The organism is Haladaptatus ordinarius (assembly GCF_054177595.1).
This window is the reverse complement of the sequence record NZ_JBPEHH010000028.1, coordinates 1-52707: the sequence shown is the minus strand read 5'-3', so window position 1 is coordinate 52707 and position 52707 is coordinate 1. Positions and strand designations below refer to the sequence as shown.

The window sequence follows — 52707 nt, the reverse complement described above, 5'->3', positions numbered from 1 at the left end:
TCTCAATCGTTTCTCCCCCACTTCCGTCAACGAGAACACGTCGTACAGTCCTTCCACTCGCTTCTCGACGTGGCCGCTCTCGACCAGTCTTTCTAGCGTTCCGTAGAACCGTTTCGGGTCGAGCGACTTTTCGTAGCGCGATTCGAGTCGCATTTTCAACCGCTGGCTCCGGAGTTCTCCAGCGTCGGCGAGGATGATACAGATGTCGCGGCGAGTGCCGCTCTGGTGCCATCGGGGCATGCAGGAGAGTGCGAGGTCGCCCGTCACGTCGTTTTCCATTTCGGGCCGGAACCGATAGCTTCGACTGTTCTGCCTTCGAACCCCGACCAATGACCACGATTTCGGAAGACGACGTCACGGCTCGCTACTTCGAAACCGACGACGAGCGCGTGCTTGAATTCTCCCGCGGGGGACACACCGCCGCAGTCGCACAGAATCTCGAAGGGTACGGCATGCTGAAAGTCCGCGAAACCGCCGACAGTCCCGAGTTGGAACGCTACTACGGGTTCGACATGGCGCTCGACCACGCGGCGGAACTGCTGGGCGTTCGTCCCGATACACTCCCGGTTCCAGAACGAGCCTCGGATATGGGTATGTAACTACATTCTGTCAGTTGCGAATCCCGTGAAAACGGAATCTCTCCAGTCCGTGAGGGATGATTTCTCAACAAAAAGAAACGATTGGTGACATATACCCCCACAAACCTTTTCTCGGGTGATTGAGTGGCCTTCAGTAATGGCCACCGTTAGCGACCTTCTGGAAGACCTCGTCACTGGCGTCGACTCGGTGTTTCTCTTCTCTCCGAGCGGGTCGTACTACGACCGTTTCGCCGACCTGAACGACCCCGAAATCGTCGTCGTCGCGCCCGACAACAACGTCGGTGCGAGCGAATTCGTCGAACTACCGCTGGAGTTCGATAACGTCAAAGACCGCATTCGCTTCGGTATCGAGGGCGCGATCACGAACGGTCTCGCAGAGGACGGCGACGAACTCGCCTGTGTCACGAGCATGTTCGACGATGGAATCGACTCGGTCACTCGCGTTCGAGCGAACGAGGAGTCTCACTCCGGAATCTACGACCTGTTCACCAACTCGCGTGCCGACCCCAGCGTCATCCGTGACGTGTTCGAGGTCGCCATCGAACTCGGAAAGAAAGGACAGAAGGGCAAACCCGTCGGCGCGCTGTTCGTCGTCGGCGACGCGGGCAAGGTGATGAACAAGTCTCGTCCGCTCTCGTACAACCCCTTCGAGAAGTCGCACGTCCACGTCGGCGACCCGATCGTGAACGTGATGTTGAAGGAGTTCTCGCGGTTGGACGGAGCGTTCGTCATCTCCGACTCCGGGAAGATCGTCTCGGCCTACCGCTACCTCGAACCCTCCGCAGAGGGCGTGGACATCCCGAAAGGACTCGGCGCACGGCACATGGCCGGTGGTGCGATTACCCGCGATACGAACGCGACGGCCATCGTTCTCTCCGAGAGCGACGGCCTCGTTCGGGCGTTCAAAGGCGGTGAACTCATTCTCGAACTCGACCCGGAGGAGTACTAGATGCAATCCGAGTGGCAAGTACTCCTGCGTGAGGAGTACCGAATCGTCCTCGCTATCCTCATCCTCATCGGCGGTGGTATCGCAGGCTACCTCCTCGGGCGCTTGAACAGACGGATCCTCCGTGCCGCAGGCGTTCCCGAGGTCGTCGAGGGGACGCCGTTCGAGCGAACAGCGCGAAGTCTCGGCACGACGACGGTATCGCTCATCGCCCGCATCACGTCGTGGTTCATCTACGGCGTCGCCATCCTCCTCGCGCTCAACACCGCAGAACTCCCTCTCAGCACCCAGTTGTTCTGGCAGATAATCCTCTTCGTCCCTGACCTGTTCGTCGCGGTGCTGGTGTTCATCGTCGGGTTCGTCATCGCCGACAAGGCAGAGTTGCTGATAAGCGAACGACTGCGGAGCGTCAAACTCCCCGAGGTAAGCATCATCTCCCGACTGGTCAAGTACAGCATCGTCTACATCGCCTCGCTCATCGCGCTGAGCCAGATCGGTATCGCGGTGCTCACGTTGCTCGTTCTCTTCGGTGCGTACATCGTCGCCGTCATCGTCTTCGGCGCGGTCGCATTCTGGGACTTACTTCGCTCGTCTGCGGCAGGCATCTATCTCCTGCTCAACCAGCCGTACGGTATCGGCGACGAGATTCGAGTGAACGGCAATCAGGGAATCGTCCAGGAGGTAGATTTGTTCGTCACGCACATCGAAAACGACGGCGAGGAGTTCATCATCCCGAACCACCTCATCTTCCACGAGGGCGCGGTTCGCCTTCGAAACTAGTCGAGGTTCTCGCTCGACATCTCCGTCGCCGGGATGCCCGCAACTGTCGCGCCTGGCGGGACGTCTCGCGTCACCAGCGAGTTCGCTGCGACCTGTGCGCCCGCACCGATTTCGACGCCCGGCAAGATGACGGCACCCGCGCCTATCATCGCTCGTTCGCCGACGACGACCTCACCGGTTCGATACTCGTCCTGCAGGAACTCGTGACAGAGGATGGTCGCGTCGTACCCGACGATAGCGTGGTCTTCGACGGTGATGAGGTCGGGCCAGAACACGTCGGGCGTCGATTCGAGTCCCCACGAGACGCCCCGCCCGACCGTGACGCCGATTCGACGCAAGAGCCAGTTTTTGAGACGGAGACTCGGATTGATGCGAACGAGCCAGATGACGGCGTAGTTGAGCGCGACCCGAAGCGGACTCCGGGCCGTCGTCCAGTACTGCAAGGAGTTCAGACCGCCGGGTGTCGGGTGGCGCGTGACCCGTTCGTGGCGGTGGGGCGTGTCGTCGCTCACGCGCCGGGATTTGTACCCTGATGGCTTGAAGCTACTCTTCGATGAGTTCGAAGAAGGGTTCGAACTCCGAGACTGCCGCGGTCGGTTCGACGACGCCCGCGTCGGCGTCGTACTCGACGAGACAAACGTGTTCGAGGTGCGGAAGGTGCGAGTGGTGAAGCCCGACTTCGATTCGTTCCGGGTCGGTGTTCGTCCGGCACCCGACGGCTTCGGCTAACTCCGCAACCGTCGTCTCGTCGGTACTGTTCAGTAGCGCTTCGACCACGTGTCGTCGGTGGCAGTTACCGAGCACGTCGAATATCTCGTCGGGGGAGAGGGAGTCGCTCATGGAGGTAAGTATCCGGATACTGGGGTTTGGTTATGGGCTGATTGACGGCTCCGTAGGCTGTTCGTTATGCGTCCTCACGGAGCGTTTTCACGTGGTCGATGCGTCGCCGGATGAGGTCGTCGGTGCCGATGTCGTGTCGCACGTGCAGACCCTCCTCACCTGCGGCGGAGAGGGCGTCCTCTGCGATCTCTTCGGCTTCCGCGATGGAGTCGCCGAGTCCGACAACGGCGAACGAGCGAGAGGTCGTCGTGTAGATGCCGTCTTCGCGCTCGTCCACACTGGCGTAAAAGAGGATGGCGTCACCAGCGCTCTCCTCGTCGATCTGTACTCTCGCACCCGATTCAGGGTCGGTCGGATAGCCCGCAGGCACGGCGTACTTACACACCGTCGCCTTCGGTGCAAACGAGAGCTTCGGCAGGTCGTCGCCGTCGCGTGCGGCGACCAGCACGTCGAGGAAGTCGGTCGTGAGCACCGGCAAGGTGTTCATCGCCTCGGGGTCGCCGAAGCGGGCGTTGAACTCCACCACTTTCACACCGTCGGCGGTGAGCATGAACTGCCCGTAGAGCACGCCTCGGTAGTCGTCCAGCGCACCGACGGTCGCTTTCAGCACGTCCACCGCTTCGTGGTAGTCGTCTTCGGTCATGAAGGGCAGTGCGAGACTCGCGTCGCTGTAGCTTCCCATCCCGCCCGTGTTCGGACCCTCGTCACCCTCGTAGGCGCGCTTGTGGTCCTGGATGGCCGGCGTGACTCGCAGTTGGCCGTTCGCCACGAGCGCCTGCACGGTGAACTCCTCGCCGACGAGTCGCTCTTCGAGGACGACGCGGTCGTAGTCGCTGTCGCGGAGGTACGCTTTCGCCTCTTCGGCGGTCACCTGGTCGCCGATGACTTTCACACCCTTGCCGCCGGTCAGTCCAGCGGGCTTCACCGCGAGGTCACCGTCGTACTCGTCGATGTACTCGCAGGCGGCTTCGACGTCGTCGAACGTCTCGAAGTCCGGACAGCCGGGAATGTCGTGTTCCATCATGAACCGTCGCTGAAAGGCTTTGTCCGTCTCGATGTGGGCTTGCGCCTCGTGTGGCCCGAAGGCGTAGACTCCGGCGTCGTCTAGCGCGTCGGCGACACCCGCCGCCAGTGGCCCCTCGGGACCGACGACGGCGAGCGTCGCTCCGACCTCGTTCGCGTAGGACGTGACGGCCTTCTCGTTCGTCGTGTCGAGGGATTCGAATCCATCGGCGAGTCGCGCGATTCCAGGATTCCGATTCCCTGCACAGGCGTAGAGGGCAACGTCACTGTCGGCCAGCGCGCGGGCGATGGCGTGCTCACGACCGCCGCCGCCGACCAGCAGTACGGTTTCGCTCATGGTGTCAGAATGTGGTCACAGGTGTGTAAATGTTTCCGTTGGCTCTCGCGTATGTATGCATACTCGTGAATACCTCCCACGTCGTCGGCGACCCTCGTGGTGGGTTCATCCTGCTGGGTCGTGGTTTTCTAGCATCTTCCTGACAGACACCGCGACCTCCTCGAAGTCCGCGATGCTGTAGCTATCGCTCGTCAGCAAGACACCGTGGCCGTCGACGATGACCCGACTGACGAACCCGTCAGAGAACGCCCGGAGGGTGAGTTCGTAGTCGCCGATGGCCGGTTCCGCATCCCGGTCCGCGAGTCGTCGGTACGTCTCGCTCGTGTCGAATCCGAGTCGTTCGTTCTCCACGAATACTGCTTTCAACTTTCGTGCTCGTTCCTCGTCGCCCCCGTAGAGGTCGCTCCGGAGGTAGAGCAGGTCGAACTCGTCCGGCGTGAAGTAGATGACGCTCCGGAGCGTGTCCCCGATTCCCGTCCGACAGGTCGTGGCGATTTCGTCCGCGAACTGGTCGGAAATGCCTGTTTCGCTCATTGGCACGTGAGATACGATTCCATCCCACATGAGTCGTGTGGTAGCGCGGGTCTTTAGGTGACTCGGCGGCCAACGCTCTGCCATGAGCGACCCGACGCGGCGAAACCGACTCGACGAGGAGGAGAGTCCGTATCTCCGCCAACACGCCGACAACCCGGTTCACTGGCAGCCATGGGACGAGACGGCGCTGGAAGCGGCACGAGAACGCGACGTCCCCATCTTCCTCTCCATCGGCTACTCGGCCTGCCACTGGTGTCACGTGATGGAAGAAGAGAGCTTCGAGGACGAGACGGTAGCAGAGATGCTCAACGAGAACTTCGTCCCCATCAAGGTCGACCGCGAGGAACGACCGGACGTCGATTCCATCTACATGAGCATCTGCCAGCAGGTGACGGGCGGCGGTGGGTGGCCCCTCTCGGCGTGGCTGACGCCGGAGGGAAAACCGTTCTACGTCGGCACGTACTTCCCGAAACACCGTCAGCAGGGGCGTCCCGGTTTCGTCGACCTGCTCGAGAACATCGCCAACTCGTGGCAGAGCGACCGCGAGGAGATGGAAAACCGCGCCGAACAGTGGACGAACGCCATCGAAGGCGAACTCGAATCGACGCCCGAAGCGGGAGACGCCCCCGACGCGAAACTGCTCCACTCGGCGGCCTCACAGACGGTCCGGAGCGCGGACCGCGAGTACGGCGGGTTCGGACGCGGCGGGCCGAAGTTCCCCCAACCCGCGCGAATCGACCTGCTCTTGCGCGCCTACGACCGAACCGGCACGAAGCAGTTCCGCGACGTGGCCGTCGAGACGCTCGACGCGATGGCGAACGGCGGTATGTACGACCACGTCGGCGGTGGCTTCCATCGCTACGCGACCGACCGAGGGTGGACGGTGCCCCACTTCGAGAAAATGCTCTACGACAACGCCGAACTGCCGCGCGTGTATCTCGCGGGGTATCAGGTCACTGGGAACGACCGCTACGCCGAGGTCGTTCGCGACACCTTCGAGTTCCTCGAACGCGAGATGCGACACCCCGAGGGCGGGTTCTACAGCACGCTCGACGCCCGGAGCGAGGGTGAGGACGGCACGGACGAAGAAGGCGCATTCTACGTCTGGACGCCCGACGAGATTCACGACGCAGTCGACGACGACACCGCCGCAGACCTCTTCTGTGACCGCTTCGGCATCACCCAGTCCGGCAACTTCGAAGGGAAGACGGTGCTCACCCGAACGACGGCCATTCCCGAACTGGCCGAGCAGTACGACCACTCGGAAGACGAGGTGGCGGAACTGCTCGAAGACGCCCGCGAACAGGTGTTCGACGCGAGAGAAGAGCGCGAACGGCCCCTCCGCGACGAGAAAGTGCTGGCGGGGTGGAACGGCTTGCTCATCTCCGCACTCGCGGAGGGTGGACTCGTCCTCGACGACCACTACACCGACCTCGCCGAGTCCGCACTCGATTTCGTCCGCGAACGGCTCTGGGACCCAGAAGAGGGGCGACTTTCGCGTCGGTTCAAGGACGACGACATCGCTATCGACGGCTATCTCGAAGACTACGCCTTCCTCGCGCGTGGCGCGTTCGACCTGTATCAGACGACGGGCGACCCCGACCACCTGGGCTTCGCGCTCTCGCTCGCGCGAGCCATCGAGCGCGAATTCTGGGACGACGAACGCGGAACGCTCTATTTCACACCCGAGAGCGGCGAGCGACTGGTCGCCCGCCCGCAGGAACTCGCCGACCAGTCCACGCCGTCGAGTCTCGGCGTCGCAACCGACGTTCTCCTCGTGCTCTCTGAGTTCGCGCCACACGACCGATCGGGCGACATCGCGGAATCCGTACTCGAAACCCACTCCCGAACCGTCGAGTCGAACCCGGTGCAGTACGCGACGCTGGCGCTCGCGGCAGACCGCCACGCCACCGGGTCGCTCGAACTGACCGTCGCCGCCGACGAACTCCCCGAAGCGTGGCGCGACCGGCTCGCCGAGACGTATCTTCCCACTCGGATTCTAACCCGCCGACCGCCGACCGAGGACGGAGTGGCCGACTGGTGTGCGACCCTCGGACTGGACGAGACACCGCCCATCTGGGCCGGTCGAACGGCAGAGGACGAACCGACGCTGTACGTCTGCCGGTCGTTCACGTGTTCGCCGCCCGTGACGGACATCGACGCCGGGTTGGAGTGGGCCGACGACCTGCAGCCGAACGAGAGGTGAAAAAGAGTCCCTACGCGAGCGTGTCGCTTTCGAGCAGTCCTTTGGCGACGTACTCCGCAGCGGGTAGTTCTTCGCTCTCTTCGAACCGGAGGATTTCCTCGTCGCCGTGTTCGGTGATGTCGTCCGAGGCAGTCCGATTGTCCGTCGCGCTTCGCTCGACGACGATGGTCGGGATGAGCGTCACGTCGTACTCGTCGGTCAGTTCGCCCTTCTTCTCGCCGTCGACTTCGTAGACGTGTATCTCGTCTTCGGGGACGCCTGCGGCGTCGAGCGCGGCGAAGAAGTCTGGGAGGACTGCCCGGCAGTCGCCACACCAGTCTGCCCCCCAGACGCGATAGGTGACCTCGCCGACGCTCGCTTCGATGGCACTCACCGTCTCACTGTGTGCGCTCGCGTCCCACGTCGGATTCGGTTCGGACGTTTCCATGGGCGAACATAGAACTGGACGCAAATAAACGACTCTGCTTTCCGGCACCTCCTGCCGCAGTCCATCAGGGGTTTAGGTGTGGACGACCTACTGGCGAACCATGAAATCGTCCATCCTCGACACCGTGGGGTCACCGCTCGTCCACGTTCGCTCGCCCGAGGGTGCGACCGTCGCGGCGAAACTCGAATCGTTCAACCCCGGCGGATCCGCGAAAGACCGCCCGGCGCTGGCGATGATCGAGGCCGCAGAACAGGCGGGCGAACTCGAACCCGGCGACCGCATCGTAGAGCCGACGAGTGGGAACACCGGTATCGGACTGGCGGTGGTGTGTGCAGCCCGCGGGTACGACCTCACCATCGTCATGCCCGCGTCGAAATCGCCGGAACGGAGGCAGTTGCTGAAAGCGTACGGCGCGGACGTCGAACTCGTCGACGGCAACATGCAATCCGCCAGAGCGCGGGCCGACGAACTTACCGAGTCGGGGGAGGCGATACAACTCGGACAGTTCGAGAACCCGGCCAACGCCGACGCACACTACCGAACCACCGCAGAAGAGATAATCGAAGACGTCGAGGGGCGGGAAATCGACGCCTTCGTCGCCGGCGTTGGGACCGGCGGGACCATCACTGGAACTGCCACACGCCTGTTGGAAGCGTACCCCGACATGGAAGTCGTCGCGGTCGAACCCGAGCGAAACGCCGTTCTCTCGACCGGCGAACCCGGCGAGGACGAGTTCCAGGGGATGGGGCCGGGATTCGTGAGCGACCTCCTCGATACGGACCTCATCGACTCGGTCGAGACGGTCGCGCTGGAAGACGCCGAAGCCGAGGCCCGGCGACTCGCCCGCGAAGAAGGAATCCTCGTCGGCCAGTCGAGCGGTGCGGCGAGTATCGCGGCCTATCGCGTCGCGGAGCGACTCGCTCGCCCGGAACTGAACTGCCCGGAGATGCCCGACGAGTGGAGCGAGGCGAGAGAAGACGACTTCGACCCACAGCACGCCACCTCCGACGGCGGCATCGAACAGGGCTACGACGACTGCCCACTTGTCGTCACCGTCTTCCCCGACAGCGGTGAACGCTACCTCTCGACGGGGATGTTCGATTGAAGTCCGAAAAACTTCATCGAAGATAAATTACGTCGAAAATAATCGTTCGGGAGATCGACCGCGCGCCTGGATTCGCGAAGGGTAGGGGTACTCCGTTCGTTCGACCGCGTGCACTACGCGTCGTTCGAGTCGTTTTCAGGACATCTGACTTTGAACCAGCAGATGTGATCACAACTGTTGCCGATTGTCGCGCAGCACTTGCCGGTCTCTTCGTCGTACTCAGCCGTGACCGGTTCCTGCGGTTCACACTTCTTTCTACACTTGCTCGATTTGCCGTGCTTCTTCTTTTTCTTCTTCTTCTTCTTGCCGTGGCGTTTCGGCCGGGTCGCATACTCGACCACGAACGGGAAGTCGGCACAAATCTTCACCTTATTGCGGTCACCCTCGACCCAGAGTCCGTCCGAGTCGCCCGAGACGGGAACCCACTCGCAGTGTTTGAACTTGTACTTGACGTGGATGTCCGGACACACCGGCTTTTTCTTGCACGGCCCATCTATTGCCTCCACTTCTTCATCGAACAGCGTCTCTCCATCGTACTCGATGAGGACGTGCGTCGGGTTCCGGTCGCCGGGCAGGTCGACGCGTGCGACCCCGTCGGCGCCCACCGTTGCTTCGTAGGTCTTCTCGCCGTCCTCGAAGGTCACCGTCACGGTGAGGGTCTCCCCTTCGGGAATGTTGGAGGTCTCGATGATGATGCATTTGCATCTAACGGTGACCTTATCCACTTTCGGTTCCCCGTTGCCGTTGTCCGGGCAGCGGTAGAACGTCGCGTTGCTGATTTCCCCGTAGAGGTTCGGGTCGTCCGTCGGGTTCTCGTCAGGGAGGCAAATCGTCGAAGTCGAGCTGTCGATGCCCGCGCCGTAACACCCGTTGGCCGCTTTGAGCGTGGCGTAGTTGGCTCCTTCCGGAATCGAATCCGGTTCGTAACAGAACCCGGAGAGCCCTTCGTCGAGCCGGAGCACTTCCGGGTCGTCGCAGGGGAGGCATTCGATACACTGTTGTTCTTGTGACCCAGGCGAGAATTCGCCACAGAACTCGGCGGTGACTTCCTCTTCTTGCGCGAGCGAGGACATGGAGACTCCGCCAAAGCCGGCGGCGGCTACACCACCTGCGGTAAGTCCTTTCAGGTAGTTCCTTCGATTGACACTACTGCTGCTGCCTTTGTTTCCGTCTGACATCGGTTTGGCTAAGGACAGAGTATGCATTTGTTATGAGGTGTCTGACCGTCAATAAACGACGCTTGTCGGCCGACAAGGAGGTGTTACGAAGGAAATCCGGTCGACTATCACAGGAGTTTCCGTTTGAGTTTCGATTCAAGCAATCGTCCCGATACCGAATGACGCACCCGGTATCGACCCAACCACGACCGAGAGCCGCTTACGACCGAAACTCGTCTTCAGTCACGCGCACGACCAGCGTCTCGTCCACGTCGCGCAGGTCGTACTCCGGGACGCCGTCGACGGTGCGAGCGACGTACATCGGTTCAACGAGTGTCTTCCCGAACTCTTCGTCTACCATCCCGTACACTTTGAGCAGCGGGTCGGTCTCGACAGGTTCGACGCCGCCGTCGCGCACGCGAGCAGCGAGCGTGCGCGAGAGCCACTCCTCGTCGCTCACGCTCGGTTCGAGGACGAGGGCTTCGTCCACGAAGCGAACGAGATACCAGTTCAGGTCGTTCAACAGTGAGGTGGCCGCGCCGACGCTGATGGTCTCCAGTTCGAGGCAGTTCTGGTACGGTTCGCGGAGCTGATACGTGGCGAGGGCGTCGCGCGCCGTCTCCCGAGACAACAACTCGGCGCGCAAGTCCGCTTCCTCCGAACCGACGAGCAGGACGCGAGTCACTGTTTTTTCGGTCGAAGCGACGAACTAAATCGATTACGACTCCAGAATACGTACGAACCCATCAGAGGTCGATGAGTTCGACGTTCTCGGCGGTTTCTTTCGCCAGGTCGAACAGGCCGTCCGGTTCGGCGTTCCGGGCGATTTCGTGGGTCGCGTTCGTCTCGGGGTAATCTGGCGCGATGCGGTTACATCCCGCCGGAATCGTGGAGTCGGTGAAGGTGTCTATCTTCCGGGCGCGGGCGACGATGTCGCTTTTGTCCGTCGTGAGCAGCGGACGGTGGACGGGCATCGTCGTCGCCGCGCTCGTCACGCCGAGGTTCCGGGCGGTCTGGCTGGATTTCTGACCGATGGCCTCCCCCGTGACGATGCCGTGTGCCAACTCGTCGTGGGCGACGTGCTCTGCGACGCGGTACATGAACCGGCGGAAAGAGAGCATCCGCGCCGGACCGACCTCCTTAGCGAGGAGAGCCATCACGTCGCCCGCGGGGACTTTTCTGACCCGCATATCGTGGTCGGGGGCGTACTTCGCGAGCTTTCGAACCGTCTCGACCGCTCGCGCTTCGTGGTCCGGCCCACCGAAATCGCCGAGGTCGAGGTAGACGGGGACGACCGGACTGCCGCGTTTCATCACTTCCCACGTCGCCACGGGCGAGTCGATGCCACCGCTGACCAGCGAGACGAGTTTCGTCTGGGTACCCAGCGGGAGCCCCCCCGGCCCGGCGCGCTTTTCGAGGAAGACGAAGGCGTCCGACTCGCGCACTTCGACGGAGAACGTGACGTCGGGGTCGTCTAAGTCTACCTCGGGGTCGTCGACCGCTTCCGAGACGGCAGTGCCCCCCTCGCGTTCGAGGTCTTCGCTGGTGAACGGGTGGTCTTTCGAGGCACGCCGGGCACGAACGGCGAAGGTCCCCTCGTCGTAATGTTCGCGGGCGGCCTCGGCCAGCGTCTCCTCGATGATGGCCTGTTCGGGCGAGACGACCACAGCGGGGCTCGCCGACTGGACGCCGAACGTGTCCGCCGCCGCGTCGGTCGCCGCTTCGACGGCGTCCTCGCTCGTGTGGACGAACAGACGCGACCACTGGCGTTCGACCTCGGCGTCGATTTCGCGGTCGGCGAGAATCGCCGCGAGGTTGTCCCGAAGCCGTCGCTCCATCTCCGTCTGCACTTTCCCACTTTTCACGCCGACGTCGCCGTGGCGGACCAGGACGGTGTCGGCTCCCGACGGGTGCATATCGGGCCTAGCAGTGGCTATAATAAACGAGTGTCGAACTGAGAGAGACCGAGTTAGAACGTCCTCACGTCGCCCTCGATGGCGCGTTTCGTGATGTTCGTGACGTTCGCCAACTCTTCGTCGACGATGGCGACGATGTCGTCTTCGATGTCGGCGAGCGAGACATCGTCTTCCGGAACGACCTGTGCGTCTGCAACGTGCGGTTCGTCAATGGGGCGACCGATCTGCGAGAGCAGTCGAACTCGCATGTCGCGGATGCCGTCCACCTCCGCGACCACGGTTTCTGCGATTTCGGTGCTGAGGAGGTTGTAAATCTTCCCGATGTGGTTGACGGGGTTCTTCCCGCTCGTCGCTTCCATGCTCATCGAGCGGTTCGGCGTGATGAGACCGTTCGCACGGTTACCGCGGCCGACGGAGCCGTCGTCGCCCATCTCGGCGCTCGTCCCGGTCGTCGTGAGGTAGATGCTCTCTTCGTCGTCCGCGGTGTTGACGTGGACATTCACCTCGCGGTTCGTGTACTCCTCGGCGACGGTTCGAACGAACGAACGCACGTTCTCGACCATCGCGTCGTACTCCTCGCGGTCGGCGATGTACTTGTCGACCATCGCGGCGGCGACAGTCACGTCGATGGTGTCTCGTTCGCGCTTGCCCATTATCTTCACGTCCTGGCCGAGCGCGCGGTGGTCGGCGGCGAACTCGCCGTTGAGTCGCTGCTCTGCGTTAAGGACGATTTGCTCGGTTTCCGAGAGTGGAGCGTGGCCGACGCCGAAACTGGTGTCGTTCGCCATCGGTACCGTCGCGCCCACCTCGGAGAACACGTCCTGGAGGTCGCCGCTCCCCTCGCCGAGTTTCACGTCGACGATGACGTCTGTCCCGACGTCGAGTTCCGGGATGTTCTCGTTCAGGTAGTCGCGGGCCGCCCGCAACGCGATGGTGTCGGTCGGAATCGTGGTGCCCTCGTACTCTTTGGTCGCACGGCCCACGATGAGGATGTAGATAGGTTCGACCAGTTCACCGCCGCCGAACCGCGGATTCGCGCTTCCCGCGACGAGTTGCGTCTCGTCCGTATTGTAGTGGAGGACCTGTCCAACGCGGTCTAAGTACGCCTGCGAGAGCGCGCTGGAGACGTTTTCGGCGATACCGTCACAGATAGAGTCGGGGTGGCCGATTCCTTTTCGCTCGACGATTTCGATATCCTGGTCTTCGACCGCCCGTCGGTCGATAGGTTCCACCTGAATGTTCCGCTCGGTCATTACTTCGCGTTCACAGTCGCAGATTCTATAACTTGCGGAAACGGTTTGGCGTGGTAGAATTACTCACGCTCATTACGGAGTAGGAGGCCGAGATACGAGGTCCGAATCTGGTCGTCCGGGTCGAGACCGACGTCATGGAGCACGTCGTAGGCCCCTTCGCGTGCCGATTCGACGTCACGTTCCTTTGCTTCGACTTCGACCTCCACGAACTCGCCGAGTCCCGCTACTGCGTCGAGGACGACGAGGTACTCGTCGAGTTGGTACCGTTCGCGCTCCTTTTGGACGGTCGCCGCCGCCTCGAACCCCAGCGCCGACAACAGTGCATCGACCGTGTCGCCGTCACCGACGACGGTTTCGTGTTCCTTGCGCGTCTTCGACTCCGTCTCGACGAGCGGTCCTTTGTAGGTCACCCGCTCTACCATTCCTTCCTCGTCCGACTCCCGTCGAACACGGAGTGCTTCGTCCGTCTCGCCGAAATCGCGGTGTGGCGCGTCGTAGTAGAAATCTTCCTGCGTGACCGTCCCGAGGTAGCGTGCGCCGAGTTCCTCCAGGCGCTCCCGGACCGCCTCGTGGTCGGCGCGCACTTTCACTTCGACCTCGTACATACTCCTTCTGAGGGTCACCAGACTCAAAAGGACTCCGTGTCCCGAACCGAACTCAGGCGGTGTTCAGCGTCGCCCCACCGGTTTCGGCCGCTCTCGTCTGCTCGTTCTCGATGCCGAGGTAGTCCGCGAGCGTTCGCAGGTCGTCTATGTCGCGGTCGAACGCTCGAACGTCGTTCTCGGAGACGGTGTTGTCGAACTGCAGCGACCAATACTGGTCCGGACCCATCGGAACGAACGGAATCGGACCAGCGAGGGTCAACCCGATTCGCGCAAGTGCCATGGGAATCGGGAGCACGACGACCGACTTCCCCTCGGCCTGATAGGCCAGTTTCGTCACGTCCGCGAGAGTGAGGACTTTGGGGCCACCGATTTCGACCGTTTTTCCGACGTGCGATTCGTCTTCCACGCAGTCGGCCAGTATTGGTGCAATGTCGCCGACCCAGATAGGTTGGAAGCGCGTTTTGCCGCCGCCCGGCAGGCCCGTCACGTAGGGCGTGGTCAGCGTCTTCGTGAACGAGACGAACTCGCCACCGTCACCGAACACGACGGACGGCCTGACGATTACCCGGTCGAGAGCAGAATCCCGGACGACTTTCTCTGCGTTTCCTTTCGCTCGGATGTAGGCCGTCGGACCATCGGGGTCCGCACCGAGGGCGCTCATCTGGACGAGTTTCGGAACGTCGTGTTCTTCGCAGGCCTGGACGACGTTTTCGGTACCGCCGAGGTGGACCTCCTCGTGGCTCGCGCCCGAGGGTTGAAACAGCGGCGAGAGCGCGACGAGGTTGACGACCGCGTCCTGACCGGCGAACTCGTCCGCCATCGATTCGTAGTCGGTCACGTCGCCCGCGACCGTCTCGACGCCAGCGGGGAGAGCGGCGTCGTCCGGCGTGCGCGCGAGCACGGTCACGTCGTGCCCGCGTGCGTGAAGTTCTTCGGTGAGGGCGGTTCCGACGAAACCACTGCCGCCGACGATGAGTACTCGCATACCAGTCGGTTGGGTCGGAGAGGGCTTTACGTCACCTCGTGGCGGGGACGACAGGGGTTGTCGTCGCCCGTTTCGTCGCAGTTCTCGAAACGACGGGTCCCAACACGACAGGAAGCCCCGGCGCGTGCGCCAGCGGGCCCGAGGACGCGGCGTCCGAGGGCCCGACTGGCTATCACGCGAGGAACGAGCACTGGAGCGAACGAACGTGAGCAGCGCGCAGTCGGTTGGGGCGGGTGTGGCTCGCGGTGGTTGCTGTTGCAGTCCGTGAGACGTTCCGCGACCACTCCGCGACGCTCTTACCACAATCGAGTTCGCCAAAATGGTGTCGAGAAACCCTCGATTCGAGGGGTGTGAACCCTCTCGGTCCCCTCGAATCGCATCGCGTTCGAACGCGTCTATCCACAACGTTAACCCCGAATGCACCCGAACCCCCGGGTATGATTACCGCAGACCGGATGGCCGCGGTAGACGAGAACGCCGAGGCACTCGGCGTGCCGCGCAAGCAGTTGATGGAGTCTAGCGGCAACGCTATCGCCCGCGAGGTGCGCGACGTCGCCCCGCCGGATGCGCGAGTGGTCGTCGTGGCGGGGCGCGGGAACAACGGCGGAGACGCCTTCGTCGCCGCCCGGTTTCTGGACGACTACGAGGTGTCCGTGCTCTTGCTCGGTCGAGCCGAAGCCATCGGCACCGACATCGCCCGCGAGAACTGGGACGCGCTTCAGAACGCCGAGTACGACACGACGGAAGTGACCGACTCTCGTACGTTCGATTTGCCCGACTGCGATGTCGTCGTGGACGCCATGCTCGGCACCGGCGTGACCGGCGCGCTTCGAGAGCCTGAAGCGACCGCCACGAAACGAATCAACGAATCCGACGCGACGGTGCTCGCAGTGGACGTTCCTTCGGGCGTGAACGCCGACACGGGAGAAGCGTCCGGGACGGCGGTCGAAGCAGACCGCGTCGTCACCTTCCATGATACGAAACCCGGCCTCACCGACCTCGACTGTGTAGTATCGGTCGCGGACATCGGTATCCCGACCGCCGCAGAGCGATTCGTCGGGCCGGGCGACCTCCGAGGGGTTCGCGGCGACGTCGGCGGTCGCGTATTCGTCATCGGCGGTGGTCCGTACACGGGTGCACCCGCGCTCGCGGCGCAGTCGGCCCTGCGCGCGGGGGCGGACCTCTCGTTCGTCGCCGCACCCGACACCGTCGCGGGGGAGATTCAGGGGTACGCCGAAGACCTCATCGTCCAGCCCTACGAGGGCGACCGACTCACACCCGAACAGGTCGACGGCCACGTCGAGACGGCCGAGAACTACGACGACACGGTCGTCCTCGGGCCGGGACTGGGCAACGCAGACGAGACCATCGAGGCGGCTACCGAGTTCCTCGAATCGTTCACGGGCCGGGCCGTGGTGGACGCCGACGCGCTCCCCGCGATACCCGACCTCGACACCGACGCGACGCTGGTCTGCACGCCGAACCGGAAAGAACTCGCCGAGATGGGTGGTCCGGAGGCCGACGACCTGCGCGAGGTGACCGACGACATCGAAGCCCTCGCCGCCGACCTCGGTCACGTCGTGCTGGCGAAAGGCGCGACCGACGTGATTTCGGACGGCGAGCGCACGCGCATCGTCCGGACGGGCAACACCGGGATGAAAGTCGGCGGGACGGGCGACGTGCTCGCCGGAATCGTCGCGGGCCTGTTCGGAACCGCGGACGCCTTCGACGCCGCCTGCGTCGGGTCGTACGTCAACGGACGGGCGGGCGACCTGCTGTACGACGAACACGGGGAAGGTCTCCTCGCTTCCGACTTACTCGAAACCGTCCCGACGGCCATCTGGGGTGATTTCGATGGCTGACTCCGACGAGTTGACCCACACCGACGACGAGGGGGAGGTACAGATGGTCGACGTGGGCGACAAGCCCGACACGGCCCGCCGAGCGGTCGCCGAGGGAGAGATTCACCTCCGGCCGTCGACCGTCGAGGCCATCCGCGCAGACGATCTGCAGAAGGGTGACGTGCTGGCGACGGCCCGGGTCGGTGCGGTACAGGCGGTCAAACACACGTGGGAGACCATCCCGATGTGCCACCAGATACCCATCACGAACGTCGAGACCGACTTCGACGTGCGCGACGACCACGTCCTGCTCTCGGTGGCGGTGGAGACGACCGGGAAGACGGGCTGTGAGATGGAAGCGCTGGAGGGCGTGACGACCGGGTTGAACGTCGTCTGGGACATGGTGAAGGCCGCCGAGAAGGACGACGACGGGCAGTATCCCGACACCGCGATTCGAAACGTCAGTGTCGTGACGAAGGAAAAGCGGTCGGTGTGAATCGGCAAGGGTCTTGATGGTTCGTCTACTACCAGCGAACCGATGACCAACCGTCCTGACGACCCGCCGAGCCGGGAACGGTCGTCTCCCGAGGAGGCGTTTTCGATACTCGGAAACGAGATCCGGGTCGATATCCTCCGGGTGCTCGTCGAACACGCACAGTCCGATTCCGGAGCCGGTCCCGCAGACGGCCTGTCCTTTTCGGAGCTCTACGACCGCGTCGACGCGTCGAACTCCTCACAGTTCTCCTACCACCTGCAGAAACTCACCGGGACGTTCGTCCGAGAGACGGAGACCGGGTACAAACTCACGTACGCCGGAGACAAGATCGCACGGACGATTCGGGCAGGCACGTACCACGAACGACCCGAGTTCGAACCGGTCGAACTCGACGGGGTGTGTCTGGACTGTCACGCGACGACGCTCCGAGCGACGTACGAAGAGGAGATGCTCGTGGTTCGATGTGCGGAGTGTGAACTCCGGTTGCTGTCGTTTCTCCTGTCCCCGGCGCAGGTCAAAAATCGAACGCCCAGAGAGATTATGCAGAGCGCGGACCGGTACGTGCGTGACGAGTATTCGATGGCGCTGGATGGGGTTTGTGCCGACTGTCTCGGTCGGATGACGAGCGAAATCCAGCCCGGTCGAGAACCGGTGACCGACGTCTTCGTCAGCGTCCACACGTGCGAACAGTGTGGTTTCAGACTCACCTCCCCCATCGAACGGGCGCTCGTCTATCACCCCGCCGTCGTCACGTTCTACTGGAACCACGGAACGGACATCAGAAACGAATCGTTCTGGAAACTGTTCGAGTACATCCGCTCCGACCGGTGGCAGACGGAGTGTGTTTCCACCGACCCCTACGAGTTTCGGGTGACGTTGACCGTCGGCGAGGACGAACTGGCGGTCGAACTGGACGAGACCCTGTCGGTCACGTCGGCGCGCGCCACCAAGACGCACGTCTCTGACGCCGAACGATGATGACAGATAATATGCAAAAATATCGTTGACCCCATCGGCTATCTTTCCAGTACGAACGATGTGAAACGGTCCTACGGATAAAGCCAGTACGAAGAATTTTTAGTTGGATTATTGTTAGACAGCCAACAAATCGAAACAGGTATCCCCTGAACTGGACACCGTTCCAACGTGAATCTATGACTGCAATTCGAACAACTAATCTCACGAAGCGGTTCGGCGACGTGGTCGCCGTCTCCGACCTCGACCTCGAGGTCGAGGAAGGCGAGGTCTTCGGCTTCCTCGGCCCGAACGGGTCGGGCAAATCCACCACCATCAACATGCTCTTAGACTACGTCCGGCCCACCACCGGCAGTGCCACCGTGCTCGGCTACGACGCCCAGACCGAGACGCAGGCCATCCATCGGCGCATCGGCATCCTCCCCGATGCGTTCGACCTCTACGACCGTCTCTCCGGGCAAAAACACGTCCAGTTCGCCATCGACTCCAAGCAGACCGACGACACCGTCGCGGACATCCTAGCACGCGTCGGCCTCTCGGCCGAGGACGCCGCGCGTCCGGCGGGCGATTACTCGAAGGGGATGCGCCAGCGGCTCACGCTCGGGATGGCGCTCGTCGGTGACCCCGACCTGCTCATCCTAGACGAACCCTCCTCGGGACTCGACCCGAATGGCGTGCGCGAGATGCGCGAAATCATCCGCGCCGAGGCCGCACGCGGCACCGCCGTCTTCTTCTCCAGCCACATTCTCAGCCAGGTCGAGGCGGTCTGCGACCGCGTCGCCATCATGAATCGCGGCGAACTCGTCACCGTCGACACCATCGCCGGGTTGCGCGAGGCCACCGACGCCGGGGCCACCATGGAACTGGTCGTGGATACGGTCCCGGACGTCTCGTTCGGCGATATCGAGAGCGTGACGGGGACGACGATAGACGGCAGTCGCATCTCGGTGACGTACACCGAATCGAGCGCGAAAGCCAAGGTCATCAATCGGGTCGAGGAGGCCGGTTCCACCGTCACCGACATCACCACCAAAGAGTCCTCGCTCGAAGACCTCTTTACCACCTACACCTCCGACGCCGGCGACCAGCGGCTCGAATCGGAGGTGTCGTCGTGAGTTCCCTCGTCGTCGCCCGGAAGGACTTCGAGGACGCAGTCCGGTCGAAGATGCTCTGGGGTATCACCGTCCTGTTCGTCCTCTTCACGGGAGGGACGGTGTTCGCGCTCGACGGTATCATGGAACTGAACGAGATGTCGGCACTCCAGATACTCACCCTACCAGCGGGGCTGATAATCCCCATCACGTCACTCGTGGCCGCCTATCTCTCCATCGCTGGCGAGCGCGAGTCGGGGAGCATCAAACTCCTCCTCGGATTGCCACACACCAGAGCGGACGTAGTGGTCGGCAAACTGCTCGGACGGACTGCCGTCGTCTCCGTCGCTATCGGTGCCGCGTTCGTCGTCACCGCGGGCGTTCTCGCCGCGTTGTACGGCGGCGTCTCGGTGGGTGACTACCTCCTCTTGCTCCTCCTGACCGCCTTCTTCGGCGCGACGTTCGTCGGCATCGCCGTCGGCATCTCTGCGGCGACGGCGACGCGAGGACGGGCGATGGGCGTCGCCGTCGGCGTGTTCGTCGCGTTCCAGATCCTCTGGGATTACGTTCCGATGGGCGTCTACTACCTCGCCGAGGGAACCATCCCGAGTGCCGGGCCGCTTCCGGCGTGGTACTACCTCGTTCTGACGTTGAATCCCAAAAATGCGTACACGATGGCGTCGGGTCTCTTCTTACCGGAGACGCCCGCCGCATCGTTCGCCGACCGAGTCGTCGGAGAGGTTCCGTTCTACCTCGAAGATTGGTTCGGGCTGGTCGTCCTGGTCGCCTGGTTCGCCGTCCCCGTGGTGCTTGGCTACCTGCGATTCGATCGCGTCGACCTCAGCTGAGACTACGCAATCGCCGAATCTTTGTCCTTCGCCGGGGTGAGATACTCCATCCCCCAGTCGCGCATCGCGAAGATGACCGGTTCGAGCGACTCACCGTTCGGAGTCAGCGAGTACTCGACGCGCACCGGTTTCTCGTTCACGATTTCGCGGTTGACGAGCCGTTTGTTCTCCAGGTCCTCCAGACTGTCCGAGAGCACCTTGCTGGAGATGCCGTCTACCTCCTCTTTGAGCGCGTTGAACCCGAGCGGGCCGTTTTCGAGCAACCGGTGGACGATGACCGGATGCCACTTCTTCCCGACCAGTCGCGCCGTCGCAGTGATGGGACACCACTCTTCGCCCTCACACCACAGTTCGAGGGGCCGCACCTGTTCGCTCATAGCGGTGGATAATCGCCGGTCGTACAAAAAGTAACCTATAATCATCGAATTACGTTTCGTAACCCAGACCGGTCGCCGGTGTCGGCGATTGTCACCGACCACGAATGAGGGGATTTATATGGCTCGGGGGGATAGAACCGCACGAGTATGACGGTAGGTGTTCGCTTTACAGGCCGGTCGGAAAACGAGTAATCGAGACCCTACCGCCGATGCTGTCACTCAGATTCCGGCAGTGGGACACGTGATGTATTCATGTCTAAGAACGAAGACCAACAGATAGTGGTAACGCTTCCAGACGGCTCCGAGTTGACGGTCGCCGAAGGCGCGACGGTCGAGGACGTCGCGTACGAAATCGGCCCAGGGCTCGGCCGCGACACGGTCGCTGGCGTGGTCGACGGCGACCTCGTGGACAAGGCGACGCCCCTCACCGAAGACCGCGAACTCGTCATCGTCACCGACCAGAGCGACGAGTATCTCGACGTCCTCCGACACTCCGCGTCGCACGTGTTCGCACAGGCCCTCCAGCGACGCCACCCCGAAGCGAAACTCGCAATCGGCCCGTGGACCGACGAGGGATTCTACTACGACATCTCCGGCGTCGAACTCGACAGCGACGACCTCGCCGAGATCGAAGACGAAGCGCACGCCATCATCGAAGAGGACCTCGACATCGAGCGCGTGGAGAAATCGCGCGAGGAGGCGTTCGAACTGTACGAGGATAATCCCTACAAGCAGGACGTCCTCGACACCGAGGCGGCGGGCGAAGACCCGATTTCGTTCTACGAACAGGGCGAGTTCGTCGACCTCTGTAAGGGGCCGCACGTCGAATCGACCGGCGAAATCGGCGGGTTCACGATTCTCGAAACGTCGGCGGCCTACTGGCGTGGCGACGAAAAAAACGAGTCGCTGACCCGCGTCTACGGAACCGCGTTCCCCACCGAAGACGAACTCGACCAGTATCTCGAACGACGCGAGCAGGCCGAAGAGCGCGACCACCGCAAACTCGGTCGTGAACTCGACCTCTTCTCTATCGACGAGACAACCGGGCCCGGTCTGCCGCTGTATCACCCCAACGGGAAGACTATCCTGCGGGAACTTTCGGATTTCGCGGGGGAACTCAACCGCGATGCGGGATACGACGAAGTCGAGACCCCCCATCTCTTTCGCACCGAACTGTGGAAGAAGTCGGGCCACTACGACAACTACGTCGACGACATGTTCCTGCTCGAGGTCAACGACGAAGAGTACGGCCTCAAGCCGATGAACTGTCCCGGCCACGCGACCATCTTCGACCAGGACACGTGGAGTTACCGCGACCTCCCGGTTCGCTACTTCGAGAACGGCAAGGTCTACCGCAAAGAACAGCGCGGCGAACTCTCCGGTCTCTCGCGCGTCTGGTCGTTCACCATCGACGACGGCCACCTGTTCGTCCGCCCCGACCAGATAGAAGCCGAGATTCGACAGGTGATGGACCTCATCTTCGAGGTCATCGAGACGTTCGACCTGGACGTGGAAGTCGCGCTCGCGACCCGCCCCGAGAAATCGGTCGGCAGCGACGAACTGTGGGAACAGGCCGAATCGCAACTGCGAGCGGTGCTCGAATCCTCGTCGATGGACTACTCCATTGAGGCGGGCGATGGGGCGTTCTACGGGCCGAAAATCGACTTCGGCTTCGAGGACGCCCTCGGCCGCGTCTGGGACGGACCGACGGTGCAACTCGATTTCAATATGCCCGAACGGTTCGACCTCGAATACGTCACCGAGGAGAACGAGCGCGAGCGCCCGGTCATGATACACCGCGCACTCTACGGAAGCTACGAACGCTTCTTCATGGTGCTCATCGAGCACTTCGACGGGAAGTTCCCGTTCTGGCTCTCGCCCGAACAGGTTCGCATCCTCCCCGTCAGCGACGACAACCTGGGCTACGCCTACCGGGTGGCGAACGAACTCGACGACTTCCGCGTCGAAGTCGAGGACCGCTCGTGGACGGTCGGACGGAAGATTCAACAGGCCCACGACGACCGCGTCCCCTACATGATAATCGTCGGTGACCAGGAGGAAGCGGACGGCACCATCTCGGTTCGTGACCGAAAGGAACGCGAACGGAAGGACGTGGACCTCGGCACGTTCCGTGACCACGTCGCCGAGGAGTACGAACAGAAACGAGTCGAACTCGAGTTCATCGAGTAAGACTGTCCTACGCGGGCAGTCGTTTCTCCCGCGTGTCCTCGGTAAACGACCCGAGGTAGCGACTGTGCGGTGTCCCACCGGTCCCTTTTCGCTCGCCGAGCGGTTTGGTGAGATAGGTCTCGACGACGTCGACGTGGTGTTCGCGGAACGTTATCATCCGGTCGATACACTCGTTGTAAGCCTCGCGAAGACCGTCGTCGGCGTTCGCGACGTACTCGTGGAGGTCGGGGCCCGCCTCGGCGGCCTCGACGAACGCTCGGTGGGCCCGGGGCATGTCCCCCCGCAGCGTGTGGAGGTGGTCGACGAGGGGGTTGTCACCGTGGTCGATGCCCAGGACGGCGTCGAGCGCCGGAAAGAGACTGGACTGGGCACCGGACGCCCCCCGGAACGACTGTGGGCCATCGAGTTCCGGCACGCCCTCGTACTCCACACCGCTGAGCGAGCGAAGGTACGGTCTAAACGCCCGCCCGTAGGTCTCGGGGTCGTTGTGCTCGGGCATCCTGTCCAGCGCGGTCGTGATGTCGTGCAACGAGTCCTCGATAGTGCGAAGGGCGCGTAACACGCGGGTCGAATCGTCTTCCACGACGCCCTGTTGGGCCTCGCCGATTGCGGCTATCGCTGGCCCCGCCGCGCTTTCGATGGCGACGTGAATCGCGATGAACCAGCGTTCGTCCCCCGGCGCGAAGAAGTTCGTGATGGTTCGAACGTTGTGCGGCGTCATCGGCCGGCCGGGGTCCTCGCGCACCCAGTTGTGCAACACGTACGCGTCGTAGGAGAGAACCGGCGTACACCCGAGTCTGCTCGTCGATTCGTAGAGTGGGACAGCGATACCGGTAGGGATGCTGTCGGCAACCGGCGTGTCGTCCTGGTGGACGTACGCGTTCGCGAGGAAACCGGTGACGCTGTAGACGCGGACGAGTTCGCGGTCGGTCAACTCGTCGAACAGTGCCCTGTCAGGCGTTTCGAGGGCTTCGACTGCCGGGCGAAGTTCGCCTCGCTCCAGTAGGTCGGGGAGCGCGTGGCCCAACTCGTCGAGTCGTCGGAGGTGCGAAGGGGCGTCCGTCCCGAACGCCGAGAGTGGTTCGGTATCTGGTAGAAATCCGTGGTCGGGACTGATATCGAACCGCTCGTGGTCGAGTGTGTCGACGCGTTCGGTCATACGTGATTTCCCGTCCACGTCACACATATTAAAATATGAAGCTTACGCTCGTTGTCAACTCTGGCAGTTAGATTCCGAATGTGTACAATCGGACACAGAGATACTCACTGTTCGACGAATCACGTCACCGGATTCGACCGAACCAGTGGCGTGTGACGATTGATCCGACGCGCCTCACCAGATGCTCGCGGCGACCTCGTTCATCGCCTCGTCTGCGGCGGTCACGTCGTCGGTCAGACTGAGGAATCCGTGCGCCATCGACGGATAGTGATGGTGTTCGACGGCGATGCCCGCGTCCGTCAACCGTTCGGCGTAGGCGACTCCCTCGTCGCGCAGGGGGTCGAACCCGGCGGTGACCACCGTCGCCGGAGCGACGCCCGAGAGGTCGTCGCTCCGCAGTGGCGAGGCGAACGGATTGTAGCCGTCGACCGAACTGCGAAGGTAGTGGTTCCAGAACCACTCCATGTCGGCCCGCGTCAGAAGCGGTCCGTCTGCGTTCTCGCGGTAGGAGTCCGTGTCGAGCGACCGGTTCGTGATGGGGTACAAGAGCACTTGTCGCGTGACCTCGGGGCCGTCTTCCTCGCGGGCACGGAGGGCGGTGCAGGCGGCGAGATTACCCCCGGCACTGGTCCCGCCGACGGCCACCCGCCCGTCGCCGCCGAGGACGTCGTCGTTCCGGGCGACCCACTCGAGCGCGGCAGTCGCATCGTCGATGGCCGCCGGGAACGGGTGTTCGGGCGCGAGTCGGTAGTCCACCGAGACGACGAGACACGCCGCACGCGCGGCGAGTTCGCGACAGATGTTCTCCACCGAGTCGAGGGTGCCGAGCACCCACCCGCCGCCGTGATAGTAGACGAGCGTCGGCAGTGGACCGTCGGCCGGCGGGCGGTAGACGCGAACGAATATCTCGCTCTCGGGACCCTCGAACGCGAGGTCGCGGACGGACGCCATCTCCGGGCCACCGCCCGTCGTGAACAGTTCGTCTTCGACGTGGCGGCTACTTTCGACCGACAGTTCGTGCCACTCCGGAATCCCCATCGACTCGATTTCCTCGACGACCGCCGCGAGTTCGGGGTCGAGTTCGTCGGCGCGCTCTGACATGCGTTGGATGAATCGGCACGCCGTCTTGGTTGTTCCGGTGGTTCTCCCGGGGTTTTCGGCCGACGAACGGGTGCCGTGGTCGCTCGCACCGTCGGTTTCGAATCGTCTATCGGACGATTCTCCGAAAAACTCTCCCTGACGGAGATAGCAGGGGTACCATGGACGACGAGTTCGAACTCGGGCGCGAGTACGCCCAGCGACGCGACGATGCGGCCATCGTAGACCTTCGGGACCGATTTTACCTCTCCGACGACATCTACCTCGACGGCAACTCACTCGGTCCGCTCTCGACGGACGCCGAACGGAGCCTCGAACACGTCGTCGACGAGTGGCGCGAACTCGGAATCCGCGGTTGGACCGACGGCGACCCGCCGTGGTTCCACTACGGCGAGCGTCTCGGCGAGCGCCTCGCGCCGATGGTCGGCGCGCACGAGGACGAAGTCGTGGTGGCCAACTCCACGACCGTCAACATCCACACGCTCGTCGGCACCTTCCTCGACCGGTGTGCGCGCGAAGGGCGCGGACAGAGCGTCGTCGTGAACGAACTCGATTTCCCGACCGACCACTACGCGATTCGAGCACAGCTTCGCACGCGCGGCCTCGACCCCGACGAGCACCTGGTCGTCGTCGAGTCGCGCGACGGGCGCACCGTCCGTGAGGAGGACATCGCGGCGGCGCTCGACGCGAACGACGAGGTCGGCATCGTCTTCATGCCCTCGGTCTTCTATCGTTCCGGCCAACTCCTCGACGTCGAGCGCGTCACCGACCTCGCCCACGACCACGACGCCTACGCGGGATTCGACCTCGCACACTCCGTGGGAGTGGTTCCACACTCGCTGGCCGAACACGACGTCGATTTCGCCGTGTGGTGTCACTACAAGTACCTGAACGCGGGGCCGGGTGCCGTCGCGGGACTGTACGTCGACAGCGACTACCACGGCGAGATTCCCGCGCTCGCGGGGTGGTGGGGTCACGAGAAGGAGACGCAGTTCGAGATGCGGATGACCTACACACCGGCACGGTCGGCCGGAGCGTGGCAAACCGGCACGATTCCCGTGTTGAGCGCCGCACCGCTCGCAGGCGTGTTCGATATTCTCGACGAGGTCGGTATCGAGACCCTGCGCGAACGGTCGGTCGAACTCACCGAGTATCTCGTGTCTCTCGTGGACGAACGCCTGCCGGAGTGCGACGTGGGCACGCCGCGCGACCCCCCTCGGCGAGGCGGCCACGTCGCCGTCGAACATCCGGAAGCCTACCGCATCACGGAGGCACTCAAAGCGCGCGGCGTCGTCGGCGACTTCCGCCCGCCGAACGTCGTTCGCGTGTGTCCGTCACCACTCTACGTCGGCTTCGAAGACGTGTGGGACGCCGTCGAACACCTGCGCGAGATTATAGACGAACGAGAGTACGAGCAGTTCGAAGCCCGCGGTGGCGGCGTGACCTGACGAGGGCGATCGCCCGACGAACGCCGGCAGGCGATATTACTATACGACGGTACGGCAGTCGATTGAACATGCAACTCTCCGAGTACACGCACACCCCTGGCGCGCACTGTGGGTCGGCGTCGCTTCGAAATCTCGCAGACTACTACGAGTGGGGACTGAACGAGTCGTTCTGTTTCGGAGTCGGGTCGGGACTCGGGTTCGGCTACTACGACCGTGGCCCGGCGAGTCGGCTGATAATGGGACGGAACGGGCAACTCGAAACCGGATTCTTCGAGACGCTCGGCATCGAGTATCGGGAGGAAAGCGGGCAGGACTGGGAAACGGCGTGGAACGACGTGCGAGGCCACGTCGCCGACGGCGACCCGGTCGTCCTGTTCGTCGACCTGTTCTACCTCGATTACTTCGATACCAGCACGCACTTCGGTCCCCACACGCTCGTCTGCGTCGGAATCGACGGCGAGGACGTTCTCCTCTCGGACAGCGAGTTCGAGTCGATACAGCGACTGCCGGCGTCGAGTCTGCGAGACGCGTGGGATTCGGAGTACGGGTTCGGTCCACTCGATAACCGGTGGCTCGTGGTGCGCGACGCCACCGTCAAGCGAGACCGCACGACAGCGAGCAGTGACGCCATCGAACGAGCGGCGTCGCTGCTTTTGGAACCGGAGAACGGCCCCTGGCGAACGCAGGGTATCGACGGCATCCGACGGTTCGCAGACGACCTCCCGACGTGGACGGAGTTGGAAGATACGAGTTGGTGTGCCCGATTCGCGTACCAGAACATCGAACGACGCGGCACCGGTGGCGGTGCGTTCCGGCGATTGTACGCCGACTTCCTCGACCAGGCCGCACCGGACCTCGGTCTCGACGACGACCTCCCGGCCAGCCTCCACGAGGTGGCCGACGACTGGACGCGCCTGAGCGAGACGCTGAAAGACGCGAGCGAGTCGGACGGAAAAGAGCAGGCACGGCTTCTCGCCGACGCCGGGACGCAGGCGGCGACGCTCGCCGACCGCGAGGAGGAGATTTTCACGCGACTTCGCGATTCGCTCTAGCTCGACTGGAGATACTCGTTCGCGATCTTGTCGACGTCCTTGTCACCCCGGCCGCTGAGGTTCACGACGATGACGTCGTCGGGGTCGCTGTCGGCCGCGAGTTTCTTCGCCAGGGCGATACCGTGGCTCGACTCCAGCGCCGGGACGATTCCTTCGAGACGACAGAGGTCCTGGAACGCCTCGAGTGCCTCGTCGTCGACGATGGCCTGGTACTCACAGCGACCGACCTCGCGGAACATCGCGTGCTCGGGGCCGACGCCGGGATAATCCAGCCCCGCCGCGATGGAGTGGACCTCCACGTCGTCGTCGATGGTTCGCGTCCGCATCCCGTGGATGACGTCCTCTTTCCCACGGGCGAGCGGGGCCGCGTGGCGCTTCGAATCGTCGCCCTCGCCACCGCCCTCCGCGCCGTAGAACGCGACGTCGTCGTCTCGGAAGGCGTGGAACAGTCCCATCGCGTTCGACCCACCGCCGACACATGCGACCGCAGCGTCGGGGAGGCGTCCTTCCTTTTCGAGAATCTGTTCGCGGGCTTCCTTGCCGATGACCGACTGGAAGTCCCGCACCATCCTCGGAAACGGGTCGGGACCGACGACCGACCCGACGAGGTAGTGGGTGTCCTCGACGTTCTCGATGAGGTCTTCGAGGGCGACGTCGACCGCGTCGGCCAGCCCCTGTCCGCCCTGTGTCACTTCGACGACCTCCGCACCCATCAGCTCCATGCGGAAGGCGTTCATCTTCTGCCGTTCGAGGTCCTTTTTCCCCTGATAGATGACCGTATCGAGACCCAGGAGCGCGCCGACGATGGATGTGGCCGTCCCGTGCTGGCCCGCTCCCGTTTCGGCAATGAGGCGTTCTTTCCCAGCGTGTTTCGCCATGAGTCCCTGGCCGAGGCAGTTGTTGAGTTTGTGCGCGCCGCCGTGGAGCAGGTCTTCGCGTTTCAGGTAGATGGTCGCACCGTACTCCTCGGACAGTCGGTCGGCGCGATACAGGGGCGTCGGCCGCCCGGCGAAATCCCGCTGGAGTCGTTGGAGTTCGGCCTGGAAATCGTCGTCGTCCTTGACGCTGTCGTAAGCGTCGGCTAACTGTTGAAGCGCGTCGTCCAATTCCTCCGGGACGTACCGACCGCCGTACGACCCGAACTCGTGTTGCTGGCCTTCGTCTGGCATGGAAACACGTACCACACGATTGATAATAAACATATGGTGCGGTCAACTTACTTGAAGACGCGTCGTACACCCGTCGTCAGTCACTCCGGCCACTCGGGGTCGCGGCGTTCGAGTCGCGCATCGACGCCCTCACGATAATCGGGGTCGGCACGCGCCGCCTCCAGCGAGATGGCTTCCAGATGTGATTTCGCCGCCGTCGGCGACATCTCCGTGCTCGCGTAGAGACCGCGCTTGAGCTTCTTCAGCACCCGCGGACTCTTGGCTTTCAGCGCGTCGAGCACCGATTCGACCGTCTCGTCGAGTTCCTCGGCGGGGACGCTTCTGGCCACGAGTCCGATGTCGTCGGCCCGCTCCCCGGATATCGCCTCGCCGGTCATCAGCAAGTCCATCGTCGTCGGGAGGCCGACCCGACCCACCAGTTCCGGCGGCGAGAAGTGGTTGACGATGCCGAGCGCCGACTCCGGTTGGCCGATCTGGGCGTCGTTCGCGGCGATGGAGACGTCGGCGTGCAAGAGGAGGTCGAAGCCGCCGCCGTAGGTGTGGCCGTCTATCTTCGCCACCGTCGGCTGTGGCATCGTCCGCATCTCCGTGAACAGGTCGTCCCATGTCTCGGTGAACGGTTCGAGGGCGTACTCGCGCTCTTTGACCTCCTGTAAGTCGCCACCGGCACAGAACGCATCACCCGCGCTCTCGAAGAGGACGACTCGCACGTCGGTTCGGTCGCGATAGTCACGGAGTCGGTCGGTGATGGCCAGCTTCGTCGCCATGTCGACCGCGTTCAGCTTCTCCTCGCGTCGAATCTCGATTCGGGCGACACCGTCCACGACGCCGAACTCGGCGTTGACTTCGGTCATGGCAGGAGTATCTATCCCGGGTTCGAAAAAAGATACCTCCGAGAACGGACTCGATGGCAGTGGTGAACCCCCGAAGAATCACAGGTTCCCGAGATAGAATACGGACTGCTCCAAAATGAGTATACTCACTGGTCGGAACGAGCCGTCGTTTTTTGCCCATCACTGCGGGATGCGACGTTTCTGCTTCGGCCTCCCGCACGTCGATTGGGAACACATCCCCCTCGCGGTTCACTCGGCGAGCCAGCCGCCGTCCACGACCAGACACTCCCCGGTCACGTAGGTCGCCATGTCGCTTGCGAGAAAGAGGACGGGGGCGGCCACCTCCTCGGGGTCGGCGAACCGCTCCATCGGCGTTCGGTCGAGCAGGCGTTGGTAGAGGGCTTCGTTCTCGCGGATGCCGTCGGTGAGGTCGGTGGTCACGTAACCGGGGGCGACGGCGTTGACGCGGGCGTCCGGTGCCCAGTCGAGTGCGAGACTCTTCGTCAGGCCGACGAGACCGTGTTTCGACGCGACGTAGGGGTGTTGGCGTGGGATGCCGACGACGCCGCCGACGCTGGCGACGTTGACGAGCGCCCCGCCGGACTCGCGCAGAGACGGCCCTGCCGCTTTCGCACAGGCGAACGCGCCCCGGAGGTTAACGTCGAGCGTTCGGTCGAACGCCTCCATCTCGACCGACTCGGGGGTGCCGAGGGCACCTCCCGGGTTGATTCCGGCGTTGTTGACCACGACGTCGATGCGCCCGAACTCGTCTTCGACCCGCGCGAAGAGCTCTGTGACTGCTTCCCCGTCACCGACGTCCGTCGGAACGACGAGCGATTCACCGCCGCGCTCGCGGACGGCCTCGGCGGCCTCCGCGACGTCGCTCTCGGTTCGAGACGTCGGCACGACGTCGGCCCCCGCCTCCGCGAATACTTCGGTTATCGCACGTCCGATTCCGCGAGTGCCGCCGGTGACGACGGCCACCTGCTCCGAAAAGTCCGGTGTCAGTTCGGTCATCTCCCCGAGATGCGAGAGCGCGGCTAATCAAGGTGGCGTCGGTCGGACACACCAGCATCGTTCGACAACGCTGGCGTCTGTCGGAATCGTTCGAGAAGAGCACAGTCGTCACTCGCGCAAGACGAGCACTCGTTTCGTCATGTGTAAGACGGGGTCGCCATCGTCCGTCCGCATGGTCAGTTCGAACCGGACGATACCATGTTCGTCGTCCCACTCTTCGAGGCCGACGACCGCCGCGTCCGCGCTGAGAACGTCGCCGGGACGGACGGGGCGTCGCCACTGGAGGTTCCTGACTTCGACACCTGCGACGACGGCGATACCCTCCCGCTCGATGACGCCGTCCACGAACCGGCGCATGCTGATGGCGGCCGTGTGCCAGCCGCTGGCGACGAGTTCGCCGAACATCGACGCTTCGGCCGTCTCCGCGTCGGTGTGTATCGGTTGCGGGTCGAACCGCTCGGCGAACGAGACGACCTCCTCCTCGGCGACCGTTTCGGTTCCGAGGTCGAACGTCTCGCCCACCACGAGGTCTTCGTAGTAGCGCCGAGGCGAATCGTCGGTCATTCGTACAGCCGCTTGCTCACGACGAGTCGGTTCACCTCGTTCGTTCCGTCGTAAATCTGGGTTCCCTTCGCCTCGCGCATGTACCGTTCGACGGGGTAGTCCCGCGAGTAGCCCCGCGACCCCAGCACCTGCACCGCCTCCATGGCGATGTCCATCGCGGCGTCCGTGGCGAAGGTTTTCGCCATCGCCGCGTCCTGCGTGACGCGCTCCCCCCGGTCGCGTTTTCCGGCGGCGTACATGGTCAGGAGCCGCGCCGCCTGCGTCCGGGTAGCCATGTCGGCCAGTTTGAATCCGATTCCCTGGAACTCGCGTATCGGTTGCCCGAACTGCTCGCGCTCGTCCGCGAACGCCCTCGCCGCGTCGAGCGACCCCTGCGCGAGGCCGACGCCCTGTGCGGCGGTGCCGATTCGCCCGATGTCGAGTCCCTCCATGACGTAGCGAAAGCCTCGTCCCTCCTCGCCGACGACGTTCTCGGCGGGCACGCGAACCTCGTCGAATCGAATCTCACTCTCGATGGCCGTCTCTCCCTCCATGCAGGGGATGTTCCGGACGAACTCGACGCCGTCTCGGTCGCTGGGGTCGGGGATGCCGAGGAGGCTCAACTCGTCGTGGCCTGATTTCTCCGCTGTGCGGCTTTCGTCTTCCTCCACGGTCCGTGCGACCACGAGGAGGAAGTCCGCGGCTTCGCCGTTGGTCGTCCAGACCTTGTGGCCGTCGAGCACCCACTCGTCGCCCTCTCGGCGGGCGGTCGTCTCCATCGCGGCGGCGTCGCTTCCCGCTTCGGGTTCGGTCATCGACAGCGCCGGAATGGACTCGCCCCGACAGATGGGTGCGAGCCACTTTTCGCGTTGTCGGTCGGTGCCAAACTCGGCGATGGGATAGCCGACCAGACCACAGGCGATGTTGACCGCGCCGGCGACGAGTTTCCACGCGCGAGAGAGTTCCTCGACCGTGACGACGAACGAGCGGTAGTCGAGTCCGGCACCGTCCACCTCGGTCGAGAACGGGACACCCGTCAGTCCAGCCTCGCCGACACGTCGAACGAGGTCGGCTGGGAACTCCTCGCGTTCCTCGTACTCGTCGACGCGGGGGAGAATCTCGTCCTCGCAGAACTCCCGCACCGTCTCGCGGTGGGCTTCGTGGGCGTCAGTGACGGTAAATTCACCGAGCATCGTCCGCCTCCTCCACCTCATCACTCCCCTCTACATCCTCCACTTCATCCGCTTTCTCGTCGATGACGGCGAACCCTTCTAACTCGACCAGCGCCGCCTCCTTGAAGAAGCCGCTCACCTCGAAGAGTGCGAGCGCCGGATACTCCTCGAAGTAGTGGCCGAACACCTCGCCGAGCGGTTCGAGGTTCGCACGGTACGCCTCGCGGTCGACGACGTAGATGGTGAGTTTCACGATGTCCTCGCTCGTCCCGCCCGCGTTCTCGACGACCGTCGCGAGGTTTTCGAGCACCCGTTCGAACTGGCCGACGAGGTCGTCGCGGGCGACGATATCGCCGTCCGGTCCCGTCGCGTCCTGCCCGGCAAGATACAGCGTCTTCCCGCCGTCGACCAGGACGCCGTGATTGAATCCCCGAGGTTCCGCCAGCTCCGGCGGTGCGACGATTTTCCGTTCCATGCGTGAGAACCACTGCCGCGGGCGTCTTAATTGCTCTCCTCTCTGTGATGTATCGCCTGTGGAATCGGCTCGCTGGCGACGGAAACCCCTTCGAGAACGCTTCGACGTGCTCGGCACGCTCTTTTTCACCCGCGATTGTGCGTCAGAACGACCACCTTCGACCGTCTCCCGATGGTTTTAAACAGATGAACGACCCGGTATAACGTATCAATGGCTTTCGAGGACCTACTGAGCGACCCGGTGATACAGAAGTATCTCCACGAACTGGTCGGCCCGAAGGGGATGCCGGTCGCCGCCGCGCCGCCCGACGGTGAGGTTACCGACGAGGAACTCGCGGAAGAACTCGACCTCGAACTCAACGACGTTCGCAGGGCGCTTTTCATCCTCTACGAGAACGACCTCGCGACGTATCGGCGACTCCGCGACGAGGATTCGGGGTGGCTCACCTATCTCTGGACGTTCGAGTACGACAAGATTCCGGGGAATCTAGAAGAGGAGATGTACCGCCTGCTGGACGCGCTGAGACAGCGCGAGGAGTACGAGCGAAACCACGAGTTCTACCTCTGTGAGATCTGCTCGCTTCGCTTCGAGTTCGGCGAGGCGATGGACTTTGGCTTCGAGTGTCCCGAATGTGGCTCACCCCTCGAATCGATGGACAACACGATGCTGGTCGATTCGATGGACGAGCGAATCGACGAACTCGAACGCGAACTCAACGTCGAGGAACTCGGAGTATAATGGTCGTCCTCGCAACCAAAGTGTACGTCAGGGGCGACGCGAAACACCGGGCGCTCGACGGTCTCGGTTCGCTCGTCGAAAACGCCCTCGGTGACCTCGACGTCTCGTACGAAATCGGCGTCCGCCACGACGATTTCGTCACCGTGACGGTCGAGGGCGAAGACGAGGTCGTCGCTCGAAACGTCCTCCGCGAGGAGTGGGGCGAGGTTACGCCCGACCTCCGCGAGGGCGAAACGTACGTCGGAACGCTCGAATCGTGGGATGACGACGGGGTCGTCCTCGACGCCGGACGGGAGGTTCGGATTCCGGCGTCCGAACTCGGTCTCGGACCCGGCACGCCGGCACAGGTCGTCGAGCGGTTCGGTCTCGTCCAGCATCTCCCGATGCGATTCGTGTACGGCGACGGTGAGCCGTCCCGTCTCGCGGACGAAGAACGCGACCGCCTGTACGAGTGGTCGCGTGGCGGTGGACGCGTGAACGTCAACAGCGCGACGCGCGGCGAGGTGCGTGCGACGGTCAACCGCGCAGGACACGCCCGTGACATCGTGACTGTCGAACGACTCGGCCTGCTGGAACAGAGTATCGTCTGCACGGAAGACACCGACCCGCCGGGACTGCTCGCCAGCATCGGCGAGTACATCCCGGCCGAGATTCGTTGCGTCATTCCATGAATCGCCGGCTCATCCTCGCGTGCGGGCTACTCGCCGTCCTCGCGGCGAGCGCGGGATGTACGTCGATATTCGGCCCGGACCAGATAAGCGAGGAGAAACTCTCGAAGAACGCGACGTACGACTGGGACACCGAACGCGACGTGACGTACAACGTCTCCGGTAACGAGTATCAGGCCGTCTACGACCTCAGCGGGAAGACGACGCTCGAAATCCACCAGGAGGAGTCGTTCGGCGAGAAGGCCCCCGTCGAGATTTCGGCGGTCAAGTTCCAGTATCCCAACGGGACGGTCGTCGGTGCCGACCAGATTCGCGTCAAGAAGACGAAATCGAAGACGATAATCACGCCGCCGAAAGGGAAGGGGAAACTGGCCTACACAGCCCCGCGACAGGGCAAGACGTTCACGGTGCCGACCTACCTCAAGGACAGGAGCTACGAAGTCGTCATCCCGCGCGGGATGCGCGTCGACCTGTTCTTGCTGAGCGACGTGCGGCCCAGCGGCTACTCGACAGAGATGCACGACGGGCGGGTTCACGTCATCTGGGACGAGTCCATCAACCCGGACGCCATCTCGGTCCGTTACTATCTGGCCCGCGATAAGTTCATCTTCGGTGGCGTCGTCGGCGTGGCCCTGGTCATCGGTCTCGTCGGCCTCGCGTATTACCGATTCCAGATTCGAAAACTCGAACGCGAACGCGAGGAACTCGGGTTGAGCGTGGATATCTCGGACGACGATTTCGGCGACGACCCACCGCCGGGAATGCGATAGCCCTTTTCCGTCTGGCGACTCACCTTCCGGTATGCGAATTGCGTTGGTCACAGTCGGAGACGAAATCCTCTCCGGAGACACCGTCAACACGAACGCCGCGTGGCTCGGAGAACGGCTGACCGAGCGCGGCGTCTCGGTCGAACGAGTGTTCGTCGTGCCCGACCGCGTGGCCGACATCGCTCGCGTCGTCAACGAGTCGCTCGCCGAGTACGACGCCGTCGTCGTCACGGGCGGCCTCGGGCCGACCCACGACGACCTGACGATGGAGGGTGTCGCCGCGGCAGTGGGCGTGCCGGTCGAAGAGCACACTGAGGCGGTCCAGTGGATAGAAGACCACACCGATTACGAGCACGCTGACCTCGTCGCGGGGACGACCCACCTCCCGAAGGGGTCACGCATGCTCCCGAACGAAGTCGGCGTCGCCCCGGGGGCGAAAATCGAGAACATCTACGTCCTGCCGGGCGTTCCCCAGGAGATGGAGGCGATGTTCGAACTCGTGGCCGACGAGTTCGACGGCGGGCCACATTTCAGGGAGGTCGTCCCGGCGGACGAACCGGAGAGCGGACTCCTCGACCGAATCGAAGAACTCCGGGAACGATTCGACGTGAAAGTCGGGAGCTATCCCGGTGACCACGTCCGCGTCAAAATCGAGGGGTCGGACGAGGATACCGTGCGAAGTGCCGCCGACTGGCTGCGCGAGCGAGTCGAGCGCCCCGACCGTCCGGGTCAGCGGTAGAGGTACGCCAGCCAGGCGGCGACCGACGCGATTCCGACGACGAGAACGACGATACCTGCTGCGTTCGTGGGGAACGTCTCTGCGAGTGGGAACATACTCGGCGGTAACCGGTGTGTACTCTTAACTCTTGACAACGCGTGCGACGAGCGTGGCTTGCCACTGCCCACACGCCTTTTAATTCGCGCCCACCAATCGCCTGCCATGCGAATCGGCGTGGTCGTCAACCCCATCGCTGGAATGGGGGGGCGGGTCGGACTCAAGGGCACCGACGGGAAGGTCGCAGAGGCACGGGAGCGCGGCGCGTCACCGCGTGCACCGGAGCGTGCCATCGACGCCCTCTCCGCCCTCCACGAACGCGCTCCCGACACCGAACTACTGACGTACGGTGGCGAGATGGGTGCCGAGGAGGCCAGTGCTGCGGGGTTCGACCCGGAAATCGTGGGGGAACCCGACGACGACGAGACGACCGCGGCCGATACCCGCGACGCAGTCAGGGCGCTCGTCGAAGCGGGCGTCGACTTGCTCCTGTTCGTGGGCGGCGACGGAACTGCTGTCGACGTGGCGGAGACGCTGGCCGACTGCGACTCGGAAGTTCCGATGCTCGGCGTTCCTGCCGGAGTGAAAATCTACTCGGCAGTGTTCGCGGTGACACCGAAAGCGGCGGGGCGAATCGCGGCGTCGTTCGACCGCGTCGAGGAGCGCGAAGTGAACGACATCGACGAAAGAGCCTACCGCGAGGGCGAGGTTCGAGCCGAATTGAAAGCCGTCGCCCGCGTGCCCGTGGCCGAGTCGCTCCAGTCGGGAAAGCAACTCGGCGGCGGAACCGTGGCGAGCCTCGCGGCGGGAGTCGCTGCCGACGTCGAAGACAGCGTCACCTATGTCCTCGGACCGGGGAGCACGGTGGGGACGATAAAGTCCGAACTGGGATTCGACGGGTCCCCACTCGGCGTGGACGTGTGGCGGGACGGCGAGGTCCTGGCGCGCGACGCGAGCGAGGCGGAGATTCTGGACCACCTCGGCGAGCGAAACGTGGTCGTCGTCTCACCGATCGGCGGGCAGGGGTTCGTCTTCGGTCGGGGAAACGACCAGATATCCCCCGCCGTGATTCGCAAATCGGACGTCGAAGTAGTCGCTTCGAAGACGAAACTGGACGGACTCGGCGTCCTCCGCGTCGATACCGGCGACGGGGACGTCGACGACTCCCTCCGTGGCTGGCGAAAGGTTCGAGTCGGTCGGTTCGAACGCCGGATGTTGAAGGTTTTGTAAGACATTTAGTGACATATGGTGAAGCTTAAGCGTGCGTGCGTATATCCAAGGATATGGAAACACGGAAGGTGCAGCGACTGGGACCTTCGACGCTGGCGATGACGCTCCCTGCCGAGTGGGCACAGGAACACGCGGTCGAGAAGGGTGACGAGGTTTCGCTTCGAATCAGCGGGAAAGGCTCGCTCACCGTCCTACCGGAGTCGGCCCACGACGACGAAGCCGAGGCGACGATTCACACGGAGCAACTCGACGCCGACGCAGTCGAACGGGCCATCGTCGCCCAGTACGTTCTCGGGCGGCGAGTCATCCACGTCGAGAGCGACGAAACCCTAGAGAGCAGCCACATCAACGCGGTCTACAACGCGGAGACGCAGTTGATGGGTCTCGGCGTCATCGAAGAGACGCCCGACAGCATCGCCATCCGATGTTCGGTCGACCCCGAGGACTTCGACCTGGACAACCTGCTGGAACGACTGGAGAATACCGGAAGCACCATGCGCGGCGAGGCGGTGAAGGCACTCGCTCACGGCAATCCCGACCTCGCACAGCGGGCGTTGAACCGCGAGCGACAGGCGAACAAAATCTTCGTCCTGCTCTTGCGGCTCATCTTCACTGCTCACGAGAACCCGAATCTGGCTCGTGCAGTCGGACTGGAGAGCGGGTTCCCCCTCATCGGCTATCGCTCCATCGCGAAGAACCTCGAACTGACGGCCGACAACGCAGAAGACATCGCGGACATCGTCCTCGAAGCGGAAAACCACACGCTCGAAGTCGACTCCGCCACCATGCGTCGGATTCGAGAGTTCACCGACCAGGTGGACGAAATAACGTCGCTGGCGGTGCAGGCAGCCGTCGAGCGCGACTACGACAAGACGCTCGAAGTCAGGCGGAAGTTCCACGAACTCGGCGACCGCGAGTCGGACATCCTCTCGGACCTGCCCGAGATCTCGAATGAAGACCTCCTTCAGGTTCGTGACGTGCTCGTCAGCCTGCAACAGACTGCTCAGTACGCCATGCGAAACGCCGAAATCGCGGCGAACCTGGCGCTGAACGAGGAGAGCGAGCACACGACCATCAACTGAGGCCTTTAGTCTCGTTTTCGAAACCGATCGTGTTTGCGTATCGTTACTCACACAGCACCCTCTGTCTCCCGTCGTGTCTCTCCTAGTCCGCCCCCACCTCCGTCGTCGTCTCTTCCCCGACAATATCGTCTTCTTTTTCGGCGGTCAGGGGGTTTCGCGAACTGATTCGACAGGCGAAGTCGGGGTGTTCCGCGAAGTGGCGAATCAGCAGGTGTCGCCGCGACCCCGTGATACCGGTTCGCCCCACGTCCTCCGCGCTAAACTCGTCCGGTAGTCGGTCGAACAGGCGGGCCAACGCGTCGAAACTCGGGAACACCTTCGCATTCCCCGCCGAGTCGGCGCTCCGACGCGACACTTCGTAGCTTCCGTCCTCGCGGAACGTGCCCACAGTGCGGAAGAACTCTCTGCGTTCGGTCAGTGCGTCCCCGACAGCGTCTTGCAGTTCGGTCGCCGTCTCGCGTGACAGTTCGTACGACTGCCCGTCGATGTCCAGAACTATCGATTCACCGTCTCGAATCGCCGTTACGGCACTCTCATCGCCCGAGAAGAACTCGACCAGGAGAGTGACTACTCCGTGGCATACACCGAACTGTTCGCGCCGAGGTAAAAACTCTGTCGGCGCAGGAAAATACCGCGCTACTCGACGAGTGGGTCCGGGGCCAGCAGACTCCCGAGCAATCCGCCGTCGTCCGTGGTCGTCGTCCCGCCGCCGGTGGTGGTCTCGGTCGTCGTCGCCTGACCGTCGGTCGTCCCTGAGGGTGTGGTCTCCGACTCGTCCGCCGTCGTGGTTCGCGTGGTTTCGCCGGGTGCCGTCGTTACGTTCGACCGTTCGACCGCGCCCTCGATCGAATCGTTCTCGAAGATGTGGGTCTCGATGCGCTTTCCGTAGGTGAGTTGGCGGAGTGGCACTCGCACCGTCTCGCCGGACGGGAACTCGATGCGGGCGTAGAACTCGATTCTCAGGTCGGTCACCTGGTCGTTCGAGAGGTGGCTTACCCACCACTCGTCGAGTCGTGGATTGTCGACCATGGTCTTCATCTGAACCGTCTTCTCGGATCTACCCGGAATCGTGTACGGCCGTTCCGCCGTTCCGCTGCCGACGGCGATGTCGTTCATCGTCATCTCGTACCCGATCTCCGAAATCGTGTAGGGAACCTGCTTTGGGTTGTAAACCTGCATCCGCATCCGAATCGGAGTCTGCTCGCGCGTCACGGACCCCCAGTTCGCGCTCGTCTCGTTCACGTAGAGTACGGGGTCGGAGACGAACGGCGCGTCTGCGTTCACCGGACGCGTTTCGGTGGAGTTGAACTCACCGATGATGTCCGTCTCGATGCGCTGTTCGTAGGGGACGCGCACCGACCGACCGACGAGCGAGGAACGGACCTTCGAATTCAGTCGAAGCGTCGTCTGTTCGTCGTTTCGGATGTGGGTTACCCACCACTCGGGTATCTTTCCGTTCTGCATCCGCGTCGAGAACAGGAGCGTCGAGTTACCACTGTCCAATCCGAGATTCGACCGCTGGCCCGACGCCATCGCCACGTCGTTCATCTCGACGGTGTAGTTGACTGACGTATTTCCGACCCGCACCCCGAACGGGTTGGGATTGTTCACGACGAGCGCGGTCCGTATCTCTGTCGTCTCGTTCGACACGTCACCGAACTCGTTGTCTATACCGACGCGTGGTGCGCCGAGAACCCCGGAGAGGACGCCTGCGCCGACGAGCGCGGCGACGAGGATGACAACGAGAAACCCCCGCTTTCCGAACGGTAACAGTGTCTTGAGTAGTCCCACGACCATACGGGGTTCCCTGCGGAGTGACACCAAAAAACCTCGGATTCTAAATCTGTCGCTCTCCGTACCGTAGTCGAGTAGAATGAACTAAGTCACGCGTGGGGCAAGAGGGAGACATGGCAGGAAATCAGGCAGTCGCGACGGACAAGGGAGTCGGCCTCGCCGTGTTGTTCACGCTGGTCGCGGTCGGTGGTGCGGCGATAACGTTCGTCTCGCCGGGTACCGAAACCGCAGCGTGGGGCTTCGCCGCGGCAGTCACCGCAGGAGTACTGGCAATCGCCGGAACGCACCTCTACTCGAACTGACGCGAAATCTGCACTTGTTCTGTAGGGGACAATCGTTAAGACTGTCACGCTCCTAGTGGGGGTGAAGATGACTGAGTTCAGTGACGAGGAACGGCGAATCCTCGAATTCCTCCGCGATAGCGTGGCTGGCGGTGAGCGCTACTTCCGTGCGAAGAACATCGCCAAGCACCTCGGTCTCTCGTCCAAACAGGTCGGGTCTCGCCTCCCGACGCTCGCCGAGAAGTCCGAAGACGTGGACATCGAGAAGTGGGGGCGCGCCCGCTCGACGACGTGGAAGGTCAGTCCGAGCTAAGTGGCTGGGTTTTTACTACCAGCCACCGATGGAGAACGTATGACTGTCCGGGTAGAACGTACCTTCGACCTCCCGGTTCCGCCTGAAGAGGTCTGGGCGTTCATCGCCGACCCAAAGCGACGAGCGAGCGCCATCAGTGTCGTCGCCGAGTACGACGAGAAGAGCGACAATCGCGCGACGTGGCACATCGAACTACCGATTCCGTTCGTCAACCGAACGATACCCGTCGAAACGGAAGACGTGGCCCGCGAAGAGCCGGAGTACGTGAAGTTCATCGGCCGTTCCTCGGCCATGCGCGTCACCGGTGAGCACGAAATCGAACCCACCGAGGGTGGGTGCCGACTCCTCAACCGGTTCGTCGTCGAGGGGCGCATTCCTGGCATCGAACGCTACTTCAAGAAACATCTGGATGAGGAACTGTCGAACCTCGAAGACGCGCTCCGAGACGAGGTAGGAGTCAGGTCGTGAGACTCGCACTCGCCCAGCTAGCCATCGAAGGCGGGGACGTCGAATCCAACCGAGAGCGAGCGGCAGACGCCATCGAGTCTGCGGCTCGACACGGCGCGGACCTCGTCGCCCTTCCGGAGATCTTCAATGTCGGCTACTTCGCGTTCGATACCTACCAGCGGCGTGCGGAGGCGCTGGACGGGCCGACGCTCACACAGATGAGCGACCTCGCTGCCGAATACGACGTGGCTGTTCTGGCGGGAAGCATCGTCGAAGACCTCTCGTTGACGGACGACGAGACCCCCGACGATGACGGCCTCGCCAACACGTCCGTGTTCTTCGACCGCGACGGCCGCAGGCAGGCGGTGTACCGGAAACACCACCTCTTCGGATACGAGTCCGCCGAGGCCGAGTTGCTCGTCCCCGGCGAAACGCTCGGCATCGCCGAGTTCGAGGACGTGACTATCGGAATGACGACCTGCTACGACCTTCGATTTCCCGAACTCTACCGCGACATCGCGGAGGCAGGTGCAACCCTCGTGCTCGTTCCGAGCGCGTGGCCGTATCCCCGCGTCGAACACTGGCAGGTGCTCTCACGAGCGCGTGCGATCGAAAATCAGTGTTTTCTCGCCACCATCAACGGCTCGGGGGCGTACAAAGACGCGACCCTCCTCGGTCGCTCGACGGTGTACGACCCGTGGGGGACGCTCCTCGCGAGCACGGGGGACGAGCCGGACCTCGTCGTCAGAGATATCGACCCCTCGCGCGTCGAACGCGTCCGTGAGGAGTTCCCGGCGTGGCACGATAGACGGCGCTGATGGTCGAGACGTCGACGAGCGAAAAACGAAGCGAACGGGTTACAACGCGACCGCGTGTCCGTCGGAGAGGGTCTCGGGAACGCTGTGGTGGTAGGTCATCGCGCCCGACGACGTGACGACTTTGATGGTGAACTCCTCGCGTTCTTCGAGACTGCCTGTAATCTTCTCCGTGTCGAGGACGACTCGGGAGCGGTCTTTCTTGCTGACGAGGACGGAGAGCGAGTCACCTTCGTCTCGAATCTCTTCGACGCCGAACTGGGTATCGTTGCCGTTCGGTCCCATCGTCAGAATGCGGCCGTCGTCGGGACTGAGCCACTCGATGGTGACGTCGAGAGGTTGATGTCCCCCGACCCGGAGCCTTTCATCACGGTGAGGTTGACGTAATCGATTTCGTACTTCCCGTCGCCGTCCGTATCCGTCACGTTCCCCATCGTGCTGACGACGTGAACGCGGTCGGTTACCTGTGCGCTACTCTCGGTTCCGGTGTGTTCGGATTTCGACTGGAGGAAGCCCGCCGTGTTGATGAGGACGCCCGCCGCGATGGCTGCAACGAGGACCATCGCGATGAACACGATGAGCGTCCCGATACCGACCTGACCACGATTCGAGTTTCGTCCGTCTGTCCCGATTTTTATCATTTCGTGTTATCCTATTTTGTTTCGTATATTTCCTGACGATAGTATTCGGTGCACTGAGTCCGTATTAAAACCCATAGACGGTTATCATGTATGATAACAGCATACAGTAAAAAATATGATACCAGGTCCGAAGCCGGCAGGAAGGCGTAGCGTCGCCACTCTACAGCTTCACTCTACGGGGACCACCGCACCGTCTCAGTCTGCTCGGGGTGCAACCGCTTCGCGTTCGGTTGCACGCATCTCGGTCGTGATAGCGTTAGCCAGCGCAAAAACAGCCGCTTTGTGATCCGTTTTCGATTTGTGAATCGATGTCGGACGTACGCCGAGAGAATCGTACTCGTCCAGTCGAATGGATTCCCCGTTTCGTTTCTCGAAATCGTTCCCGACCTCCGCAAGCAGGCCGTGAAGGTGGATAAGCTCCTGCTTCTTCATAACCAATCTGGTGTAATAGTTGCAGGGTTATATTATTATCTTGAGGGCCGTTAGCACGCCGGACGGTCAGTTTCCGGGGTATTTCAGAGTCCGGAGATTTTTAAACGTTTTTTACTCGGAGGCACTGTTTACACGTATGGCCGACTACGACCAGCACCTCGAACGAGCACTGGAAGAGACGCCAGATATCGACGCGAGTGGCAGTCGCTACGACGTTCCCGACCCGGACGTTCGCCAGGAGGGCAACGTTACCGTGTACGAGAACTTTCAGGCCACGGTCGACCGTCTCTCGCGCGAGGAGGGACACGTCCTCAAATACCTGCAGGACGAACTCGGGACGAGCGCCCACATCGACGAGAGCGGGCGTGCGCGGCTGACCGGGTCGTTCTCGGGTGTGCGAATCGCCGACGCAATCGAGGCGTACGCGGAACGGTTCGTCCGCTGTTCGGAGTGTGGTCTGCCCGATACACGCCTCGAACGAGAACAGGGTGCGCTAGTGCTTCGGTGTGAAGCGTGTGGCGCACGTTCTTCGACTAGCACCTGATTACTGTAGCTGTTTTAGCGTCTCCAAGTCGCGTTCGGTTCGCGTAAACTCCGACGTTCGTCTCGTCGCGTGGCAGTTCGGACAGTGGAACTGCTTGTCAGGTGTCGGCAGGTCGTCTGGACTCGATTCCCAGTGTTTTCCGCACTCGGGACACAACAGTCGAACGTACGTCTCCACCATACCGAAGTCGTTGACTGGTACCGGGAAAAATCTTGCTGGTGACAGCCTGGAAGAGAGCCGCCGCTCTTCATCGGTGCCCGCTTCGGCCAGTACCGTCTCAGAGTCGCTGGAGATTCGTCGCTCGCGGTCCTTTGTCGGCTTGCTCGATGTCGAACTCGACTTCCTGTCCCTCTTCCAGGTCGGGGCCGCCGACGTCTTCCATGTGGAAGAATACGTCCTCGTCCGCGTCGTCGGATTCGATGAAGCCGTAGCCGCCAGTGTCGTTGAAGAACGTGACCGTACCTTTCGCCATTACGGTTGGACGGACGCTAGAGAGCGAGATAAGAATTGTGGCTAGCTTCGGGGCACGTCGACGCAGTCTCCCGAATTTCGTCTTCGACCCTCACGATCGAACCGCGTCGTTCGAGGTGTCGCTTGCGCTCCGGCCTATCGAATCTCTTCCGCATTCGACATGCCGAAACAACTATATTCCATCCTGCTAAACAGACTTTTAGATATGTCTAATCTACCGGCTCCTTCGGAGAGGGGGCGTCGAAGATGAACCAGCTCGTCGAAGTGTTCCTCGCGTCGGTTCGAGACGGGTACGTCCAGGTGAGTGCGTTCGTCGCCGTCACGGTGCTCCTGTTCGGCCTCGTCCAGTACCGGACGGGGGGTGCGCTGGTCGAGCGGCTCTCGAAGAACGAACGACTACAGCCCCTGTTCGGCGCACTCATGGGACTGACGCCGGGGTGTGGCGGTGCAATCGTGATGATGCCGCTGTACGTCCGTGGGACGGTCAGCTTCGGCACCGTCGTCGCAACGCTCATCGCCACCGCAGGTGACTCCGCGTTCGTCATCCTCGCACTGGCTCCAGAGGCGGCGCTGTACGCGTACGGAATCGCGTTCGCGACGGCCATCGTCTCGGGGTATGCCATCGACCGCTTCGGTATGGGTGTCGGACGCATCGACAGCGCAGTCGCGACTCTCGGCCGGACGGCCACCGACGGCGGGATGGTCGATGGTGGACCGGGCGGTAATCCGACCCACCAGTACGACGCGTGCTGTGAGACGGACGTAGCGCGCGAGTCGCCCGTTCTGACGCCGTTCAGTCACGTCGTTCACGCCATCTGGTGGGTAGCGGCGGGTGCCGCGCTCGTCCTCGGAGTAATGTACCTCCTCGCTGGCGCGCCCGACGTTCCGCTCGTACTCGGGCCGTCCTACGCTGGCGCGTTCACCGTCGTGGGGTTGATGGGAACGACGGCGTCGTTTTACCTCTACTTCGTCGGGCGACACTACCTCGGTGAGGGCCACGTCGGCCGCGCACGCGACTCGTTCGTCGACCTCTACGACACGCTCACGCACGCCGCGATGGAGACGAGTTTCGTCACCGTCTGGGTGCTCACGGCCTACTTGCTCTACGAGTACACCGTCCTCCTGTTCGGCATCGACGTCGGGGCACTCGCCGCTGCCGTCGGGGTGCTCGCACCCGTCGCCGGTGCCATCGTCGGACTGATTCCCGGCTGTGGCCCCCAAATCGTGTTGGCGAGCGTGTACGCCGAAGGTGCGATACCGTTCTCGGCACTCACCGCGAACGCCATCAGCCAGGACGGAGACGCCCTCTTCCCGCTCATCGCCATCGATAAGAAGGCTGCAATCGTCGCCTCGATCTACACGACGATTCCCGCACTCATCGTCGGCGTCGCCCTGCACGTCCTGTTCGACTTCGGCTCTGCGACCGGGTTCGGGGTCCTGGGATAGCGAAAATGGAAGTCGAACTATTCGACTATGAACTGACTCGCGACATCTTTCACTTCCGCCATCGATTTCGCTTCGACCCGACCGGTTACGTCGTACTGCCGGACTGATGGCAAACATCGAACCGATTTGCCAGACCGGACAGGGATGGGAGGAAAATTAGTCCCACGTCACCCACACGAGGAACACGAGCGCGACGAACTCGAGCACGTGGAGGACGAGCATCGCCTGCCACGCGATATCGGGAACCGACGTGGAAAACCACTCCGAGAGGATTCGGTGCCACGAGTAGGTGTAGAAGGCGATAGCGTTCTCTGCGAGCAAGAGCAGTGCGAACACCGAAAGGCCGAGCGTGTGCTTCGAGCGGAACTTGCTATAGTTGCGGAGCCAGACGTAGCTCAAACCGACGAGCAACAGCACGTTCAGTGCCGTGGAAACGCGTGCTACGTCTATCCAAAGGCCCATTCGTCGTCTCTCCCTTGTAATCGATGTCGGTTATACTCTTTCCCAGATTCGGCCATACTTACTCCACCTTGTCGATTATCTCCTCGACCGTGTCCCAGTGCTGTCGCGTCCGGTCGGTGATGAGGTACACGGCTCCGTAGTCGTCGCCGCTGTTCTCGACGATACCGTTGTCCATGAGCACGTCGAGATGGTGACGAACGGTCTTGTAATCGAGGTCCAAGTCCTCGGCGAGTTGGTTGGCGTTCCGTGGCCGCTCGTCCAGGGCGTGGAGCAGACGAACGCGGTTCGTCCCGCCCCTGGTTCCGGTGAGCACGTACCACAGAGCACCCTCCATCACCCCGAACCGACACACCCCGGACACGTAAGCGCATCGCCCTCCTACGTCGTGAAAAGATGTCCCTCGCGGGGTGCATCGAACAGTCCGATTCGAACTCCGGCGTCGAGCCACGCGTGGCCGTAGGAGAAGGAAGCGAGGGCGTTGACGGGGTCGTCGCCCTCGCGGAAGTGTCGTCCGTCTTCAAGATACGACTGGGCCATTTCCCGGCAGTCTGCCGCCGCTTCACCCATCGGCGTGTCGGTCGGCGGCGCGATCTCGGCGGCGTCGAGCGCCTCCGCCAGCAGTCGCTCGTAGCGGTCTGTCTTCTCGTCTATGTCTGCGACCATGCGCGAGAGGAGGGAGAGAGCGACCGTAAGCCCTTCGAGCGCCAGCGACTCCGAAACCGGAAACGCCGGATGACAGCGCAAGGTAAATACGCGATGGTACACGATAATGCACCATGACCGAACATCCACACGTCGAGATTTACATCAAGGAGTTCTGTCCCTACTGCGACAAAGCGAAAGCCCTCTTCGACGCGAAAGGAATCGAGTACGAGACGTACAACGTGACCGGTGACGAGAAGTTGTTCGAAGAGATGGTCGAGCGAGCGAACGGACGGCAGACCGCCCCCGAAGTGTTCATCGACGACGAACTCATCGGCGGGTGGGACGACACCCACGCGCTCGAAGAGGCGGGGAGACTGGACGAGAAACTCGGCGTCGCGATGGCCGACGGCGGAACCGAGGAACCCGAACACCGCAAACTCATCGTCTCCGGCAGCGGTATCGCAGGGTTGACCGCGGCCATCTACGCCGCCCGGTCGAACAACGACCCACTCGTCCTGCAGGGCGACGAACCGGGTGGGCAACTCACGCTCACGACCGAGGTCGAGAATTATCCCGGGTTCCCGGACGGCATCAGCGGCCCGGACCTCATCAACAACATGGAAGAGCAAGCGGAGCGATTCGGTGCCGAGGTGAAGATGGGCATCATCGAGGACGTAGACGACTCCAGCCGTCCGTTCCGCGTCGAACTCTCGAACGGCGACGTGTACACGACCGACGCACTCATCGCGGCGAGTGGCGCGAGCGCCCGAACCCTGTCGATTCCGGGTGAAGACGAACTGATGGGTTACGGCGTCTCGACCTGTGCGACCTGCGACGGCGCGTTCTTCCGCGACGAGGAGATGGTCGTCGTCGGCGGTGGCGACGCCGCGTTCGAGGAGGCGAACTTCCTCACGAAGTTCGCGAAGAAGGTGTACCTCGTCCATCGCCGCGAGGAGTTCCGCGCCGAAGATTACTGGCAGGACCGCGTCCAGAAGAAAGTCGAGGAAGGCGAGATAGAGATTATGAAGAACACTGAGGTGACCGAGATTCACGGCACGCCCGAGGAGGGCGTAAGTCACGTCACGATGGTTCACAACCCCGACGGGAAACCCTCGCAGAAGTTAGACGACCCCGACACCGAGGAGTTCGACTTCGAGACGGGTGCGGTCTTCCTCGCCATCGGTCACACCCCGAACACGGGGTACCTCGAAGGGACGGGCGTCCAACTGGACGAAGAAGGCTACATCCTGACGGAGGGCGGAAAAGGCGGCGGCCAGACGAAGACGGACGTGCCCGGCATCTTCGGCGCGGGCGACGTAGTGGACTTCCACTACCAACAGGCAGTGACCGCGGCAGGTATGGGCTGTAAGGCTGCACTCGACGCAGACGATTACCTCGAAACGGCAGAAATCGGTGAGTCGACCGCCGCACAGGCGGCAGCGTCGGACGACTGAGTTCGGACACCCGACTGCCCGAGTGGACGGGCAGTCGTAGCGTTCTGTAACCACAGACCCTTTACGCTTCACGTCGTAGGACCGCTATGGCAGAACCAGACGAAGTCGAGACGGCGGTTTACACCATCGAAGCACCGGACGGCGAGACGAACGAACTCGAACTCCCGCCGGGACTCATCGACCTGCTTCGGGAGCAAAACGAACCACAGACGGAGGTCATCGGCGACATGGCACTCATCTCGTTCGTCCAACAGGCACACGCCGCGGTCCATCACAATCAGGGTGAAACCGACCCCCAGATCGAGGCCATCGAAGAAAAGGCGCGCGAATTGTTCGAACGGCGACTCGGCATCACGTTCGAAGAAGCGACCGGCCACTCCCACTAAAGTTCGACGCGGTCTCCGATTTCTCCGATTTCGAACGCCACTGGGTAATCATAGCTCCGGACGTGTTCGTAGAGTGCGGTCGGGTCCGCGGTGAGACCTTTCCACATGTCCCAGTGACTCGGGAACAGGCGGTCGAGTTGGAGCGCGTTCGCGGCGGCCACGATTTCGTTCTCGTCGCTGTACCATTTCGTGTGCTTCGGTTCTCGGGTCTGTTTGTCCGGAATCTGGCCGACAGAACCGAACGCCAACACACCGAGGTCGATGTCGTATCGTTCGCCGATGGCTTCGAGTTCGTCGCCCGGTTTCGTATCGCCACCGTGGAAGAACGTCCCGGCGTCGTGTTGGATGACGTAGGAGACTGGATGTGTCGAATCGGGGTCGTGGGCCGGTTCGACGTGAACCGAAAACTCACCGACCTCGAACGAGTCACCTTCCGTGACCTCCGTAAACTGGTCTTCGGAGACGTTCCAATCCTCGGCCCACGCTTCGTCCTCCCGCACGACGTCGAGGCTGTCGTCGGGGGCGTAGAACGTCGCGCTGGTCGATTCGAGGATGGGGGCTTGACTCGGTCCGTGAACGTGGTCGGTGTGTTCGTGCGTCGCCAACACTGCCGTGGCCTCCGTCACGTCCGCCGGGTCGAATGGTACCGGAACCATGCGGACGGTTCGCGGCGGGTCGCCAGTTCCGAGATACGGGTCGATGAACAGCGTCGTCCCCTCGTTTCCTTTCAGGACGAAGCCGTTACAGCCCAGATACCAGATACTGACGCCAGCAGGTGTCGCGTCTTCGACTGCGCGGGGAAGCCAGTCTCCCCAGTCGCTGTGAATCGCCATACGAACTACTGACCGGAGACGCGCCTAAATGTTGTGTTCGCTTCGTCTGTTGGCAACTGAATTGTACTATCAAAGAAAAAATGTACTTTTCGCGTATTGATGAATCTAACCTTCCAAGTTATTAACTAAATACATATATATCATCAGTCGCATTTCGATAATGCCTGCCAGTGGTGGCTCCACCAGTCGCAGGCAAATGGTACTGAAATGTGTCTCTGACAGGTGCGGCCCCTACGCCGCACCCCACATTCAGACGGGTTTACCGTTCGATTTCGACGTCCAAAAACGAACGGATGGTAGCTGAGTCGAGGGCTCGTTCGACGGTGTTAGTCCGCGCGTCGTAGTGAACGAACCCACAGTCTGCCAGTCGCGGCAAAGTGATGTGGTGTAACTCGACGGTGATTCGTCTGTGACGTTGTTTCGAGACGCTTCGTTCGTCACTACAGACTACGGCGAGTTCGGACAGTGTGAGTTGACATTCACACATCACGAGCTGTCGAAGGACTGCCCGAGAGAGGGAGTCGTCGACCACGTTGAGTGCCGCAGTGAGTGAACACGGGAGTGTGAGGTCTCTCCACGTACGGTCTCGCATCGTAATCGAAGTTCGACCTGGGTGAGAGTGCATTGTTCGAGCGGAGAGCGTTGGGCCATAGCGTAACGGAGACCACAGTCCGAATCTTTGGTTCGGACATAGTAAACGTGAAACCGAGAGACTATTACTTTAGTTAATCACACAGCGTTCGAACCGGGAAGATCATCCACCGAACGAGAACGTGATTCACGTGTTAGGATGGAAGTAATAAATCTTGTGGCCACTTAAGGTATGTTTATACAGGAGGGGAGACAAGACCCTCGTGAGACATGACCGAGAAGGGGGACAGCCCGGACGACCTACTGACGACGGTGGTGAAACGGGGCGAGTTTCTCACCGCACTCTCGTCTGAGCCAATATCGAAACGCGACCTCCGTGAGGAACTTGGCGTCTCTCGTTCAACTGTGTACAAAGCGGTACGGGAGTTGCGAGAGTACGGTCTCGTCGAGCGGACTGACGCCGGACTCGACCTGACGCTCGCGGGTCGATTGCTCGAATCCGAGTTCGGTGCATTCCGCGGGCGCGTCGAAGACGTGTGCTACACTCGGCAACTGCTCTCGACCCTTCCAGCCGACTGTGAGCTTCCGATGGCAGTCGTCTCCGACGCGAGGGTCGTTCTCCCGGAGCGATACGCGCCGAACCATCCGATTCAGTTCGTCGAAGAGATGGTCTCGGAGGCGGACGTGACACGCGGCCTATCGCCGGTTGCGCTGCCACAGTACGTGGAGTTGTTTCACGACCAGGCGGTCGTCGGTGACCTGAACGCAGAACTCGTACTCGAACGCCCGGTCGTCCAGTATCTCGTCACCGACTACGGCGACAAGCTACGAGCGGCGATAGGCTCGGGGGGTCTCTCCGTGTGGGAGACGAGCGAGACGCTCCCGTACGGTCTCATTCTGGTCGAAGGCGACGAGGATAGCGTCTGTGTCGTCGTGTACGACGACCGAGGCGAACTACGTGGACTCCTCGTCAACGACACCCCGGCGGCGGTGTCGTGGGGGAAAGACACGTTCACCTCGTTTCGAAACGAGGCCGACCGACTCCGCACGAACTGAACGGTCCGAACCTCACGACCGCGGGATTTCGACAATTCCAGCGACGGGTGTTACCGCTCTTCCCACGTCGGTTCTCGGTCTTCGAGGAAGGCGTCGATTCCTTCGTTCTTGTCGTCGGACGCGAACAGCAACGCGAACAGTTCCGCCTCGTACTCGATACCCGCTTCGAGTTCCATCCGACTGGACGCTTTGACGGCTTTCTTCGCCAGTTCGAGCGCTTTCGGACTCTTCTCCGCCATCTGACCGGCGAGTTCGTAGACCCGGTCGTGGAACGTCTCGTCCGAGCACACCTCGTCCACGAGACCGATGTCGTGGGCCTCCTCGGCGTCGATGATTTCGCCGGAGAGGACGAGTCGCATGGCCTGACCCTCACCGACCAGTTTGGGAAGCCGTTGCGTGCCGCCGCCGCCGGGCATGATGCCGAGATTGATTTCCGGTTGGCCGAGCTTCGCGCGTTCGTGCGCGATGCGAACGTCACACGCCTGCGCGAGTTCGCACCCGCCGCCGAGCGCGTGGCCGTTGAGCGCGCCGACGACCGGTTTTTCGAGGTCGTCTACGTACTCGTACACTCGCGGGCGCTTGCTGGCCTCGCGCTGTTCTATCGCGTCGCGTTCTCTGAGTTCTTTCACGTCGGCACCGGCGACGAACGCCTTCGCCTCGTCTGCGCCCGTGAGAACGACCACGCGCACGTCCGACGACGCTTCTACTGCATCGAGTACGTCTTTCAGTTCGGCACGCAGTTGGGCGTTCAGCGCGTTTCGGGCGTCGGGGCGGTTCAGTGTTACCGTGGCGACGTACTCCTCGACGCTCACGTCGACCGTCTCGCATTCGCTGGCGACCTGTTCGGGACTGCCGGGCGTTTCGTCTTCCGGCGGTTGGTCGGTGTCTGGCGTCCCGTCGCTCATCTTTCGTCACCTCCGTTTCCGGAATCGTCGCCCGAAACGCCGTCAGACTCCGACTGACGAGCCGTCTTGTTTCCGCCAGAGACGCCCACGATTTCGCCGTCCTCCCAGACGTAGAACCCCTCGCCGGTCTTCTTGCCGAGTTTGCCGGCGCGCACCTTCTGGCGCAGAATCTGAGGCGGACGGAATCGTTCGCCCAGTTCCTCGCGGAGGTGTTCGAGGATGTCGAGGCGAACGTCCAGTCCGACGACGTCACCGAGTTCGATGGGACCCATCGGGTGATTGTAGCCGAGTTCCATCGCGGCGTCGATGTCGCGTGGACTCGCGACGCCCTCCTGGAGCATCCGAATCGCTTCAACCCCGAGCGCGACCCCGAGGCGCGACGACGCGAATCCCGGCGAGTCGCGCACTTCGACCGCCACTTTGTCGATGTCTTCGACGAACTCGGTCGCGAATTCGATCGTCTCTCGGTCTGCCTGTTCGGGGACGACGACCTCCACGAGTTTCATGATGTGAACCGGGTTGAAAAAGTGGAGGCCGACCGCTCGGGTCGGGTCGTCGAGTACGCTGGCGATTTCGGTCAGCGAGAGCGACGAGGTGTTTGAGGCGATGACGGTGTCGTCGGTGACGAGTGCTTCGACGTCCTCGAACGTCTGTCGTTTGATGTCCATCTCCTCCGGTACCGCCTCGACCACTAGCGCTACGTCACCGACCGCGGTTTCGAGGTCGGTCGTGCCCGAGATTCGGTCGAGGGTCGTATCCTTCGTTTCCTCGGTGACTTTGTCGCGTTCGACGCCACCTTGCAGGTTCGATTCGATGCTCTCGATGCCGTTCTCGACGAACTCCGCTTCGATGTCGCGGAGCGTCACGTCGTGGCCCGCCATTGCCGTGACCTGTGCGATTCCGTGTCCCATGGTGCCGGCTCCGAGTACGCCTACCTTCATGTCTGAGAGCGCGTCGGGGCAGAGGAAAAGCGTTTTTCTACGCGACGCGCCACCGCTGGCCAGGAGGACGACCGATTTTATCGACAACGCCGTGGACTCTCGCAACTTCCCAAACTGTGGAGTTTTCTACTTATTGCAGAAAGCATTTAACCTCTCCCGGAAATCGTTTAATCGTCTCGGGTAGGGGTACACGAGACAGAATTTTTATAGCGCAACTCACGGAGCCACGGGTCTATCGAAAACCAGAGACCAGCGGAGAGGAACCCGAGACTCGACCCGAAGATTCAGCCCGTAGTGCTTCACAGAAGATTTAGGTGGACTCTGAGTAGGGAAGGTAATGACTGGACGGGAGAAAGAGATCGTCCGACACCTGGGTGAGGACGATCTCGACCGCTTGCTCACACAGACTGACGACGAGAAGGTGAGCAGGCGGCTCACCTTTATCAAACGACTGTACAAGGGTGCAACACTCGAAGACGCAGCTGACGATGTT

Annotated in this window: 61 protein-coding genes and 2 pseudogenes (1 of these 63 only partly in view); 29 read left to right on the top strand and 34 right to left on the bottom strand. The window is 62.4% G+C overall.

The annotated features are described in order from the left end of the window. Positions 1-279 carry the 5' portion of a PadR family transcriptional regulator gene (locus tag ACR3FF_RS12245; protein ID WP_458188322.1) on the bottom strand. The gene continues 36 nt to the left of window position 1, outside the view, so the window shows 279 of its 315 coding nt (coding positions 1-279); its start codon is at positions 277-279; the stop codon falls past the left edge of the window. 50 nt (positions 280-329) lie between these two features. Here ACR3FF_RS12245 and ACR3FF_RS12240 point away from each other — a divergent pair, with 50 nt between their 5' ends. From ACR3FF_RS12240 to ACR3FF_RS12230, 3 genes are all read left to right on the top strand, one after another. Further along, the gene (locus ACR3FF_RS12240; RefSeq protein ID WP_458188321.1) at positions 330-599 is read left to right on the top strand and encodes a DUF7111 family protein; all 270 of its coding nucleotides are present in this window, start codon (positions 330-332) and stop codon (positions 597-599) included. 136 nt (positions 600-735) lie between these two features. After that, positions 736-1548, top strand: coding sequence for a diadenylate cyclase DacZ (dacZ, locus tag ACR3FF_RS12235; RefSeq protein WP_458188320.1), 813 nt, complete (start codon positions 736-738; stop codon positions 1546-1548). Beyond that, entirely contained in the window at positions 1549-2325 is a 777-nt protein-coding gene (locus ACR3FF_RS12230) for a mechanosensitive ion channel family protein (protein ID WP_458188319.1), read from the top strand. Here the strand turns inward: ACR3FF_RS12230 and ACR3FF_RS12225 are convergent. The 4 genes from ACR3FF_RS12225 to ACR3FF_RS12210 all read right to left on the bottom strand — a co-directional run bounded on the left by ACR3FF_RS12225 (position 2322) and on the right by ACR3FF_RS12210 (position 5059). Next, on the bottom strand, positions 2322-2837 hold the full coding sequence (locus tag ACR3FF_RS12225) for an acyltransferase (protein WP_458188318.1): 516 nt from the start codon (positions 2835-2837) through the stop codon (positions 2322-2324). The two genes, ACR3FF_RS12230 and ACR3FF_RS12225, sit on opposite strands and share 4 nt — an antisense overlap. Before the next feature lie 31 nt (positions 2838-2868). Continuing rightward, the gene (locus tag ACR3FF_RS12220; protein WP_458188317.1) at positions 2869-3165 is read right to left on the bottom strand and encodes a DUF7344 domain-containing protein; all 297 of its coding nucleotides are present in this window, start codon (positions 3163-3165) and stop codon (positions 2869-2871) included. A gap of 64 nt (positions 3166-3229) precedes the next feature. Then, positions 3230-4525, bottom strand: coding sequence for a phosphoribosylamine--glycine ligase (gene purD, locus ACR3FF_RS12215; protein ID WP_458188315.1), 1296 nt, complete (start codon positions 4523-4525; stop codon positions 3230-3232). A 105-nt stretch (positions 4526-4630) separates the two neighbouring features. Then, positions 4631-5059 carry a DUF7522 family protein gene (locus ACR3FF_RS12210; protein ID WP_458188314.1) on the bottom strand — a complete coding sequence of 143 codons (429 nt, stop codon included), beginning with the start codon at positions 5057-5059 and terminating at the stop codon, positions 4631-4633. An 82-nt stretch (positions 5060-5141) separates the two neighbouring features. Between ACR3FF_RS12210 and ACR3FF_RS12205 the strand changes: the two genes are divergently transcribed. Then, a complete protein-coding gene (locus ACR3FF_RS12205) occupies positions 5142-7265 on the top strand; it encodes a thioredoxin domain-containing protein (protein WP_458188312.1) in 2124 nt (707 codons plus the stop codon). A gap of 10 nt (positions 7266-7275) precedes the next feature. Here the strand turns inward: ACR3FF_RS12205 and ACR3FF_RS12200 are convergent, their stop codons facing one another. Beyond that, complete coding sequence (locus ACR3FF_RS12200) at positions 7276-7692, bottom strand: thioredoxin family protein (RefSeq protein WP_458188311.1); 417 nt, start codon at positions 7690-7692, stop codon at positions 7276-7278. 100 nt (positions 7693-7792) lie between these two features. On the opposite strand from ACR3FF_RS12200, the gene ACR3FF_RS12195 reads away from it, so the two are divergent. Then, positions 7793-8797 (top strand): PLP-dependent cysteine synthase family protein, encoded by a 1005-nt coding sequence (locus ACR3FF_RS12195; RefSeq protein WP_458188310.1) that lies wholly within the window; start codon positions 7793-7795, stop codon positions 8795-8797. 113 nt (positions 8798-8910) lie between these two features. Here the strand turns inward: ACR3FF_RS12195 and ACR3FF_RS12190 are convergent, their stop codons facing one another. From ACR3FF_RS12190 to ACR3FF_RS12165, 6 genes are all read right to left on the bottom strand, one after another. Then, positions 8911-9870: a hypothetical protein gene (locus ACR3FF_RS12190; RefSeq protein ID WP_458188309.1), complete on the bottom strand. Its 960-nt coding sequence runs from the start codon at positions 9868-9870 to the stop codon at positions 8911-8913. Between the two features lie 304 nt (positions 9871-10174). Further along, positions 10175-10639 carry a DUF5804 family protein gene (locus tag ACR3FF_RS12185; protein ID WP_458188308.1) on the bottom strand — a complete coding sequence of 155 codons (465 nt, stop codon included), beginning with the start codon at positions 10637-10639 and terminating at the stop codon, positions 10175-10177. 61 nt (positions 10640-10700) lie between these two features. Further along, entirely contained in the window at positions 10701-11870 is a 1170-nt protein-coding gene (locus tag ACR3FF_RS12180; protein ID WP_458188306.1) for a tRNA sulfurtransferase, read from the bottom strand. Between the two features lie 53 nt (positions 11871-11923). Then, positions 11924-13123 carry a methionine adenosyltransferase gene (locus tag ACR3FF_RS12175; RefSeq protein ID WP_458188305.1) on the bottom strand — a complete coding sequence of 400 codons (1200 nt, stop codon included), beginning with the start codon at positions 13121-13123 and terminating at the stop codon, positions 11924-11926. 59 nt (positions 13124-13182) lie between these two features. Further along, positions 13183-13728, bottom strand: a complete 546-nt coding sequence (cyaB, locus tag ACR3FF_RS12170; RefSeq protein ID WP_458188304.1) for a class IV adenylate cyclase — start codon at positions 13726-13728, stop codon at positions 13183-13185. 52 nt (positions 13729-13780) lie between these two features. Further along, a complete protein-coding gene (locus tag ACR3FF_RS12165) occupies positions 13781-14713 on the bottom strand; it encodes a complex I NDUFA9 subunit family protein (protein ID WP_458188303.1) in 933 nt (310 codons plus the stop codon). Positions 14714-15150: 437 nt separating this feature from the next. Here ACR3FF_RS12165 and ACR3FF_RS12160 point away from each other — a divergent pair, with 437 nt between their 5' ends. The 5 genes from ACR3FF_RS12160 (at position 15151) to ACR3FF_RS12140 (ending at position 19964) form a co-directional block, all read left to right on the top strand. Next, complete coding sequence (locus tag ACR3FF_RS12160) at positions 15151-16575, top strand: NAD(P)H-hydrate dehydratase (protein ID WP_458188300.1); 1425 nt, start codon at positions 15151-15153, stop codon at positions 16573-16575. Further along, the gene (gene moaC, locus ACR3FF_RS12155) at positions 16568-17050 is read left to right on the top strand and encodes a cyclic pyranopterin monophosphate synthase MoaC (RefSeq protein WP_458188299.1); all 483 of its coding nucleotides are present in this window, start codon (positions 16568-16570) and stop codon (positions 17048-17050) included. Before ACR3FF_RS12160 ends, moaC begins: the two co-directional genes overlap by 8 nt. A gap of 42 nt (positions 17051-17092) precedes the next feature. Further along, positions 17093-18028, top strand: a complete 936-nt coding sequence (locus ACR3FF_RS12150; protein WP_458188297.1) for a winged helix-turn-helix domain-containing protein — start codon at positions 17093-17095, stop codon at positions 18026-18028. A gap of 176 nt (positions 18029-18204) precedes the next feature. Continuing rightward, positions 18205-19140, top strand: a complete 936-nt coding sequence (locus tag ACR3FF_RS12145) for an ABC transporter ATP-binding protein (protein WP_458188296.1) — start codon at positions 18205-18207, stop codon at positions 19138-19140. Then, positions 19137-19964, top strand: a complete 828-nt coding sequence (locus ACR3FF_RS12140; RefSeq protein ID WP_458188295.1) for an ABC transporter permease — start codon at positions 19137-19139, stop codon at positions 19962-19964. The genes ACR3FF_RS12145 and ACR3FF_RS12140 overlap by 4 nt, the downstream gene beginning before the upstream one ends. A 2-nt stretch (positions 19965-19966) precedes the next feature. On the opposite strand, the gene ACR3FF_RS12135 is transcribed toward ACR3FF_RS12140, so the two are convergent. After that, a complete protein-coding gene (locus ACR3FF_RS12135; protein WP_458188293.1) occupies positions 19967-20341 on the bottom strand; it encodes a winged helix-turn-helix transcriptional regulator in 375 nt (124 codons plus the stop codon). 252 nt (positions 20342-20593) lie between these two features. Between ACR3FF_RS12135 and thrS the strand changes: the two genes are divergently transcribed. Next, positions 20594-22531 (top strand): threonine--tRNA ligase, encoded by a 1938-nt coding sequence (gene thrS / locus ACR3FF_RS12130; RefSeq protein ID WP_458188292.1) that lies wholly within the window; start codon positions 20594-20596, stop codon positions 22529-22531. Positions 22532-22538: 7 nt separating this feature from the next. On the opposite strand, the gene ACR3FF_RS12125 is transcribed toward thrS, so the two are convergent. Together ACR3FF_RS12125 and ACR3FF_RS12120 are read right to left on the bottom strand one after the other, a co-directional pair. After that, positions 22539-23690, bottom strand: coding sequence for a PrnB family protein (locus ACR3FF_RS12125; protein ID WP_458188291.1), 1152 nt, complete (start codon positions 23688-23690; stop codon positions 22539-22541). Positions 23691-23864: 174 nt separating this feature from the next. Continuing rightward, positions 23865-24791, bottom strand: a complete 927-nt coding sequence (locus ACR3FF_RS12120; protein WP_458188290.1) for an alpha/beta hydrolase — start codon at positions 24789-24791, stop codon at positions 23865-23867. 158 nt (positions 24792-24949) lie between these two features. On the opposite strand from ACR3FF_RS12120, the gene kynU reads away from it, so the two are divergent. After that, a complete protein-coding gene (gene kynU / locus ACR3FF_RS12115) occupies positions 24950-26236 on the top strand; it encodes a kynureninase (RefSeq protein WP_458188288.1) in 1287 nt (428 codons plus the stop codon). 68 nt (positions 26237-26304) lie between these two features. Continuing rightward, the gene (locus ACR3FF_RS12110) at positions 26305-27288 is read left to right on the top strand and encodes a BtrH N-terminal domain-containing protein (RefSeq protein WP_458188286.1); all 984 of its coding nucleotides are present in this window, start codon (positions 26305-26307) and stop codon (positions 27286-27288) included. Here ACR3FF_RS12110 and trpB read toward each other — a convergent pair. From trpB to ACR3FF_RS12080, 6 genes are all read right to left on the bottom strand, one after another. Beyond that, on the bottom strand, positions 27285-28457 hold the full coding sequence (trpB, locus tag ACR3FF_RS12105; RefSeq protein WP_458188285.1) for a tryptophan synthase subunit beta: 1173 nt from the start codon (positions 28455-28457) through the stop codon (positions 27285-27287). The two genes, ACR3FF_RS12110 and trpB, sit on opposite strands and share 4 nt — an antisense overlap. An 80-nt stretch (positions 28458-28537) precedes the next feature. Next, on the bottom strand, positions 28538-29311 hold the full coding sequence (locus ACR3FF_RS12100; protein ID WP_458188284.1) for an enoyl-CoA hydratase/isomerase family protein: 774 nt from the start codon (positions 29309-29311) through the stop codon (positions 28538-28540). Between the two features lie 228 nt (positions 29312-29539). Beyond that, positions 29540-30307, bottom strand: coding sequence for an SDR family NAD(P)-dependent oxidoreductase (locus tag ACR3FF_RS12095; RefSeq protein WP_458188282.1), 768 nt, complete (start codon positions 30305-30307; stop codon positions 29540-29542). Between the two features lie 108 nt (positions 30308-30415). After that, positions 30416-30871, bottom strand: a complete 456-nt coding sequence (locus ACR3FF_RS12090) for a MaoC/PaaZ C-terminal domain-containing protein (RefSeq protein ID WP_458188281.1) — start codon at positions 30869-30871, stop codon at positions 30416-30418. Further along, on the bottom strand, positions 30868-32043 hold the full coding sequence (locus ACR3FF_RS12085) for an acyl-CoA dehydrogenase family protein (RefSeq protein WP_458188280.1): 1176 nt from the start codon (positions 32041-32043) through the stop codon (positions 30868-30870). The genes ACR3FF_RS12090 and ACR3FF_RS12085 overlap by 4 nt, the downstream gene beginning before the upstream one ends. Further along, positions 32033-32497, bottom strand: a complete 465-nt coding sequence (locus ACR3FF_RS12080; protein ID WP_458188279.1) for a RidA family protein — start codon at positions 32495-32497, stop codon at positions 32033-32035. Before ACR3FF_RS12080 ends, ACR3FF_RS12085 begins: the two co-directional genes overlap by 11 nt. 210 nt (positions 32498-32707) lie before the next feature. Between ACR3FF_RS12080 and ACR3FF_RS12075 the strand changes: the two genes are divergently transcribed. From ACR3FF_RS12075 to ACR3FF_RS12050, 6 genes are all read left to right on the top strand, one after another. Continuing rightward, entirely contained in the window at positions 32708-33235 is a 528-nt protein-coding gene (locus ACR3FF_RS12075) for a transcription factor (RefSeq protein WP_458188278.1), read from the top strand. Then, positions 33235-33906: a DUF2110 family protein gene (locus ACR3FF_RS12070; RefSeq protein WP_458188277.1), complete on the top strand. Its 672-nt coding sequence runs from the start codon at positions 33235-33237 to the stop codon at positions 33904-33906. Before ACR3FF_RS12075 ends, ACR3FF_RS12070 begins: the two co-directional genes overlap by 1 nt. Beyond that, complete coding sequence (locus ACR3FF_RS12065) at positions 33903-34673, top strand: DUF5803 family protein (protein WP_458188275.1); 771 nt, start codon at positions 33903-33905, stop codon at positions 34671-34673. Before ACR3FF_RS12070 ends, ACR3FF_RS12065 begins: the two co-directional genes overlap by 4 nt. Before the next feature lie 31 nt (positions 34674-34704). Further along, complete coding sequence (locus tag ACR3FF_RS12060) at positions 34705-35409, top strand: competence/damage-inducible protein A (protein ID WP_458188274.1); 705 nt, start codon at positions 34705-34707, stop codon at positions 35407-35409. 201 nt (positions 35410-35610) lie between these two features. Further along, positions 35611-36675, top strand: a complete 1065-nt coding sequence (locus tag ACR3FF_RS12055) for an ATP-NAD kinase family protein (protein ID WP_458188273.1) — start codon at positions 35611-35613, stop codon at positions 36673-36675. 53 nt (positions 36676-36728) lie between these two features. After that, positions 36729-37757, top strand: coding sequence for a PhoU domain-containing protein (locus tag ACR3FF_RS12050; protein WP_458188271.1), 1029 nt, complete (start codon positions 36729-36731; stop codon positions 37755-37757). Between the two features lie 82 nt (positions 37758-37839). Here ACR3FF_RS12050 and ACR3FF_RS12045 read toward each other — a convergent pair whose 3' ends face one another. Both ACR3FF_RS12045 and ACR3FF_RS12040 read right to left on the bottom strand, forming a co-directional pair. Then, positions 37840-38250, bottom strand: coding sequence for a DUF7528 family protein (locus ACR3FF_RS12045; protein ID WP_458188329.1), 411 nt, complete (start codon positions 38248-38250; stop codon positions 37840-37842). 143 nt (positions 38251-38393) lie between these two features. After that, the gene (locus ACR3FF_RS12040) at positions 38394-39554 is read right to left on the bottom strand and encodes an LEA/WHy family protein (RefSeq protein ID WP_458188270.1); all 1161 of its coding nucleotides are present in this window, start codon (positions 39552-39554) and stop codon (positions 38394-38396) included. Between the two features lie 110 nt (positions 39555-39664). Here ACR3FF_RS12040 and ACR3FF_RS12035 point away from each other — a divergent pair, with 110 nt between their 5' ends. The 4 genes from ACR3FF_RS12035 (at position 39665) to ACR3FF_RS12020 (ending at position 41410) form a co-directional block, all read left to right on the top strand. Beyond that, positions 39665-39853, top strand: coding sequence for a DUF7525 family protein (locus ACR3FF_RS12035; RefSeq protein ID WP_458188269.1), 189 nt, complete (start codon positions 39665-39667; stop codon positions 39851-39853). 67 nt (positions 39854-39920) lie between these two features. Continuing rightward, complete coding sequence (locus ACR3FF_RS12030) at positions 39921-40145, top strand: DUF7123 family protein (protein ID WP_458188268.1); 225 nt, start codon at positions 39921-39923, stop codon at positions 40143-40145. Positions 40146-40184: 39 nt separating this feature from the next. Next, complete coding sequence (locus tag ACR3FF_RS12025; protein ID WP_458188267.1) at positions 40185-40613, top strand: CoxG family protein; 429 nt, start codon at positions 40185-40187, stop codon at positions 40611-40613. Further along, positions 40610-41410, top strand: coding sequence for a carbon-nitrogen family hydrolase (locus ACR3FF_RS12020; protein ID WP_458188266.1), 801 nt, complete (start codon positions 40610-40612; stop codon positions 41408-41410). The genes ACR3FF_RS12025 and ACR3FF_RS12020 overlap by 4 nt, the downstream gene beginning before the upstream one ends. Positions 41411-41449: 39 nt before the next feature. Here ACR3FF_RS12020 and ACR3FF_RS12015 read toward each other — a convergent pair. Both ACR3FF_RS12015 and ACR3FF_RS12010 read right to left on the bottom strand, forming a co-directional pair. Then, a pseudogene (locus tag ACR3FF_RS12015) lies at positions 41450-42048 on the bottom strand (archaellin/type IV pilin N-terminal domain-containing protein). A 195-nt stretch (positions 42049-42243) separates the two neighbouring features. Then, positions 42244-42480 (bottom strand): UPF0058 family protein, encoded by a 237-nt coding sequence (locus ACR3FF_RS12010; RefSeq protein ID WP_458188265.1) that lies wholly within the window; start codon positions 42478-42480, stop codon positions 42244-42246. A 136-nt stretch (positions 42481-42616) separates the two neighbouring features. On the opposite strand from ACR3FF_RS12010, the gene ACR3FF_RS12005 reads away from it, so the two are divergent. Further along, positions 42617-43024 (top strand): translation initiation factor IF-2 subunit beta, encoded by a 408-nt coding sequence (locus tag ACR3FF_RS12005; RefSeq protein ID WP_458188264.1) that lies wholly within the window; start codon positions 42617-42619, stop codon positions 43022-43024. Here the strand turns inward: ACR3FF_RS12005 and ACR3FF_RS12000 are convergent, their stop codons facing one another. Together ACR3FF_RS12000 and ACR3FF_RS11995 are read right to left on the bottom strand one after the other, a co-directional pair. Beyond that, positions 43025-43204, bottom strand: coding sequence for a DUF7836 family putative zinc-binding protein (locus tag ACR3FF_RS12000; protein WP_266077174.1), 180 nt, complete (start codon positions 43202-43204; stop codon positions 43025-43027). 97 nt (positions 43205-43301) lie between these two features. Further along, the gene (locus ACR3FF_RS11995; RefSeq protein WP_458188263.1) at positions 43302-43496 is read right to left on the bottom strand and encodes a cold-shock protein; all 195 of its coding nucleotides are present in this window, start codon (positions 43494-43496) and stop codon (positions 43302-43304) included. A gap of 245 nt (positions 43497-43741) precedes the next feature. Between ACR3FF_RS11995 and ACR3FF_RS11990 the strand changes: the two genes are divergently transcribed. Further along, the gene (locus ACR3FF_RS11990) at positions 43742-44941 is read left to right on the top strand and encodes a putative manganese transporter (protein ID WP_458188262.1); all 1200 of its coding nucleotides are present in this window, start codon (positions 43742-43744) and stop codon (positions 44939-44941) included. A 156-nt stretch (positions 44942-45097) separates the two neighbouring features. On the opposite strand, the gene ACR3FF_RS11985 is transcribed toward ACR3FF_RS11990, so the two are convergent. Genes ACR3FF_RS11985 through ACR3FF_RS11975 form a run of 3 tightly spaced genes read right to left on the bottom strand, consistent with a single transcriptional unit; the run spans position 45098 to position 46066 of the window. Then, positions 45098-45403: a DUF8036 family membrane protein gene (locus ACR3FF_RS11985; RefSeq protein WP_458188260.1), complete on the bottom strand. Its 306-nt coding sequence runs from the start codon at positions 45401-45403 to the stop codon at positions 45098-45100. Between the two features lie 58 nt (positions 45404-45461). Continuing rightward, positions 45462-45737 (bottom strand): winged helix-turn-helix domain-containing protein, encoded by a 276-nt coding sequence (locus tag ACR3FF_RS11980; protein WP_458188328.1) that lies wholly within the window; start codon positions 45735-45737, stop codon positions 45462-45464. Between the two features lie 44 nt (positions 45738-45781). Beyond that, the gene (locus tag ACR3FF_RS11975) at positions 45782-46066 is read right to left on the bottom strand and encodes a DUF357 domain-containing protein (RefSeq protein WP_458188327.1); all 285 of its coding nucleotides are present in this window, start codon (positions 46064-46066) and stop codon (positions 45782-45784) included. 113 nt (positions 46067-46179) lie between these two features. Here ACR3FF_RS11975 and trxB point away from each other — a divergent pair, with 113 nt between their 5' ends. Both trxB and ACR3FF_RS11965 read left to right on the top strand, forming a co-directional pair. Beyond that, the gene (trxB, locus tag ACR3FF_RS11970; RefSeq protein ID WP_458188259.1) at positions 46180-47502 is read left to right on the top strand and encodes a thioredoxin-disulfide reductase; all 1323 of its coding nucleotides are present in this window, start codon (positions 46180-46182) and stop codon (positions 47500-47502) included. Positions 47503-47588: 86 nt separating this feature from the next. Then, positions 47589-47888 (top strand): DUF7545 family protein, encoded by a 300-nt coding sequence (locus ACR3FF_RS11965; protein WP_458188258.1) that lies wholly within the window; start codon positions 47589-47591, stop codon positions 47886-47888. Here ACR3FF_RS11965 and ACR3FF_RS11960 read toward each other — a convergent pair. Continuing rightward, entirely contained in the window at positions 47885-48721 is an 837-nt protein-coding gene (locus ACR3FF_RS11960) for an MBL fold metallo-hydrolase (protein WP_458188257.1), read from the bottom strand. The genes ACR3FF_RS11965 and ACR3FF_RS11960 overlap by 4 nt on opposite strands. 259 nt (positions 48722-48980) lie before the next feature. Further along, complete coding sequence (locus ACR3FF_RS11955) at positions 48981-49313, bottom strand: DUF7344 domain-containing protein (RefSeq protein ID WP_458188256.1); 333 nt, start codon at positions 49311-49313, stop codon at positions 48981-48983. Positions 49314-49582: 269 nt separating this feature from the next. Between ACR3FF_RS11955 and ACR3FF_RS11950 the strand changes: the two genes are divergently transcribed. Further along, complete coding sequence (locus ACR3FF_RS11950; RefSeq protein WP_458188255.1) at positions 49583-50368, top strand: helix-turn-helix transcriptional regulator; 786 nt, start codon at positions 49583-49585, stop codon at positions 50366-50368. A 50-nt stretch (positions 50369-50418) separates the two neighbouring features. Here the strand turns inward: ACR3FF_RS11950 and ACR3FF_RS11945 are convergent, their stop codons facing one another. After that, positions 50419-51273 carry an enoyl-CoA hydratase/isomerase family protein gene (locus ACR3FF_RS11945; protein ID WP_458188254.1) on the bottom strand — a complete coding sequence of 285 codons (855 nt, stop codon included), beginning with the start codon at positions 51271-51273 and terminating at the stop codon, positions 50419-50421. Next, complete coding sequence (locus ACR3FF_RS11940; RefSeq protein ID WP_458188253.1) at positions 51270-52214, bottom strand: 3-hydroxyacyl-CoA dehydrogenase family protein; 945 nt, start codon at positions 52212-52214, stop codon at positions 51270-51272. Before ACR3FF_RS11940 ends, ACR3FF_RS11945 begins: the two co-directional genes overlap by 4 nt. A gap of 337 nt (positions 52215-52551) precedes the next feature. On the opposite strand from ACR3FF_RS11940, the pseudogene ACR3FF_RS11935 reads away from it, so the two are divergent. Beyond that, positions 52552-52707, top strand: a pseudogene (locus tag ACR3FF_RS11935) (IS630 family transposase); the annotation flags it as partial.

What these genes read in the sequence shown, in the direction of transcription:
- ACR3FF_RS12240 (WP_458188321.1), top strand. Translation starts at nt 330, where the DNA reads ATGACCACGATTTCGGAAGACGACGTCACGGCTCGCTACTTCGAAACC.
- dacZ (WP_458188320.1), top strand. Translation starts at nt 736, where the DNA reads ATGGCCACCGTTAGCGACCTTCTGGAAGACCTCGTCACTGGCGTCGAC.
- ACR3FF_RS12230 (WP_458188319.1), top strand. Translation starts at nt 1,549, where the DNA reads ATGCAATCCGAGTGGCAAGTACTCCTGCGTGAGGAGTACCGAATCGTC.
- ACR3FF_RS12220 (WP_458188317.1), bottom strand. Translation starts at nt 3,165, where the DNA reads ATGAGCGACTCCCTCTCCCCCGACGAGATATTCGACGTGCTCGGTAAC.
- purD (WP_458188315.1), bottom strand. Translation starts at nt 4,525, where the DNA reads ATGAGCGAAACCGTACTGCTGGTCGGCGGCGGCGGTCGTGAGCACGCC.
- ACR3FF_RS12210 (WP_458188314.1), bottom strand. Translation starts at nt 5,059, where the DNA reads ATGAGCGAAACAGGCATTTCCGACCAGTTCGCGGACGAAATCGCCACG.
- ACR3FF_RS12205 (WP_458188312.1), top strand. Translation starts at nt 5,142, where the DNA reads ATGAGCGACCCGACGCGGCGAAACCGACTCGACGAGGAGGAGAGTCCG.
- ACR3FF_RS12200 (WP_458188311.1), bottom strand. Translation starts at nt 7,692, where the DNA reads ATGGAAACGTCCGAACCGAATCCGACGTGGGACGCGAGCGCACACAGT.
- ACR3FF_RS12195 (WP_458188310.1), top strand. Translation starts at nt 7,793, where the DNA reads ATGAAATCGTCCATCCTCGACACCGTGGGGTCACCGCTCGTCCACGTT.
- ACR3FF_RS12190 (WP_458188309.1), bottom strand. Translation starts at nt 9,870, where the DNA reads ATGTCCTCGCTCGCGCAAGAAGAGGAAGTCACCGCCGAGTTCTGTGGC.
- ACR3FF_RS12180 (WP_458188306.1), bottom strand. Translation starts at nt 11,870, where the DNA reads ATGCACCCGTCGGGAGCCGACACCGTCCTGGTCCGCCACGGCGACGTC.
- ACR3FF_RS12175 (WP_458188305.1), bottom strand. Translation starts at nt 13,123, where the DNA reads ATGACCGAGCGGAACATTCAGGTGGAACCTATCGACCGACGGGCGGTC.
- cyaB (WP_458188304.1), bottom strand. Translation starts at nt 13,728, where the DNA reads ATGTACGAGGTCGAAGTGAAAGTGCGCGCCGACCACGAGGCGGTCCGG.
- ACR3FF_RS12165 (WP_458188303.1), bottom strand. Translation starts at nt 14,713, where the DNA reads ATGCGAGTACTCATCGTCGGCGGCAGTGGTTTCGTCGGAACCGCCCTC.
- ACR3FF_RS12160 (WP_458188300.1), top strand. Translation starts at nt 15,151, where the DNA reads ATGATTACCGCAGACCGGATGGCCGCGGTAGACGAGAACGCCGAGGCA.
- moaC (WP_458188299.1), top strand. Translation starts at nt 16,568, where the DNA reads ATGGCTGACTCCGACGAGTTGACCCACACCGACGACGAGGGGGAGGTA.
- ACR3FF_RS12150 (WP_458188297.1), top strand. Translation starts at nt 17,093, where the DNA reads ATGACCAACCGTCCTGACGACCCGCCGAGCCGGGAACGGTCGTCTCCC.
- ACR3FF_RS12145 (WP_458188296.1), top strand. Translation starts at nt 18,205, where the DNA reads ATGACTGCAATTCGAACAACTAATCTCACGAAGCGGTTCGGCGACGTG.
- ACR3FF_RS12135 (WP_458188293.1), bottom strand. Translation starts at nt 20,341, where the DNA reads ATGAGCGAACAGGTGCGGCCCCTCGAACTGTGGTGTGAGGGCGAAGAG.
- thrS (WP_458188292.1), top strand. Translation starts at nt 20,594, where the DNA reads ATGTCTAAGAACGAAGACCAACAGATAGTGGTAACGCTTCCAGACGGC.
- ACR3FF_RS12125 (WP_458188291.1), bottom strand. Translation starts at nt 23,690, where the DNA reads ATGACCGAACGCGTCGACACACTCGACCACGAGCGGTTCGATATCAGT.
- ACR3FF_RS12120 (WP_458188290.1), bottom strand. Translation starts at nt 24,791, where the DNA reads ATGTCAGAGCGCGCCGACGAACTCGACCCCGAACTCGCGGCGGTCGTC.
- kynU (WP_458188288.1), top strand. Translation starts at nt 24,950, where the DNA reads ATGGACGACGAGTTCGAACTCGGGCGCGAGTACGCCCAGCGACGCGAC.
- ACR3FF_RS12110 (WP_458188286.1), top strand. Translation starts at nt 26,305, where the DNA reads ATGCAACTCTCCGAGTACACGCACACCCCTGGCGCGCACTGTGGGTCG.
- trpB (WP_458188285.1), bottom strand. Translation starts at nt 28,457, where the DNA reads ATGCCAGACGAAGGCCAGCAACACGAGTTCGGGTCGTACGGCGGTCGG.
- ACR3FF_RS12100 (WP_458188284.1), bottom strand. Translation starts at nt 29,311, where the DNA reads ATGACCGAAGTCAACGCCGAGTTCGGCGTCGTGGACGGTGTCGCCCGA.
- ACR3FF_RS12095 (WP_458188282.1), bottom strand. Translation starts at nt 30,307, where the DNA reads ATGACCGAACTGACACCGGACTTTTCGGAGCAGGTGGCCGTCGTCACC.
- ACR3FF_RS12090 (WP_458188281.1), bottom strand. Translation starts at nt 30,871, where the DNA reads ATGACCGACGATTCGCCTCGGCGCTACTACGAAGACCTCGTGGTGGGC.
- ACR3FF_RS12085 (WP_458188280.1), bottom strand. Translation starts at nt 32,043, where the DNA reads ATGCTCGGTGAATTTACCGTCACTGACGCCCACGAAGCCCACCGCGAG.
- ACR3FF_RS12080 (WP_458188279.1), bottom strand. Translation starts at nt 32,497, where the DNA reads ATGGAACGGAAAATCGTCGCACCGCCGGAGCTGGCGGAACCTCGGGGA.
- ACR3FF_RS12075 (WP_458188278.1), top strand. Translation starts at nt 32,708, where the DNA reads ATGGCTTTCGAGGACCTACTGAGCGACCCGGTGATACAGAAGTATCTC.
- ACR3FF_RS12070 (WP_458188277.1), top strand. Translation starts at nt 33,235, where the DNA reads ATGGTCGTCCTCGCAACCAAAGTGTACGTCAGGGGCGACGCGAAACAC.
- ACR3FF_RS12065 (WP_458188275.1), top strand. Translation starts at nt 33,903, where the DNA reads ATGAATCGCCGGCTCATCCTCGCGTGCGGGCTACTCGCCGTCCTCGCG.
- ACR3FF_RS12060 (WP_458188274.1), top strand. Translation starts at nt 34,705, where the DNA reads ATGCGAATTGCGTTGGTCACAGTCGGAGACGAAATCCTCTCCGGAGAC.
- ACR3FF_RS12055 (WP_458188273.1), top strand. Translation starts at nt 35,611, where the DNA reads ATGCGAATCGGCGTGGTCGTCAACCCCATCGCTGGAATGGGGGGGCGG.
- ACR3FF_RS12050 (WP_458188271.1), top strand. Translation starts at nt 36,729, where the DNA reads ATGGAAACACGGAAGGTGCAGCGACTGGGACCTTCGACGCTGGCGATG.
- ACR3FF_RS12040 (WP_458188270.1), bottom strand. Translation starts at nt 39,554, where the DNA reads ATGGTCGTGGGACTACTCAAGACACTGTTACCGTTCGGAAAGCGGGGG.
- ACR3FF_RS12035 (WP_458188269.1), top strand. Translation starts at nt 39,665, where the DNA reads ATGGCAGGAAATCAGGCAGTCGCGACGGACAAGGGAGTCGGCCTCGCC.
- ACR3FF_RS12030 (WP_458188268.1), top strand. Translation starts at nt 39,921, where the DNA reads ATGACTGAGTTCAGTGACGAGGAACGGCGAATCCTCGAATTCCTCCGC.
- ACR3FF_RS12025 (WP_458188267.1), top strand. Translation starts at nt 40,185, where the DNA reads ATGACTGTCCGGGTAGAACGTACCTTCGACCTCCCGGTTCCGCCTGAA.
- ACR3FF_RS12010 (WP_458188265.1), bottom strand. Translation starts at nt 42,480, where the DNA reads ATGAAGAAGCAGGAGCTTATCCACCTTCACGGCCTGCTTGCGGAGGTC.
- ACR3FF_RS12005 (WP_458188264.1), top strand. Translation starts at nt 42,617, where the DNA reads ATGGCCGACTACGACCAGCACCTCGAACGAGCACTGGAAGAGACGCCA.
- ACR3FF_RS12000 (WP_266077174.1), bottom strand. Translation starts at nt 43,204, where the DNA reads ATGGTGGAGACGTACGTTCGACTGTTGTGTCCCGAGTGCGGAAAACAC.
- ACR3FF_RS11995 (WP_458188263.1), bottom strand. Translation starts at nt 43,496, where the DNA reads ATGGCGAAAGGTACGGTCACGTTCTTCAACGACACTGGCGGCTACGGC.
- ACR3FF_RS11990 (WP_458188262.1), top strand. Translation starts at nt 43,742, where the DNA reads ATGAACCAGCTCGTCGAAGTGTTCCTCGCGTCGGTTCGAGACGGGTAC.
- ACR3FF_RS11985 (WP_458188260.1), bottom strand. Translation starts at nt 45,403, where the DNA reads ATGGGCCTTTGGATAGACGTAGCACGCGTTTCCACGGCACTGAACGTG.
- ACR3FF_RS11980 (WP_458188328.1), bottom strand. Translation starts at nt 45,737, where the DNA reads ATGGAGGGTGCTCTGTGGTACGTGCTCACCGGAACCAGGGGCGGGACG.
- ACR3FF_RS11975 (WP_458188327.1), bottom strand. Translation starts at nt 46,066, where the DNA reads ATGGTCGCAGACATAGACGAGAAGACAGACCGCTACGAGCGACTGCTG.
- trxB (WP_458188259.1), top strand. Translation starts at nt 46,180, where the DNA reads ATGACCGAACATCCACACGTCGAGATTTACATCAAGGAGTTCTGTCCC.
- ACR3FF_RS11965 (WP_458188258.1), top strand. Translation starts at nt 47,589, where the DNA reads ATGGCAGAACCAGACGAAGTCGAGACGGCGGTTTACACCATCGAAGCA.
- ACR3FF_RS11960 (WP_458188257.1), bottom strand. Translation starts at nt 48,721, where the DNA reads ATGGCGATTCACAGCGACTGGGGAGACTGGCTTCCCCGCGCAGTCGAA.
- ACR3FF_RS11955 (WP_458188256.1), bottom strand. Translation starts at nt 49,313, where the DNA reads ATGCGAGACCGTACGTGGAGAGACCTCACACTCCCGTGTTCACTCACT.
- ACR3FF_RS11950 (WP_458188255.1), top strand. Translation starts at nt 49,583, where the DNA reads ATGACCGAGAAGGGGGACAGCCCGGACGACCTACTGACGACGGTGGTG.
- ACR3FF_RS11945 (WP_458188254.1), bottom strand. Translation starts at nt 51,273, where the DNA reads ATGAGCGACGGGACGCCAGACACCGACCAACCGCCGGAAGACGAAACG.
- ACR3FF_RS11940 (WP_458188253.1), bottom strand. Translation starts at nt 52,214, where the DNA reads ATGAAGGTAGGCGTACTCGGAGCCGGCACCATGGGACACGGAATCGCA.